This window comes from Variovorax sp. 10N420, assembly GCF_056394705.1.
This window is the reverse complement of the sequence record NZ_JBFTIJ010000001.1, coordinates 223,738-280,583: the sequence shown is the minus strand read 5'-3', so window position 1 is coordinate 280,583 and position 56,846 is coordinate 223,738. Positions and strand designations below refer to the sequence as shown.

Below are 56,846 nucleotides of genomic sequence, written 5' to 3'. Positions count from 1 at the left end.
CAGCGCGGGTCGGCAGCACCCGAGATCCACCATTTGCGGCCGTTGATGACGTACTCGTCTCCCTGGCGCTCGATCCGGGTCGAGATGTTGGTGGCGTCGCTCGATGCCACGTCAGGTTCCGTCATTGCAAACGCAGAGCGGATCTGGCCTTCGAGCAGTGGCTTGAGCCAGCGTGCCTTGATCTCGTCGGAGCCGTAGCGCGCGATCGTTTCCATGTTGCCGGTGTCGGGCGCCGAGCAGTTGAAAGCCTCGCTTGCCCATGGCACACGTCCCATGATTTCGGCGAGCGGTGCGTATTCCTGATTGGTCAGGCCCGCGCCTTCGTAGCCCGATGCCGCGGCGCTGTCGACCGGCAGGAACAGATTCCACAAGCCGGCCGCCTTGGCTTTGGTCTTGAGCTTCTCGACGGTGTTGAGTGCGGTCCACCGCTTGCCGGCGGCCGTGTTCGCCGCGAGTTCGGCCGAATACTCGGCTTCAGCGGGGTAGATGTAGTCTTCCATGAAGGCCGCGACGCGCTTCTGCAAGTCTTTGGTTTTGGCCGAATATTCGAAGTCCATTTCGTCTCCTGGTGTTAAGGGTTCAGGCGCTCATCGCGAGCTCATGCCCGTTCTGCGAATTGCCATGCCATTTCGGCCATCGGGCGCGCGCCGCGGCCGGAAGCCACTGCCTGCTCGCTGGACGCAGTGCCGGCCTCGACCCGCTTGGCAATACCTTGCAAGATCGCTGCCATGCGGAACAGGTTGTAGGCCTGATAGAAGTTCCAGTCGGGTGCGAGCGCCTCGGGCGTCGTGATGCCGGTTCGGTCGCAGTACTTGCGGATGTACTCGCTCTCGGTCGGGATGCCGAGGCTCTTGAGGTCGAGCCCACCAATGCCGCGGAATGAACCGGGCGCGATGTGCCATGACATGCAGTGGTAGCTGAAGTCGGCAAGCGGATGGCCCAGCGTCGACAGCTCCCAGTCGAGCACGGCGATTGCACGCGGCTCGGTAGCGTGGAACATCAGGTTGTCCAGGCGGTAGTCGCCATGGACGATCGAAGTCATCTTCTCGTCGCGGGCACTGGCCGGGATGTGCGCCGGCAACCATTCCATCAGCCGATCCATCTCCGGAATCGGCTGCGTGACGGACGCCACGTACTGCTTGCTCCAGCGGCCGATCTGGCGTTCGAAGTAGTTGCCCGGCTTGCCGTATTCCGCAAGGCCGCGCTCGGCGAACTTCACCGAATGCAGCGCCGCGATCACCCGGTTCATTTCGTCGTAGATTGCGGTGCGCTCGGCATTGCTCATGCCGGGCAGAGCTTGGTCCCACAGAACGCGTCCGGCCATGAACTCCATGACATAGAAGGCGCGGCCGATGACCGCCTCGTCTTCGCAAAGGCAGTACATGCGCGGAACCGGCACGTCGGTACCTGCAAGGCCGCTCATGACCTTGAATTCGCGCTCGACGGCATGAGCGGAAGGCAGCAGCTTGGCGACAGGACCCGGCTTGGCGCGCATCACATAGCTCTGCGTGGGCGTGACCAGCTTGTACGTCGGATTGGACTGGCCGCCCTTGAACATCTCGATCGTGAGCGGTCCCTTGAAGCCATCGAGGTTCCTTTCGAGCCATGCGGTCAGCGCGTCGACGTCGACGACGTGCTGCGGAGAGACGGCACGCGTGCCGACGAATTTGTCGAAGTCCTGGGTCATGTCTCTGCAGTCTTGAGTTATTGGTCGTCGGCTTCCGAAATGCGCATCAGCGCCGAGCGATCGAGCACCACCAGACCGGCTGGTTCGATGCGGATCGCGTCCTCGCGCTCCATGGCCTTCAGTTCCTGGTTGACGCGTTGACGCGACGCGCCGAGCAATTGGGCGAGCTCTTCCTGGGCGAGCTGCAGACCGATGCGCATCTGGCTGCCGTCCGCGAGATTCGGCACGCCGTAGCTGCGAACCAAATGGACGAGTTGCTTGGCAAGGCGCGCTCGCAAGGGCAGGGTATTGAGATCCTCGACCAGCCCGAACAACTGCCGAATGCGACGCGCCTGAAGCCGCATCAGCGCTTCGTAGAGCTCGATGTGATTGGCCAGGATCTTCTGGAAATCCGCACGCGCCACGCAAAGAATCGTCGAATCGCCATGCGCATAGGCATCGTGCGTGCGCCGATCCCCGTCGAAGATCGCCACGTCGCCAAACCAGATGCCCGGCTCCACATAGGTCAGCGTGACCTGCTTGCCCGACACCGCGGTCGAACTCACACGCACGGCACCCTTCGCACACGCGATCCACTGCTCGGGCGGATCGCCGCGAGCGGCAATCAGTTCGCCGTCCTTGTAGCGTTTGACGAATGCACATCGGAGGATGTCGTGGCGCAGTGAGGGGGAAAGTGAAGAAAACCAGCGACCACCGTTGATCGCTTCTCGTTCTTCGATGGTAAGAATGGGGTCGTCCATGGACTGTCCTGTCGGTGACTGAAGGAGGTAGGGGCTGTCGCGAGAGCGACCTGCTGCTATTCGTAACGTGGTGTTTGCTTGTCGAGAAAGGCGGCGATGCCAATACCCGCATTCGCGTGATGAAGATTGCGAACGAAGTGGTCACGCTCTGCCGACAGCTGCGAAACGAGGGTGGCGCCGCGAGCTTCACCGAGCAGTTCCTTGATGCTTGCCATCGAGTTCGGCGCGCGCGCATTGAGCTTTGCGGCAAGCGCGAGAGCACCTGAAAGAGCCTGGCCGTTTTCGGTGATCTCGTTGATCAGGCCCAATGCATGCAGGCGCGATGCATCGAGGCGCTCGCCCAGCATGAGCCATTCGCTGGCCAGTTGGCGGGGCAGCATCCGTCCGAGATGCCAACTCAGACCGCCGTCCGGCGACAGTGCGACATTGCTGTATGACGCCGCGAAGACGGCGTCGCGTGCGGACACGACCAAGTCGCACGCCAGCGCCAACGAAAAGCCCGCGCCTGCGGCCGCTCCTTCGACCGCGGCGATGACAGGCTTGGGAAACGTGCGGATCGTGTCGATCCAGGTGTGCAATGCCTCGATGCTTTCGGCCTGCACCGAGGGATCGAGCGTCCGGTTGTTCTGGAGCCGTTGCAGGGATCCGCCCGCGCAGAACCATTTGCCTTCGCCGACGAAGACGACGCTGCGGATCTCAGCACTGTTCTCGGCGCCGTTGAGCGCCTCGATGCCTGCCGCGTACATCTCGGGCCCGAGCGCATTGCGCTGCGATGGGTTGGAAAGCGTCAGCACCATCGTGCTGCCTTCTGTGGTGCTCTTGAGTTCTGCGGTCATGGGTGGTCTCGTGTGTCTCAGGGTTCTGCTCTTTACTCTTCTTGATGTGTGAGGCTCAGGCCGAGCGCTCCGCGGCGGCGCAGCCAAGGGCTCGGGCGATAGCGCGGGTCGCCGTACACGGTCTGCAAGTTGAACAGCACCTCCAGCATGTTGGTCGGGCCGTACAAGTCACCCATTGCCAACGGACCTTGCGGATAGCCGAGGCCGAGCCGCACCGCCAAGTCGAGATCGGCGGGCGTGCAAACGCCTTGCTGGCACATGTCGCAGGCGATGTTCACGATGGTGGCGACCACGCGTTGCGTGACGAAGCCACCGCTGTCGCGGATCACGCTGACTGCCTTGCCGTCGCGCGCGAACAGTGCATGCGCCGCGTCGCGCATGTCCCGGCGTGTTGCAGGATTGGTTGCGATGACGCGCCGCTTGGTCGCGGCATCATCGACCATCATGTCAATGCCGACGGTGCGCGTGGCGTCAAGCCGTTCGACGGCCGCCACGGTTGTCACATCGAAGCCAAGGGGCGCAACCAGGATCAGCGCGGAAGGAGAGGGCGTTGCACCACTTTCGAGTTGGGCGCCAAGCGCATGCACCAGCCGCAGCAGCTCAGGGCGCCGGGCTGCGCGGGGAGACACCCAAACCGCCGGCATGGCGTCGACGGTGGGCGATGGCGCCTCGGGGGTCTGTTGAATGGCACCGTCGACATAGCGATAGAAGCCTTCGCCCGTCTTGCGGCCCAGCGCGCCGGCGGCCAGCCGTTGTGCCGTGATCACGCTCGGGCGATATCGCGGTTCGTCGTAGTACTGGCGATAGATCGACTCCATGACTGGGTGCGAGACGTCGAGCGCCGTCAGGTCCAGCAACTCGAAGGGCCCGAGTCGGAAGCCCGCCTGATCCTTGAGGATGCGGTCGATCGTCGCGAAATCCGCGACCCCTTCGCTGGCGATGCGCAATGCTTCGGTGCCGTAGCCGCGCCCCGCGTGGTTGACGATGAAACCGGGCGTGTCCTTCGCCTGGACCGCGCTGTGGCCCATCTGCTTGGCATAGCCTGAAAGCCGGCGGCAGACTTCAGGGTCCGTCTTGAAACCGGCTACCACCTCCACGACTTTCATCAGCGGGACCGGGTTGAAGAAATGAAAGCCGGCCATGCGCTCGGGATGTTTCAGCGCGGCGGCAATGGCAGTGACTGAGAGGGACGATGTGTTGGTGACCAAGGTCGCCGAAGGCGCGACGGCGGCTTCGAGATCGCTGAACAAACGACGCTTGACCTCGAGGTCTTCGATCACCGCCTCGATCACGAGATCGCAGCCGGCGAGCTCCTGCATCGAATCGACGGCGGTCACGCGGCTGGACAACTCATCGCGTTGTGTCGCGTCGAGCTTGCCTTTTTCGTGTTGCTTTTGCCATTGGGCAAGAATGGCGTCGCGGCCGCGCAGAGCTGCGCCTTCGAAGCTGTCCAGAAGGAAGACCTTGCTTCCGGCTTGGGCAGCGATTTGGGCAATGCCTCGCCCCATTGCGCCGGCGCCGATCACGGCGGTGTTGGAAAAGTTCACAGTCATTTGATAATTGTCTCTCCGTGGGTCGGGGTCCCTGACGCACATGTCAGAATGTGTCAACTTTTGATTGCTTCTTGAAGCCTATTTTGCGATTTCCACGCTTGGCGGCGAGCCTGCTTCTTTTCGGGGTCGTCCTCGAATCATCCGCCTTGACGATAGGCCGGCCCCAGGGCGCCGTCTGGATCGGCAAGCCGATCGACATGGTGATCCCGATCTCGCTGGCAGCCACCGAGGACGGAGGCTCCCTATGCCTCAACGCCGATATCTTGCAAGGGGACACGCCCATGCTCGACCGGCGAGTGACTGTATCGCTGGAATCAGGCGGGAGTCCGGGCAATTCGAACATCCGGGTGCGCTCGACAGTCCCCGTCGAAGAACCGGTCGTCACGGTGACCGTCCGCGCCGGGTGCGACACGAAGACGAGCCGGAGCTATGTGCTGCTTGCGGATGTGCCTTCGGACGTGACGCCGCCGGCTGTTGCGTTTGCCAGTGCTCGCGCCTCCGTAGAAGTGGCGACCGCACCGCGGGCATCCCTGCGCCCGGTGTCGCGTACGGCCGGCAGCGGCGGAGCGTCCGGTTCCGATGGGGCGGCGACGGGGGCGAAACGCTCTGCGGCATCGGCCGACTCGACATCCGACCGCGATCCGGCAACGTCCGCGCAGCGCAAACCAAGCGCCTCGCCCGCACCTCGTCGCGCTGCCGTCGTTCAGGCGCCGGCCGCTTCGCGTGCTGTCAATGTGGCTCAGGCATCCCCGGCTGCTCAGCCGGCGAAGGCGGCACCCGTCGCCGCAGGACCTCGACTCCAGGTGGATGCGTTGGAGCCGGAGCCGGCAAAAGACGCGGGCCTGAAATCGACCAGCCAATTGAGCTTGCCGGCCGTAGAGGATCCGACTCGCCGGGCCGCGGCCGCCGCTCTCTGGGGCGCCCTGGATCCTGCCGCCGAGCAGGCCGGGCGCGATGCCCAACGCGCCAAGGAAATGGATGCCACCTTAGCTGCCATGCGCGAGCAAACGGCGCAGAACCAGCGCGCACTGGCCGATATGCGGAGCGAACTGGCACAGGCACGCGAAAGCCAATATCGCAATCCGCTCGTCTACGCGCTGCTCCTCGCATTGTTGTTGGCTCTGGTCGGCATACTGCTGCTGTGGCGCATGTCGCGCAGGGCGGTGGCGCCCGCGTGGTGGGGTGATTCGGAATTGAAGCGTGGCGACCCGATGCCAAAGCTCGGAGCGAAGCGCGTTCGGCGGCACGGCGGTTTGCTTGACGAAGATGAGGATTTGGACCCGGATCCCGATTCGGAGCAGCATGAGCAGCCGCGCAAGCGCAGCCTCGGTGTGTCGACCTTCGGTGCCAAGCCGTTTGCCATACCCGATCAGCCGGATCAGGCCGACAGTGATTTCGGCGAGCCGCCGCATCCCTCTCGCGCCTTGGACAGCGTGCCGGCGCGGCTCGTCAATACCGAAGAACTCCTGGACGTGCAGCAGCAGTCGGATTTCTTCCTCTCGCTGGGCCAGCACGATCAGGCCATTTCGGTTTTGCGGGAGCACATCGAAGCCAACCCGGGCACCAGTGCGCTGGCGTACCTCGACCTTTTGCGGATCTACCATGCGCTCGGGCGCGAGGACGACTACGCCGGCGTCGCCGAAGAGTTCGAGCGGGCATTCAATGCCGACGTGCCCGCATTCGAGAATTTCACGGATACGGGCAAGGGCCTCGAACATTATCGAAGCGCCCTGGCGCGCATCGAATCGCAATGGCCTGCGCCGAGCACTTTGGCCTTTGTCGAAGAACTGATCTTCCGAAAGCCCGGTGTCCACGAGGACGGGGCCTTCGATCTTGCCGCCTACCAGGAGCTTCTGCTGCTCTATTCCCTGGCCAAGGAAGTCATCGAACCCGCGAGCGCGCCGCCGGTCCTGGTCACGCCGCAGGCGTTTGCGGACACCTATGGGCATGATGGCGAGCTGACGGCGACTGCGCCTCTCGGCCCGGAAACGGAGCCGCCTGCAATAGAGGACGGTCCTGTCCTTCCGCCGTCGATCTATGGGTCGATCGACGAGCGTTTGCAACATGACACCGTGCTGATCCCGGATGCACCGGCGACGCTGCCGGCAGACGTCGATGCTCCGGCGCCAAGGCCAGAGAGGCCTCCGCTTGAACTCGATCTTGCCGAATTCGACAAAACGGCTTACGAGACGATGCCGACGCCGCTCGAGCAGCCCAAGGCGCCGCCAGCGCCTTCGACCGACCCGCATCTGATCGACTTCGAACTCTTCGATCCGAGCACCGAAGCGGAAATCGCCCCGCGCCCGATCATCAAGCGCTGAAAGCGGGGGCGCGCCGCTGCGCCTTTTCGACGGCGATGCTGAGCGCAATGGCAAAGAGCATCGTCGCAAAGCCAACCCAGCTCATCCATGCGGATTCGTCGTTAGCGAGGAGCCAGCCTCCGGCTGCTGCACCGATGGCCTGACCGATGTAGATCCCTGAACTGTTCAGTGCGACCGAGCCAGGCGCAAGCGAAGGCTCGAGCGACACCAGGCGCGCCTGTTGCGCCGAATTGGTCGCGAAGCAGCCCAGCCCCCATGGCGTCAGCAGCAGCGCTAGCCACGCCAGCGTGACGCCGAGCGGCCAGAGCAGCAAACTCAAAGCGATCAACGCCGTCGTCAGCAAGACCATGCGCGGTGGCCCCACACGGTCGATGTAGCGGCTGACGAGCACGTTGCCCACCACGCCGCAAGCGCCGAACCATGCCCACATGAGACCCTGTTGAGTGGCGTTTGCACCCAGCTGCTGCTTAAGCAGCGGGGCGAAATAGCTGAACAAGACAAACTGGCCGGACCCCTGCAGCGCGGTGACGCACACCACACCCATCAGCAAAGGACTTTTGAGCACACGGCCCCACGACTCGCGCGACAACGCAGCGGGTCGAATGCCGGAGGGCAGTTGCCGCCAGACCCAGATGGCGCTCACGAGCGACAACATCGAGATCAGCAGGAATGCGGGCCTCCACCCGAAATGGCCGCCTATCAGCGCGCCGATCGGAAGCCCCAGCACCGACGCCATCGACCATCCGAGAAAGACGAAAGTGACGGCACGCCCGCGTTGTTCGTTCGGCACCAGGAGACCGACACAAGCGGCTGCCTGCGGCGTGAAGATGGCTGGCGCCACCACCGTCAACATCCGGACGACAAGCAGTCCGACGAAGTTCGGCATCAGGGTCGCAACAAGGTGCCCGCCCGCGTACCAGAGCATCGTGCAGGTCAGCAACACGCGGCGATCCCACCCGGCGACAACGGCGGCAAGCAACGGAGCCCCGAGACACATCACGACCGCCGCGGCGGTGATCAACTGGCCGGCGGTTGCAGCGCTGACCTGCAGTGATGCACTGAGCTCATTGAGCGTTCCGGGCACGACCATCACGCCCGTGCCGATCACGAAGTTGCCAGCCAGCAGGGACCACAGCGCGGCCGACGGTGCCGACTGTCTCAACGCCGGACCTGCAGCGCGCCAGGATTGACGATGTTGGTCGGATTGCCCTTGATGAAGCTGACGACGTTGTCGAAGGCTTGCCCGAAGTACATCTCGTAGCTGTCTTGCTCGACATAGCCGATGTGTGGCGTGCAGATGCAGTTTTCGAGGCGGAGCAGCGCGTGGCCTTGCAGCGGCGGCTCGCTTTCGAACACATCAATGGCGGCGAGGCCAGGCCGACCACGATTGAGCGCAGCAAGAAGAGCGTCTTGCTCGACAAGCTCCGCGCGCGACGTGTTCACGAACAGCGCCGTCGGTTTCATGCGCGACAGGTCTTCGAGCGTCACAAGCCCCCGCGTCTCTTCCGTCAGCCTCAGGTGAACCGACAGGACATCGGCCGCGGCAAAGAAGGTGTCTCGGTCCGATGCGACCTGGAAGCCGTCGGACCTTGCCTTGGCGCAGCTTTGCTCCCGGCCCCAGATGACCACCTGCATGCCGAAAGCCTGCCCATAGCGAGCGACCAATTGGCCGATGCGACCATACCCCCAGATGCAGAGCGTCTTGCCCTTGAGCACCGAGCCCAGGCCGAAGTTCGGAGGCATCGACGCCGACTTGAGGCCCGACTGCTGCCAGGCGCCGTGCTTCAGGTTGCTGATGTATTGGGGCAGCCGGCGCATGGCGGCCATGATCAGGGCCCAGGTCAGCTCGGCCGGGGCCAGCGGCGAGCCCGAGCCTTCGGCGACGGCGATGCCGAACTCGGAACAGGCATTCACGTCGACGTGACTGCCGACGCGACCTGTCTGGGAGATGAGTCTCAGCTTCGGCAGCTTTTCGATGAGTTGCCTGGAGATGTTGGTGCGCTCACGGATCAACACAATCACTTCGGCATCCTTGAGGCGGACCGAGAGTTGCCCGATGCCCTTGACTGTGTTGGTGTAGACCTTGGCCGCATAAGCGTCGAGCTTGGCTGCGCACTTGAGCTTGCGCACCGCGTCCTGATAATCGTCGAGGATCACAATGTTCATGGCGTGCCATTGTGCCTCGCACCGCCCACGTGCTGTGTCGGCGCACTGCCTGGCCTCCGCTTATCTTGAACAATTTTGCGGCGAGAGCAGCGCGCTTGCGGGCTTCTCTGCCGTCAATGCAGATGAGCGCGAAGGCCTGGCGACGGGGGAGAGGCGGCGGCCTCGAGTGCTACGAGCCTGTCGAGCTCGGCGCATACGTCCGCCATGCGGCCGGAAATCACCACCCGGCCTGGATGGCGACCGGTTTGCTGGGCATCGACCATCCGCACGACTCGAAGCGGCCGTGCCGCCGAGCTCGGCGCATCCTCGCGAGTCGCCGGACTTTGGCGCAACCCGCAGCTTGGCCGAACCCCGACATAGCGCAAGCCCGCCGTGCTGATGTGGCTTGACCGACGCGTTGGCATCCATCGGCTGGCCAATGTCTGCAGAGGCGAGATCAGGTCGACGATGCTAAGAAGAGCGATTCCCATGTGAACTCCAGAAAAGTCAGAGATTGAACATAGGCAGGATTGCTTTCATTGGCCACGACAGGGTGATGGCACTACGCCATACGCCCGCCACCTGTCGCGGCCGTCAACGAGGCGAACACGGGTGCAGGCCGAGTTCGCTTGCAGGATGGTCGAAGGGTTACATCAACATCGTGTTGCGGATCAGTCCGACAGCGAGGCCTTCGATCTCGAAGGGCTCACCCGGTTGAACAACGATGGTGGGGTAGTCAGGGTTTTCGGCGTGCAGTTCGATGACTTGCTTGTTGCGCTTGAGCCGTTTGACAGTGACCTCATCGCCCAGGCGGGCGACCACGATCTGGCCGTTGCGGGCTTCCTTCGTGGCCTGCACCGCCAGCAGATCGCCGTCCATGATGCCGGCGTCGCGCATGGACATCCCGCGCACCTTGAGCAGATAGTCGGGTTGCCGCTGGAACAGCGTGTTTTCGACATAGTAGGTTTGGTCGACGTGTTCTTGAGCCAGGATCGGCGAGCCGGCTGCCACTCGGCCGATCAGCGGCAGCGCGAGTTGTGCCATACCCGGAAGGGACAAGGAAAATTGGCTGTTTCGGGACTCGTTGAGCGCGCGCAATGCATCGCCCTTGAGGCGGATACCGCGCGACGTGCCACTGACGAGTTCAATCACCCCCTTGCGCGCGAGCGCCTGCAAATGCTCTTCGGCTGCGTTGGCAGACTTGAAGCCCAGTTCAGCCGCGATCTCTGCGCGAGTGGGAGGCGCACCGGTGCGCGCGATGGCGCTTTGGATCAAATCCAGAATCTGCTGCTGGCGGGCGGTAAGCTTGACTGCGAACTGCATGTGGGCTCCTGAAGGAACTGGCTGAATATCCAGTACCTGTATTTTTAACCAGTTTTCTGTGGTTGGCAAGTCATGAATGAAATCAAACAAGGCGACGAGCGCATCCGCAAGGTGATCGTGCTGGGAACAGGCGGCACGATCTCAGGCCGCGCCGAGTCTTCGGCCGACAACATCGGGTATACGGCCGGCCAAGTGGGCGTCGAGGAACTGCTGGGTGGAATCAAAGCGCCGGCTGGCGTGGAACTCGCGGCCGAACAGGTGGCGCAGATCGACAGCAAGGACATGAGTTTTGCAATCTGGCAGAAGCTCGCGCAGCGGTGTGTGCACTGGTTGGCGCAGCCCGATGTGTCAGGGCTCGTCATCACCCACGGAACCGATACGCTGGAGGAAACCGCGTATTTTCTGCATTCCGTCATTGCATCCGCATCGGTGAAACCTGTGGTGCTCACGTGCGCGATGCGGCCCGCCAGCGCGCTGGTGCCGGACGGTCCGCAGAATGTGTGCGACTCCATCGTCGTTGCGTCCACCCAGGGCGCGCGCGGTGTCGTGGCCGTCTGCGCCGGGGCCATGCACGGTGCGGTCGACGTCCAGAAGGTGCACACGTACCGGCTCGATGCCTTCGCCTCCGGCGATGCCGGACCGTTGGGTTACGTCGAGGAGGGGAGTGTTCGACTAGTGCGGACATGGCCGGCCCCCGCGCCAGCCGCCCACGAGGTCTTCAGTCGCGTGGTTGCCGCGCGCAAGTGGCCGCGCGTCGAGGTCCTGATGAGCCATGCGGATGCGCGCGGCAGCATCGTCGATGCCTTGGTGCGAGAGCGTGAGTTGGGGTCATCCGAAGTGCTTGATGGGCTCGTGCTTGCCGCCACCGGAAACGGAACCCTGCATCACGCCCTGGAAGCCGCTGCTTTGCGGGCTCAGGCCGCGGGCGTGTCGGTCGTCCGCGCTACGCGCTGTGCGCAGGGGCGCATCTTGCCAAGACAGAACGAGCTTCTTCGGGATGCAGGCGCACTGACGCCGGTCAAGGCGCGCATCGAGCTCGTGCTGGAGCTGCTGGCGGGGCGGCCATCGCCATGAAGATCAGGAGCTCAGTGCAGCCAGCGCGCGCTGAGTGATGTCGTCCACCGTTCCGACACCGCTGATGGAGCGGTACTTGGGTGCCGCAGCCGGGTCGGATTTGGCCCACTGCGAGTAGTAGTCGACCAGCGGCCGCGTCTGCTGGCTGTAGACCTCGAGCCGCTTGCGAACCGTCTCTTCCTTGTCGTCTTCTCGCTGGATCAAGTCTTCGCCCGTCAGGTCGTCCTTGCCGATGACCTTGGGCGGATTGAACTTCACGTGGTAGGTGCGGCCAGACGCCGGGTGTGAGCGGCGACCGCTCATGCGTTCGATGATGTCGGAAAAAGGAACGTCGATTTCAAGCACGTAGTCGAGCTTGACGCCGGCCGAGCGCATCGCTTCGGCTTGGGGGATCGTCCGTGGAAAGCCGTCGAAGAGAAACCCTTGGGCGCAATCGGGCTGCGCGATGCGTTCCTTGACGAGGTTGATGATGAGATCGTCGCTCACCAGCGCGCCCGATGCCATGACGGACTGTGCCTGCAGGCCAAGCGGCGTACCGGCCTTGACCGCGGCGCGAAGCATGTCGCCGGTCGAGATTTGGGGAATGCCGTATTTCTGGCAAATGAAGGCCGCTTGCGTGCCCTTGCCCGCACCCGGGGCGCCCAGCAAAATCAGTCTCATGGTGTCCTCGGAAGGTTTTTCGATTTATGTCGCGCCATGCTGCCTCCCATAGGATTTCCCAGGCGGAATTGCGGCGAGGATAGCATGCGCTCCCCCCGCTAAAACGAAGCTAGCCAGCAGCGAGAAGGGCGCGAACTCGCGCGAGATCCTCTGGCGTATCGATCCCGGGGCCGGGAGCATCCGAGGTGATGTGGACAGCGATGCGATGACCATGCCAGAGCGCTCGAAGTTGTTCGAGGGCTTCGGTGGTTTCGACGGGCGCAGGAGGCAGGCCCGGAAACTGCCGGATGAATCCAGCGCGGTAGCCGTAGATGCCGATGTGCCTCAAGGCCGGCGGCGACGTCGGCACTGCTTTCGGCCCCAGCGCCGCGAAGCCGTCGCGCCACCAGGGGATTGGGGCTCGGCTGAAGTAGAGCGCATAGCCCTTGGCGTCGAGCACGGTCTTGACCACGTTGGGATTGGCGAATTCCTCGGGCGAATCGATCGCGTGCGCCGCGGTGCTCATCGCTGCGTCGGGATGGTCCGCCAGAGTTCGTGCGACCGCGTCGATCAACGTCGGCTCGATCAACGGTTCGTCGCCTTGCACGTTCACGACGATGGCGTCGTCCGCGAGGCCGAGCTGCGCGCACGCCTCGGAAAGGCGATCGCTTCCGCTGGCGTGATCGGTGCGAGTCAGCAGCGCCTGCACGCCATGCGCCGCGCATGCGGCAATGATGCGCGGGTCGTCTCCCGCCACCACGACGCGCTGGGCGCCTGATACCAAGGCGCGCTGGGCAACGCGCACGACCATGGGCAGCCCGGCGATGTCAGCCAGCGGCTTGTCCGGCAGTCGGGTCGATGCGAGCCGGGCGGGGATCAGGACGACGAACGCCGCGTTCAATTCAGCCCGCCCGGTCAAAGGCCCAGCTCTTCGTCGGAAAGCGTCCTGGCTTCCGCTTCGAGCAGCACCGGAATACCGTCGCGCACCGGATATGCGAGGCGTGCGCTGCGCGAGACCAGCTCCTGCTTCTCAGCGTTCCAAGTGAGGGGCCCCTTGGTCACGGGGCAGACGAGCAGTTCAAGCAGCTTGGTGTCCATCGCGCGATGATAGCTTTGCGTCCAGCGCTGCGAAGAACGCATCCGACGTTTCGAAGACGAGCGGTACCGCCAATGCGTCGGGCACTTTGCACCAGAGCTTTACGGCGTCCTTTTCGGTGCAGAGCAGCGTGCGGCCGGTCGCGGGCGCATTCCAGTTGTCGAAATCGTCATGGTCCGGAAGTGCGATGCATTGTTCGAGGTGCAAGCCCCGCTCGCGCAGCATGTCGAAAAAGGCTTCTGGCTTGGCGATCGCCGCCACCGCGTCGAGATTTTGGTATTGAAGATCGCTCAGCGGAATCGTCGTGCCGTCTTTTCGGACGGCGTAGTCGGCCAGCATTCGCCGTGCAGTGAAGCCGTCGAACGCCGGCCGGCCGCCCGTGTGAAGCACCAAATCGCAATGACGCGGCCACTTTTCGCGCAAAGGTCCAGCGGGGAGCAGCCATCCGTTTCCGATGCCCCGGTCATCGAAAACGCAAATCTCGACATCGCGAGCCATGGCGAGATGCTGCAGGCCGTCGTCGCTCACGATGACCTCGGTGGTCGGATACCGAGCCAGAAGCGCGATCGCCGCGTCAACGCGCCGCCGTGCAACGAAGACCGGGACTCGCGTCGAGCGCCGGATCAGCGCGGGTTCATCGCCGACGTCACGAGGATGGCTGTCATCGAGGACTTCCCGGCAATCGTCGGTGACTCGCCCATGGCCGCGCGATACGACACCGGCGTGGATACCGCGCGTTTGAAGATGCCGCACGATGGCCATCACCGCAGGCGTCTTGCCGGACCCTCCGGCGATGACATTGCCGACGACCACCACGGGCACGCCAACTCGTGTGGTTCGCAGGATTCCGAGTCGATACAGGCAGCGCCGGAGCCCGGTGATCGCACCATACAACTGCGACAGCGGCCACAGCAGCCGTGCGAGCGCTCCGCGTTGCAGCCAAGCCTGCCGCAACGACGCCAAGGCTATCGTCCCGCCTGCGCGGCTGACTGTGTTGCGAAGGTGATCTGTATCAGACCCGCCCGGCGCGCCGCTTCCATGACGGTGATCACGGACTGGTGGGTTGCGCTGGCGTCGGCGCTGATGATCACGACGCGGTCCGTTGCTCCGCCGGTGGCAGCGGCCAGCGCCGCCGCTACGCCTTCCACGCTGCGGTCCGGCAGAACGCTCTTGTTGATCGAGTAGCGCCCATCGGACGACACGGCCACGATCAGTTCCTTCGGGTAGTCGCGCTGCGCTTCCGCATCCGCGACCGGCAGGCGCAACTGCATCTCGGTGAACTTGCTGTACGTCGTGGACAGCATCAGGAAAATCAACACGACCAGCAGGACGTCGATGAACGGAATCAGGTTGATCTCCGGTTCCTCGCGCGAGCCGTGGCGAAAGTGCATTCTCATCGGCGCAGCGTGTTCAGATGGCGTGCAAAGCGCTCGCCCGAGAGCTCGAGGTTCAGCAGGTATTCGTCGACCCGGCTGCGGAAGTAGCGCCAGAAAATCAGCGCCGGAATCGCAATCATGAGCCCGAACGCGGTGTTGTAGAGCGCAATCGAGATGCCATGCGCAAGCTGCGCCGGGTTGCCGGATCCGACGGCGCCGCTGGAGACCGACTGCGCGCCGAAGATCTCGATCATCCCGATGACGGTGCCGAGCAGGCCCAGCAACGGTGCAGCCGAAGCAATGGTCGCCAGGGCGGGCAGATAGCGTTCGAGGCGATGGGCGACCACGCGCCCGGCCGCTTCCATCGACACGCGCAAGTCATCTTCGCTGGAGGTCGGGTTGACATTGAGCGCACGAAAGCCCGCAGCAAGCACTTCGCCGAGGCCGGAATTCTTTTCGAGCTTGGTCACAACATCAGGGCCGGGGATCGCGCTGCGCGACACCGCGATAGCTTCGTCGAGCAGCTTGGGAGGCAAGACCTTGGAAGTCTTCAGGCTGGCGAATCGCTCGATGACGAGTGCCAGGCCGACGATCGAACAAGCGAGCAAAGGCCAGATCGGCCAACCCGCAGCAACTATGATGGAAAACAAGAATTCCTCCGGCCCATGGACTGCAAATGCGCGGCGATTATCCACCTTGCTGACCTGTATTCCGGCGCGGCTCCCGTGTAGGTGAGGGCGCACAGAATCTGTGGATAACTTTGTGATTAACGGCCTGGGCAACTCGCCCGAACCCGCACCAGATGGGCCTTCCCTTAAATCGAGCGATATTTGAGCACCGCTTTCTTCATAAAAATCAATGACTTGCACGGGAACATGCGCCCGCGCTGTGCATGGATGAGTTGTCGCAGCGACCTCCTGCCCGGTTGTGGAAGGTTTTCGCTTGTCACGCAGGTGAGGCATGAACGGACGTGAGCAAACACCTGCGGCCGGCGGGCGCGTCTGGGCGGTCGGAGCACTTTGCCGGGCCGTCGCCGATGCCTTGGACGCGCGCTTCAACCCAGTCTCAGTGCGCGGAGAAATTTCCGGCTTCTCGCGCGCCTCCAGTGGCCACTGCTATTTCTCTCTGAAGGACGAAGCAGGACAGTTGCGTTGCGCGATGTTCCGTCGCGCGGCGAGCCTGCTGGACTTCTCGCCGCGCGACGGCGACCAGGTCGAAGTGCGCGGTCGGCTCGCGGTGTATGAGCCGCGCGGCGATCTCCAACTGGTGGTGGAAAGCCTGCGTCGCGCAGGGCAGGGCGCACTCTTCGAGCAGTTCCTCCAGCGCAAGGCCAAACTGGAAGCGGAAGGCCTCTTCGATCCAACTCGAAAGCGAGCGTTGCCGACGATGCCGCGCACCATCGGCCTGGTCACCTCGCTGGGCGCGGCAGCGCTTCACGACGTCGCTACGGCACTGCGCAGGCGCGTACCGCAAATTTCGGTCGTGCTGGCACCGGCCGCTGTGCAGGGCGCGGGCGCGCCGGGCGAACTCGTGCGGGCACTGCAGTCGCTGTATGCCGTGGCACCGCAAGTGGACGTGATCCTGCTGGTGCGCGGGGGTGGTTCCATCGAGGATCTCTGGGCCTTCAATGACGAGTCGCTTGCGCGCACCATCGTGCGCAGCCCTGTCCCGGTGATCAGCGGTGTCGGGCATGAGACCGACTTCACCATCGCTGATTTCTGCGCGGACGTGCGCGCGCCAACGCCGACTGCGGCTGCCGAAATGGTCGCCGCGCCGCGCGATCTGTGGTTGGACGCCCTTGAACTGCTGGAAGACCGACTCCGCGGAGCGACCCTGGCGCGGCTGGATGCTTCGAACCAGCGGCTCGATGTGACGGCGGGCCGGCTCGGTCGCCCCTCTGAGCTGGTCGCCCGGCAACGATTGCGGCTCGCGCACCACGCCCAGCGGCTGCACTTCGCAGTGCTGTCGCGGATGGACCGGCTCGGACAGGCGCAGCAAGCCCTGGAAGCCGGACTTCCCATAAAGCTGCACGCAGCATTGGACCGGCAGCATCAGCATCTCAACCGCGCTGCGCTGCGTCTGCAATTGCTCGATCCGGCTCTGGTGCTTCGACGGGGGTATGCGTGGCTCACCGATGCGCAGGGACACGCCGTCACCAGTGTCGAGGACCTCGCCCCTGGCGACGATGTCCGTGCGCAGCTCGCAGATGGGATTGCCGAATTGACCGTGTCGAAGACCGAAACGAAAGGAAGGCGTCCGACGCCGAGTGTCTGATTTCCTTTCTAGAATCGTCCGTCCCACAACCAACCCCGAGAGCTACAACATGGAACACGTTCTTCCTCCTCTGCCATACCCGATGGACGCGCTGGCGCCCGAGTACTCCAAGGAAACTCTCGAGTACCACTACGGCAAGCATCACAACGCCTACGTCGTGAACCTGAACAACCTGCAAAAGGGCACGGAGTTCGAGAACATGACGCTCGAGCAAATCGTGAAGAAGTCCAGCGGCGGCATCTACAACAATGCAGCGCAAACCTGGAATCACACGTTTTTCTGGAACTGCATGAAGCCGTCCGGCGGCGGCGAACCCAGCGGTGCGCTCGCCAAGGCCATCGATGCCAAGTGGGGTAGCTACGCAGCCTTCAAGGAAGCCTTCGTCAAATCTGCCGTGGGCAACTTTGGCTCAGGCTGGACGTGGCTGGTGAAGAAGCCTGACGGCACGGTGGACATCGTCAATACGGGCGCCGCCGGCACGCCGCTGACGACCGACGACAAGGCGCTGATGACGGTCGACGTCTGGGAGCACGCGTACTACATCGACTATCGCAACTTGCGTCCGAAGTTCGTCGAGACCTTCCTCGCCAAGCTGGTGAACTGGGATTTCGCAGCGAAGAACTTCGGTTGATCCAGGGTCTTCGCACACAACGAGAAGCCGACCTCCGGGTCGGCTTTTTGTTGGGTACGAGCGGTTTGGAGTCTCAGCGCTTCTGGGTGAACAATTCCCCGCCGAGCTTCGTTCCTTCCTTGATGTTCTTGCGTGCGAACCATCCCTGGTTCATCTCCAGCACGAAGCGCACCGGTTCCTTCGAGCAATGCGAATCTTCTGTCATCGGCTTCATGTCCGCCAGATTCACGATGCGCCCATCTTCAGCCACGAAGGCGGCCGTCAGCGGCAGCAGAGTGTTCTTCATCCAGAAGCACTGCGTGGCGGGTTGTTCGAAGACAAAGATCATTCCTTCCGCCTGCGGCATGTCCTTGCGGAACATAAGCCCGATCTCGCGTTGCGTCGGCGTGTGCGCGACTTGCGCGTCGATTTGATACATGCCGGCGGTCAGCCTGACTCGGGGAAGATTGCTTTGTGGCCTTTGTGGCTCTTGCGCGTGCGCAAAAGTCACCAGCGAGACTGACAACAGAAGAAACGAAAAAAAACGCTGAAACATGGATCGACTTTCACGATGGCGACGCAAACAAGAATGCCCGCGCTATGCGGGCATCGACCAATTGTTCTTTGAGCTTACCTCTTAACCCCGTCAAATTGCTGTCGTGGACCTGACGTCCGCGACAGGGCGTTGCCGGCGAAAAAAAAGCGCTCCCGAGGAACGCTTTTCCGATTGGGAGCAATCCCGATTATTGGGGGGTGCCGCCTTGCGGGTTCATCTTGCGAACGTTGCCGTGGCGATCGCGGCGACGATCGCTGCGGGTGTCGGCGCGAGCCTGGCCAGCGGCCGTGGCCTTGCTCGGCACCACGCCGACGGCTTCGGAGGAGTTGCGTTGATCGCCGCCCTGCGGACGAACTTCACCTTGCGGCTTGGTCGAGCGGCGCTCTTGCGCGCGCTGTTGCGGCTTGGTGTTAGTCGGAGGGGCGGCTTCTTGCGAGGTCGAGGCGCCTTGGGCGTATGCGCCAGCTGCTGCGAACAGGCCGGCCATCATGACTGCGAGAACTTTACTCATTACAAATTCCTCATTGGAAATGGTTGAAAACGCCTCCCGGCCAGCAGAAGGTCAGCCAACAACGGCGCCCATGCGGCGGCGGTTGACAGACTCCTCAGGCTCCTCCGGTTGCGTCTAAAATTCTAAAGCTATCCAGCGGCCCGGCAGTTCAGTGTCTGCCAGGCTTTTACGCTTTTACGCAACGCGGAGTTTTCGTCTTCATGTCCAGCTACCAGCACATCAAAGTTCCGGCCCAAGGCCAGAAGATCACTGTCGATGCGGACAATTCGCTCAATGTGCCCGACCAGCCGGTCATTCCGTTCATTGAAGGAGATGGGACGGGGCTGGACATCACGCCCGTGATGCTGAAGGTCGTGGACGCCGCAGTTGCAAAGGCGTATGGCGGCAAGCGCAAGATCCATTGGATGGAGGTTTTTGCCGGCGAGAAATCGACGAGGGTCTACGGTCCCGATGTCTGGCTCCCGGAAGAAACGCTTCATGCCGTTCGCGATTACGTGGTGTCGATCAAGGGTCCGCTCACCACGCCGGTCGGCGGCGGAATTCGCTCGCTGAACGTCGCCTTGCGGCAGGAACTCGACCTTTATGTCTGCCTGCGCCCCATTCGGTACTTCGAAGGCGTGCCCAGTCCCGTGAGGGAGCCACAGAAGACCAACATGGTGATCTTCCGCGAGAACTCCGAAGATATCTACGCGGGAATCGAGTTCGAAGCCGAAAGTGAAAAAGCAAAGAAACTCATCAAGTTCCTGCAGGATGAGTTCGGCGTCAAGAAGATTCGCTTTCCCAATACTTCGGGCATTGGCATCAAGCCGGTCTCGCGTGAAGGCACCGAGCGGCTGGTTCGCAAAGCCATTCAATACGCCATCGACAACGACAAACCGAGCGTGACCGTCGTACACAAAGGCAACATCATGAAATTCACGGAAGGCGCCTTCCGTGACTGGGCGTACGGCTTGGCTGCCAAGGAATTCGGCGCCGAATTGATCGACGGCGGCCCGTGGATGCGCTTGAAGAACCCAAAAAACGGCAAAGAAATAACCATCAAAGATTCGATTGCTGACGCGTTCCTGCAACAGATTCTGCTTCGTCCCGCCGAATACAGCGTGATTGCCACTCTGAACCTGAACGGTGACTACGTTTCCGACGCTCTGGCTGCGCAAGTCGGCGGGATTGGAATCGCGCCCGGCGCGAATCTGAGCGACACGGTTGCAATGTTCGAAGCCACGCATGGGACCGCCCCCAAGTACGCCGGCAAGGATTACGTGAATCCCGGTTCCGAAATCCTCTCGGCCGAAATGATGCTGCGGCACATGGGATGGAAGGAAGCTGCGGACCTGATCATCAGCTCCATGGAAAAATCCATCGAAAGCAAGAAGGTGACGTATGACTTCGCCCGCCTGATGGAGGGCGCCACCCAGGTGAGCTGCTCCGGGTTCGGGCAGGTGATGATCGACAACATGTAATTTAGTTGTCTGAAGCGAGCTTCGACGCCTCGCCTCACAGAGCCCCGGGCCGCAAGGTGCCGGGGCTTTTTCGTTGCCGGGAAGGCACGAGGCTTGCATGAAGGCAGCCGCACTTCCGCCGCATCCATCTTGAATGTCACAAAGCTGGCACCAGTTGTGCCACTACAGCGAGTGCAACGCGCGGCTGCTCTATAAAATGATTTTCATGGCTACCAGAATCCCCTCGACCCCAAAGACGCCGCCGGCCACAAAGCCGGGACGGGACGATGGCGACTCGGTCGTTCTAGAACGTCGGCCGCAGAAAACCGCCCCGCCCCAGATGTACCAGGTCGTGATGTTGAACGACGACTACACGCCGATGGAATTCGTCGTCGTCGTGATCCAGGAGTTCTTCAACAAGGACCGCGAAACCGCGACACAGATCATGCTGAAGATTCACCTCGACGGTCGTGGCGTGTGCGGTGTCTACTCCCGCGACATGGCAGCTACCAAGGTCAATCAGGTCATGGAAGCGGCCCACCAGGCAGGGCACCCACTTCAATGCGTCAGTGAACCGGTTGAATAAATCACTCTCCAACCCATCTGACAAATTATTTACAGCAAGGCAAAAGGAAATCACATGATTGCCCAGGAACTGGAAGTCAGCTTGCACATGGCTTTTGTCGAAGCCAGGCAGCAGCGCCACGAGTTCATCACGGTGGAGCACCTGCTGCTCGCTTTGCTGGACAACCCGAGCGCCGCGGAGGTCTTGCGCGCCTGCTCGGCAAACGTCGACGACCTGCGCGCGTCGCTGACCAATTTCATCAAGGACAACACGCCACAGGTCGCGGGTACCGACGATGTCGATACCCAGCCGACACTGGGTTTTCAGCGCGTGATCCAGCGCGCCATCATGCATGTGCAGTCCACCGGCAACGGCAAGAAGGAAGTCACCGGCGCCAACGTGCTGGTCGCGATCTTCGGGGAAAAGGATTCGCATGCTGTCTACTACCTGCATCAGCAGGGCGTGACGCGTCTCGACGTGGTGAACTTCATCGCGCACGGCATCAAGAAGAGCGATCCGCCGGAAGCTGCCAAGGGCAGCAGCGATGCGTCTTCTGGCGAAGGCGAGGAGGGCGGCGGCGAGAAGAACGAGAAATCTTCTCCGCTGGAGCAATTCACGCAAAACCTCAACCAGCTTGCCAAGGAAGGCAAGATCGATCCGCTGATCGGCCGCGAGTACGAGGTCGAGCGCGTGATCCAGATCCTGTGCCGCCGGCGCAAGAACAACCCGCTGCTCGTGGGTGAGGCTGGCGTGGGCAAGACGGCGATCGCCGAAGGCCTCGCCTGGCGCATTACGCAAAACGACGTGCCGGAAATCCTGGCCGAGTCGAACGTGTATTCGCTCGACATGGGCGCACTGCTGGCTGGGACCAAGTACCGCGGTGATTTCGAGCAGCGCCTGAAAGGCGTGCTCAAGTCGCTCAAGGACAAGCCGAACGCGATTCTGTTCATCGACGAGATTCACACGCTGATCGGTGCGGGCGCGGCTTCGGGCGGCACGCTCGACGCGTCGAACCTGCTCAAGCCCGCGCTCTCGAGCGGACAGCTTAAGTGCATCGGCGCGACCACCTTCACCGAGTACCGTGGCATCTTCGAGAAGGACGCGGCCCTGTCGCGTCGCTTCCAGAAGGTCGACGTGGTCGAGCCGACGGTGCAGGAAACCGTGGACATCCTGAAGGGGCTGAAGTCGCGCTTCGAGGAGCATCACGGCGTGAAGTACGGCGTGGCTGCATTGCAAGCGGCAGCGGAGCTGAGTGCCAAGTACATCAACGACCGTCATCTGCCTGACAAGGCGATCGACGTGATCGACGAAGCCGGCGCCGCCCAGCGGATTCTTCCTGCGAACAAGCGCAAGAAGACCATCAGCAAGACCGAAGTCGAGGAAATCGTCGCGAAGATCGCGCGCATTCCCCCGGCCAACGTGTCGAATGACGACCGCGGCAAGCTGCAGACGATCGAACGCGACCTCAAGAGCGTGGTGTTCGGGCAAGACAAGGCGCTCGAAGTGCTCGCCTCGGCCGTCAAGATGGCACGTTCCGGGCTGGGTCGCGAGGACAAGCCGATCGGATCGTTCCTGTTCAGCGGTCCTACGGGCGTCGGCAAGACCGAAGCGGCCAAGCAACTTGCCTACATCATGGGCATCGAGCTCATCCGGTTCGACATGTCCGAGTACATGGAGCGTCACGCGGTGAGCCGCCTGATCGGCGCGCCTCCCGGCTACGTCGGTTTCGACCAGGGCGGCCTGCTGACCGAAGCGATCACGAAGAAGCCCCATGCGGTTCTCCTGCTCGACGAAATCGAGAAGGCCCACCCGGACATCTTCAACGTGCTGCTGCAGGTGATGGACCACGGGACGTTGACGGACAACAACGGACGCAAGGCTGATTTCCGCAACGTGATCATCGTCATGACCACCAACGCCGGTGCCGAGACGATGAACAAGGCGACGATCGGTTTCACGAACCCGCGTCAGTCCGGCGACGAGATGGCCGACATCAAGCGCCTGTTCACGCCGGAGTTCCGCAATCGGCTGGACGCGACGGTGAGCTTCAAGGCACTCGACGAGCAGATCATCCTGCGCGTGGTGGACAAGTTCCTGCTGCAGCTGGAGACGCAACTCGCCGAGAAGAAGGTCGACGTGACGTTCACCGATGGGCTGCGCAAGCATCTCGCAAAGAAGGGCTTCGATCCGCTGATGGGCGCGCGCCCGATGCAACGCCTGATCCAGGACACGATCCGTCGTGCCTTGGCCGACGAGTTGCTGTTCGGACGCCTGCAGGAAGGCGGTCGCTTGACCGTCGACCTCGACGACAAGGAAGAAGTGCAGCTGGACATCCAGCCGTTGGCGAAAAAAGAAGGCAAGGCAAAGCCGGAAGCCGAAGAAGCAGCAACTGGCTGAGGCGATACCAGCGGACCGGCAAAGCCGGTTCCGCCGTACTTCTGGTGAATGAATAAAGGTCGGTAGCATTGGGCTGCCGACCTTTTTTCTTTTTGGAACCCTTTTTCCCTTGATTCTTCCCGAGCTTAGCCAGGAATGGCGTACTGGCCTCTCGCTTGCATGGAGCGGCTACATCGCGGTGCTTTCCGTCTGGATCGTGATGCAGAAGCGGGCGCCGGTGTCGACGATGAGCTGGATTCTCTCGTTGGCTTTGGTGCCGTTCGTGGGGTTCATCGTCTATTACTTTCTAGGGCCTCAACGGCTGAAGAAGCAGCGGCTGAAGCGTCTGCGCAACCGGGCGAGCGCCCAGGCGCCGGGCGACACGGTGATGTTGCGCGATGCCGCCGAGCGCGCGCCGCCTTCGCTGCGGCAGATGGCGGCTCTGGGGACGGCTGCCTGTGGATTGCCGGTGTCCAGCGCCACATCGGCCGAGCTGCTCTCGGGCGGGGCTCGCACCTTCGATGCGATCTTCGAGGCGATTCGCCAAGCGCGCGATCACGTCCATCTCGAGTACTACATCTTCGAGCCCGACAACATCGGCACCGCGTTGCGCGATCTGCTGATCGAGCGCGCGCGCGAAGGCGTCACAGTACGGTTGCTCCTCGACGCGCTTGGGTCCAAGCGCATCGGCCACAAGTTCATGGCGCCAATGCGGGACGCGGGAATTCTCATCGCGCTCTTTCACGACACACGCATCGGCAGGCGCCTGCGTCCGGTGACCAACTACCGGACCCACCGCAAGATCGTCGTGTGCGACGGCCGCGTAGGCTTTACCGGCGGGGTCAACATCACGGATGAAGAAGACGCCCGCACCCGTGCCGACGCGTATCACGACGTGCATTTGCGCATCGAAGGGAGCGCCGTGCGATGGCTGCAGACGACCTTCATCGAAGACTGGACCTATGCGACCGGCGAGAACCCCCGAGAGATGCACAAGGACATCGGCAGCCTGCTGCCGCGTCTCTCGCAGCATGACGGCGCGGGCGACATCCCGGTGCAGATCATCACCAGCGGGCCCGACAGCGCGCTGGAGCCCATTCATCGCATTCACGTCGCAGCGATCCATGCATCGGTCCACCGGGCGTGGCTCACCACGCCGTATTTCGTCCCCGGCGAACCCGCCCTGATGGCGCTCACGAGTGCCGCCTTGCGCGGAGTCGACGTGCGGCTGCTGGTGCCGCGGCGCAGCGATTCGCTGATCGTGAGCGCGGCGGCACGTTCGTACTACGACGAACTGATTGCAGCCGGTGTGCAGGTCTGGGAATACAAGGCGCGAATGCTGCACTCGAAGACGCTGGTGGTGGACACCAATTGCGCGATGATCGGCACCGCCAATTTCGACAATCGCAGCTTCCGGCTCAACTTCGAGGTCTGCGCCGTGATTTATGGTCCGACGCTTGCCAATCCCCTGATCGCGCAGTTCGAGACCGACCTTGGCAATGCGTCCCCAGTGCACGCCCAACGCCACCAGAGCTTTCTGCGCCGCCTGGGCGATGCCTCGGCCCGTTTGTTTTCTCCCTTGCTATGACCGCTCACACTTTTCTTTGGCACGACTACGAGACCTTCGGTGCCGTGCCGCGCCGCGATCGACCTTCGCAGTTCGCGGCAATCCGCACGGACGCTGAACTCAATGAAATCGGCGAGCCGCTGATGATCTATTGCAAGCCGGCGCCCGACTACCTTCCCAGCCCCGAAGCCTGCCTGATCACCGGCATCACTCCACAGCAGTGTCTGGAGCGCGGCATCCCCGAGCATGAGTTTGCTGCGCGAATCGAGCAAGCCTTTGCGCAGCCGGGCACCATCGGCGTGGGCTACAACACGATTCGCTTCGACGACGAAGTGACCCGTTTCCTGTTCTGGCGCAATCTCATCGATCCCTATGCGCGCGAGTGGCAGAACGACTGCGGGCGGTGGGACTTGCTCGATGTCGTGCGCCTGACCTATGCGCTGCGGCCCGACGGCATCGAATGGCCGAAGAAGGAAGACGGCAGCCAGAGCTTCAAGCTCGAAGACCTCGCACGCGCCAATGGCCTGCTGCACGAGGCGGCGCACGATGCTTTGTCGGATGTTCGCGCCACCATCGCTCTCGCGCGCCTGATTCGTCAAAGGCAGCCCAAGCTGTTCGATTTCGCGCTCGGCTTGCACCGCAAGGACCGCGTCGCGACCGAACTCGGCCTGCCCGCCACCAAGGAAACCGCGCGGCCGTTTTTGCACGTCTCAGGCATGTTTCCGGCCGAACGTGGGTGCCTCGCGGTCATGTGGCCGCTGGCGAGCCATCCGACCAACCGCAATGAGCTGATCGCATGGGATCTCGCGCACGACCCGAGCGAATTGCGCGACCTGGATGTGGCGACGCTGCGCCTGCGGCTCTTCACGCGGAGCGCCGACCTGCCGGAAGGCGTCGTCCGGCTTCCTGTCAAGGGCGTGCACCTGAACAAGTCGCCGATGGTGGTCGGTAATCTTCGGACGCTCGCACCCGCCATGGCGACGCGCTGGGGCATCGATGTGGAAGCCGCCATGCGCAATGCCGCCATCGCTGCAGCGCTGCCCGACATGAGCGCGATCTGGTCGCAGGTGTATGAACGCGCGAAGGAGGGCACGCCGGACGTCGATGAAGATCTCTACGGAGGATTTGTCGGCAACGGCGACCGTCGCCGCCTGACCGAACTGCGAAGCCTTACGCCGGGCCAGCTTGCGCAGGCGCGCACCAGCTTCGACGACCCGCGGCTTGAGGAACTCGTCTTTCGCTTCCGCGCGCGAAACTTTCCCGAAACCCTGACCAGCGACGAGGCCGAGCGCTGGGAGGCGCATCGCATCGCCAAGTTGCTCGAAGGCGAGGGCGGGGCGCGCAACGTCGATGAGCTGTTCGCGGAGATCGATAGGCTCGCCGAGACGGCGGATGAACGCGCAGAGCAGATACTCGGCGCCTTGTACGAATACGCCGAAGCGATCGCGCCAAGCATTTGAGAGGGACGTCATGACAGTTCGCCGCCTTTCGCCCGCAGACGCCGGACCGTACCGGGCCTTGATGCTCGAAGGCTACGAGCGCCATCCCGATGCGTTCACTTCAAGCGTGGCCGAGCGCGCGGCGCTTCCGCTGGGTTGGTGGCAGACGCGGCTTGATGCTGCACCGCTGGCGGCTCAGGTCGTGTTCGGCGCGTTCGATGGTGAAGTACTCGTAGGCGCCGCCGGCGTGCAGTTCGAGGCGCGCGAGAAGGCTCGTCACAAGGCCAATCTTTTCGGGATGTATGTATCGCCTGCATCACGGCAGGGCGGGTTCGGCCGCCAACTGGTGCAGGCCATCCTCCAAGAAGCCGGACAGCGTGAAGGCGTCAGGATCGTCCAGCTGACCGTCACCGAAGGCAATGCTGCGGCGCAGACACTCTACGAGAGCTGCGGCTTCCAATCCTTCGGTGTCGAACCTTATGCGGTCGCATTGGGCGACGCATTCCTGTCGAAGATCCACATGTGGCGCTCAGTGGGTCCGCTCGTCACTTCCGGCTGAAGGGCAGCGCGGGCATTCGCGAGATGGCGATCGCCCAGGCAGGACTGACGGGACTGACAGGAATGTCATCTTCTTGTCAGGGTGGCGTCCCCGCCCGCTGCCTAGAGTCGAAGGCATGCGAATACTGTGTCTGGCCCTGGCCGCGTCACTGACGGCTTGTGCCGTCGGGCCCGACTACCAGCGGCCTTCCCTGCCCGAAGGCGTCGATGCGCCTGCCTTCAAGGAAAGTGGCGACTGGAAGTCCGCGACGCCCTCGAGCGTCGACCCGTCCCAGCCTTGGTGGAAGGCTTTCGGCGACACCCGGCTCGATGCATTGATCGAAGAGGCCAACCTCGCAAACCAGGACATCCACGCCGCCGAGGCGCAATATCGGCAGGCGCAGGCGCTGGTGCAGAACGCGCAGTCGGCGCTTTTCCCGACGCTCAACGGCGCGGCGGGTGTGGAGCGGCAGAAGAATCAGACGGTGCTCGGCCCGTCACTCGGCAATTCCCACTCGTGGTCGCTGCAGGCCGGCTGGGAACCTGACCTTTGGGGTCGCGCGCGCCGCGCAGTCGAAGGTGCCAGCGACAACGCCGAGGCGAGCGATGCCGATCTCGCGGCGGCGCGACTGGCGATCCAGGCCGAGATCGCCAACGACTACATCCTCCTGCGAGTGGCCGACACGCAGCAGCAGTTGTATGCGCGCACCGTCGAGGCATATCAGAAGTCGTTGCAGATCACGCGGAGCCAGTACCGCGCGGGCGTGGTGACTCGGGCCGATGTCGATCTGGCCAATACGACGCTGCAGTCGACGCAGGCACAGGCCATCGACATCGAGATCGCACGCCGACAGGCCGAACACGCCATCGCGGTGCTCTTGGGCAAGACGCCATCGCAGTTTTCGATTCCTCCGGACGTGCTCGCGCTCCACCTGCCGCCGGTTCCGTCGCTCGTGCCTTCCGAATTGCTGGAACGCCGCCCCGACATTGCCGGCGCCGAGCGCCGCGTCGCCTCCGCCAATGCCGGCATCGGCTATGCGCAGGCGGCGCGCTACCCGTCGCTCACGCTTAGCGCCGTCGGCGGCTTTAGCGGCGCAGGCCTCGGCAACTGGCTCGCCACGCCGGACCGTGTGTGGGCGCTCGGCGCAGCGCTGGCCGGCCCAATCTTCGATGGCGGGTTGCGCGAATCCCAGGTGGCGCAGGCGCGCGCCGTTTTCGATGCGTCCGCTGCGAAGTACCGGCAAACCGTGCTGGGCGGCTTCCAGGAAGTCGAAGACAACCTGGCCGCGCTCAACCTCCTGGCGCAGGAGCGTGGCGTGCAGGAGGGTGCGGTGACTTCGGCGCGCAATGCCGAGCGCGTGACGCTGACGCAGTTCCGCGCGGGCACGACGCCCTACCTCTCCGTCATCACCGCGCAAACGCTCGCGCTGTCGAACGAACGCACGGCGCTGCAACTGCAAGGGCGCCAGTTCACCGCCAGTGTTTCGCTGATCAAGGCCGTCGGGGGCGGCTGGAACGCGAGCCAGATGCAGGCGAGTGCAGGGGCCAGCCCTGGCGCATCCGGCCCGGTCGCCGCCACAGACAAATGAACAACATGGATACCTCTGCACCTGCCCCCCGCAAACGCCAGCGCTGGTGGATCGCCGGCGCCATTGCGCTGATCGCCGTTTTGGTCATCGCCACCGGCGCCTGGCGCAGGGTCTGGGCGCCGGCTCCTGCGCCAACAGCCGGACCGCCATCGGTGCCTGCGACGACGGCCCGCGTGGCGCAGGAAACCATCCCGATCGCGCGTACCGGCGTGGGCACGGTCATGACGGTCGCATCAGTCACCGTGCGCCCGCGCGTGGACGGTCAGCTCGACAGCGTCGACTTCAAGGAAGGGCAGGACGTCAAGGCCGGCCAGGTGCTCGTTCGCATCGATCCGCGAACCTTCCAGGCGCAACTCGAACAGAGCCTGGCCCAGAAAGCAAAGGACGAGGCGCAACTCGCCAATGCACGGTCCGACCTGAAACGCTATGGCGAGCTGATCAAGGAAGACGCGACCACCCAGCAGACGCTGGACACGCAGCGTGCGCTGGTCAATCAGCTGCAGGCGGCGGTCAAGAGCGACGATGCGCAGATCCACCTCGCGCAGGTGCAACTCGGCTTCACCACCATCACCGCGCCGATCGGTGGGCGCGTGGGCGCGCGGCTGGTCGATCCCGGCAACATCGTGCACGCGGCGGACGCCAACGGGCTGCTGGTCATCAATCAGATCGACCCGATCGCGGTGCAGTTCACGTTGCCGGAGAGCAGCTTCCAGGCCGTGAACCGCTCGCTCAATAGCACGCATCAGCCGCTGCAGGTGCAGGCAATCGACCGCGACACACGCGAGGTGCTCGCGACCGGCAAGCTGGTGCTGCTGAACAACCAGATCGACACCGCGACGGGCACGATTTCGCTCAAGGCACAGTTCGGCAATGCCGAGCACAAGCTGTGGCCGGGCCAGTCGGTTGACGCACGCGTCGTGCTCGGCGAGCGATCGGATGCGCTGACTGTCCCATCGGCGGTGGTGCAGCGCAGTCAGGACGGATTCTTTGCCTACGTGGTCGGGCCGGACGACAAGGTCCGCGTGCAGCCGATCGAGGTGGCGGACACGGTCGATGGCAAGGCAGTGGTCGTCAAGGGCTTGGCAGCCGGTGACCGCGTCGTGACCGACGGCCAGTACCGTTTGACGCCGGGCGCGCGCATCGTGGAGAAGCAGAGCAAGGCACAGGTCGCGACTGTCGGCGGAGGCCAGTCTTGAGCATTTCCGCCGCCTTCATCAAACGCCCGATCGGCACCTCGCTGCTCGCCGCGGCGCTGCTGCTGATCGGCCTCGTCGCGTGGCCGCTGCTGCCCGTGGCGCCGCTGCCGCAGGTCGACTTCCCGACGATTCAGGTCACGGGACGTTTGCCGGGCGCCAGTCCGGAGACCATGGCGGCGAACGTCGCCCAGCCGCTCGAACGACAGTTCTCGTTGATCCCGGGGCTGACGCAGATGACATCGAGCAGCTCGCTCGGGCTCACGCAGGTCACGCTGCAATTCGATCTCGACCGTAACATCGACGGCGCTGCGCTGGACGTTCAGTCCGCCATCAACTCGGCCGGGGGCCAGCTGCCGCAGAACCTGCCGAGCCCGCCGAGCTTTCGGAAGATCAATCCAGCCGACTCCTCAGTGCTGATCCTTGGCGTGCAATCCAAGGTGCTGCCGTTGATCCAGGTCGACGACTATGCCGACAACGTGCTGGCACAGCAGATCTCGCGCATTGCCGGCGTGGGGCTGGTGAATATCTTCGGCGCACAAAAGCCTGCGGTTCGCGTACAGATCGATCCCGCCAAGCTCAAGGCTGTGGGACTGAGCCTGGAAGAAGTGCGCGGCGTGATTGCGAGCACGACGGTGAGCCAGCCGACCGGCACGCTCGATGGCGAGCGCCAGGCCTTCAACGTCTACACCAACGACCAGCTTCTGAAGGCAGCGCCGTGGAACGACATGGTGCTCGCGTGGCGCAACGGCGCGCCCATTCGAGTGCGTGATGTGGGGGTTGCGGTCGACGGCCCGGAGAACACCAAGGTTTCCGCCTGGGGCTATGCCGGCAAGGGCGCGGCCGAAGGCACCGACCTGACCGATGGCCGCGCCATCATGTTGGCGGTCACCAAACAGCCCGGCGCCAATGTGATCGAGACGGTCGACCGCATCCAGGCCGCGCTGCCCAAGCTGAAGGCGGCCATTCCGCCGAGCGTGACCGTCAACACCCTCATCGATCGCACGCAGACCATTCGCGCGTCGGTGAAAGATGTGGAGTTCACGCTCGTACTGTCGATTGCGCTGGTGGTGGCCGTCATCTTCGTCTTCCTGCGCAACTTCACGGTCACGGTGATTCCGAGCTTGACGGTGCCGCTTGCGCTGCTGGGCACGGCGGCGGTGATGTATGTGGTGGGCTACAGCCTGGACAACCTCTCGCTCATGGCGCTGACGATTGCGGTCGGCTTCGTGGTCGACGACGCCATCGTGATGCTGGAGAACATCTACCGACACATCGAGGAAGGCATGTCGCCCATGGAGGCGGCGCTGAAGGGTTCCAGCGAAATCGGCTTCACCATCATCTCGATTTCGGTGTCACTGGTGGCGGTATTCATCCCGCTGCTGCTGATGGGCGGCATCGTGGGACGGTTGTTCCGCGAGTTCGCCGTCACGGTGACGCTGACGATTGCAGTGTCCGTCATCATTTCGCTCACGCTGACGCCGATGCTGTGCGCGCGCTTCCTCAAGCCACACACGGCCAACGAGAAACACGGAAAGATGTACATGTGGTTCGAGCACGGTTTCGACGCCATGCTGAACGGCTACAAGCGCGGATTGACCGTGGTGTTGCGCCATCCGTTCATCACCTTGATGAGCTTCCTGGTCACCGTGGCGGCTACGGTGGCCCTCTTCATCGTGATCCCCAAGGGATTCTTTCCGCAGCAGGACACGGGCTTCATCTTCGGCTCGGCCGACTCCGCGCAGGATTCGTCGTCTCAGGCAATGCACGACCGCATGCTCAAGCTCGCCGACATCATCCGCCAGGACCCCGACGTGACCAGCTTCGGCATGCAGGCGGGGGCGAGCACCTTCAATTCGGGCAACTTCTTCATCGGCTTGCGGCCGAAGGACGAAGGCCGGACCGCCAATGCGGACGAAATCATCGCGCGATTGCGGCCCAAGCTGGCACCGGTGCAAGGCATCACGCTGTTCATGCAGGCCGGGCAGGACATCAGCGTGGGCGGGCGTCTTTCGCGCACGCAGTATCAGTACACGCTGCAGGACTCGAATCTCGTCGAGCTCAACGTCTGGGCGCCGCAACTGCTCGCCAGGCTGCGCCAGTTGCCACAACTCACGGACGTGACCTCCGACCAGCAGAACGCCGCACCCACTGCGATGGTGACCATCGACCGCCAGCGCGCATCCAGCTACGGCATCACGCCGGCCATGGTGGACGCCACCATCTACGACGCCATCGGGCAGCGGCAGGTGGCGCAATATTTCACGCAGCTCAACAGCTACAACGTGGTGCTCGAAGTCACGCCCGAGCTCCAGCGCGATCCGGCGCTGTTCGATCACCTCTACCTGACCTCGCCGATCAATGGCCAGCAGATTCCGCTGTCGACCTTCGTCAAGCTGGACACCAGCAAGACCGGCTACCTGGCGATCAACCACCAGGGGCAGTTCCCGGCCGTGACGATCTCGTTCAACCTGAAGCCCGGTACTTCGCTCGGACAAGCGGTGAATGCGATCAACGCCGCACAAGCCCAGATGGGTGTGCCGCCGACGCTCAGCGGCACTTTCCAGGGCACTGCGCAGGCTTTCGGCGATTCGCTGCGCACGCAGCCCTACCTCATCCTGGCTGCGCTGATCTCGGTGTACATCGTGCTGGGGCTGCTCTACGAGAGCTACATCCACCCGCTGACGATTCTTTCGACACTGCCGTCGGCAGGGGTGGGCGCTTTGCTGATCCTCATGATCGGCGGGTACGATCTGAGCGTGATTGCGCTGATCGGGATCATTCTGTTGATCGGCATCGTGAAGAAGAACGGAATCATGATGGTCGACTTCGCCCTGCACGCAGAGCGCGACAGGGGTATGTCGCCGCGCGACGCGATCTACGAGGCCTGCCTGCTTCGCTTCCGGCCGATCATGATGACGACCATGTGTGCGCTCCTGAGCGGCCTTCCGTTGATGCTGGGCCATGGTTCCGGCTCCGAGCTTCGCCGGCCGCTGGGCTACGCCATGGTGGGTGGATTGATACTCTCGCAGATGCTCACGCTCTTCACCACGCCGGTCATCTATCTCTACCTCGACCGCGCCCACCACTGGTATGTGCGCCGCAAGGCCGCGCGCAAGCAGCAGAAGGCCATCACCACCACAGACACACCCGCTGGAGCCATCGCGGAATGAAAGTGCTGATCGTCGAAGACGAGCGCAAGACGGCCGACTACCTCTACCAGGGTCTGACCGAGCAGGGCTGCGCCGTGGACCTCGCCTTCGACGGCATCGACGGCCAGCACCTGGCCTTGCACTACGACTTCGACGTCATCGTGCTCGACGTCATGTTGCCGGGGCTGGACGGGTTCTCGGTGCTGAAGTCGCTGCGCAGCGTCAAGAACACGCCCGTGATCATGCTGACTGCTCGCGACGGCGTTGCCGATCGGGTGCGCGGCCTTCAGGACGGCGCGGACGACTACCTGGTGAAGCCTTTTTCGTTTCTCGAACTCCTGGCGCGGCTCCAGGCGCTGACGAGGCGCGGTCGCAGCCATGAATCGACGTTGCTGCGCGTCGGCGACTTGCGGGTCGATCTGCTCAGTCGCAAGGCCATCCGGCAGGACCAGCGCATCGATCTCACGGCCAAGGAGTTCGCGCTGCTCGCGGTGCTTGCGCGCCGGCAGGGCGAGATCCTGTCGAAGACGGTGATCGCCGAGCTGGTCTGGGACATGAATTTCGACAGCAACACCAACGTGGTCGAAGTGGCCATCAAGCGCCTTCGCGCCAAGATTGATGCACCCTTCGAGCGCAACCTGCTGCATACCATCCGGGGCATGGGGTATGTCCTGGAAGACCGCGGCGGCTCGGAGTCGGAATGAAGAACTCGATCGCCACGCGGCTGGCGCTGATGTTCGCTGGCGCGGCACTCGTTGGCTTCGCCCTCTTGGGAGGCGCTTTGCATCGCGTGCTTTCGAGCGAACTTGCGCGCCATCAGCAGGCGCAGATCGATGCGCGGCTGGAAGACATGTCATACATGCTTCAGCACGGCCGGGCCGTCAACCTCGGCGAACGTATTCGCGAAAAGCTGGACACCCTGAGCGCTGACGATCCGCGCACCCGCTCGTGGATCTGGAGCGAAGACCCGGCTTTCCGCTATGGCGATGACCTCAATGCAATCGTCGCTGCCGTAGATGCGGGTGAGGACATCGTTCAGCTTCGCACCGGCGATTCGCGGGAACTCCAGCGCTTCCGTGTCCAGGGCATGGCGATTTCGGCGACGGCCTCCCGGCCGGCTGTGCGCTTCATTGCGGGCGTCGACGCCGCCCCGTTCAGCCGCACGCTTCGCACCTTCGAGACAGCGCTGGTGATTCTCACGTTGGCCGGCACGGCCTTGTCCGCGGCTTTGGGCTACTGGATCGCAAGAATCGGCCTCGGCCCCGTGGAGCGGCTGTCCGCGGATGCCCAGCGCATCGGTCCCGACAACCGCGACCAGCGCCTGCAACTGCCGGCGCTCCCACGCGAATTGGCCAAGCTCGGTGCGTCTTTCAATGCCGCGCTGGATCGGCTCGATGCGGCGTATCGGCAACTGGCGACGTTCAGCGACGACGTCGCGCACGAACTGCGCACGCCACTGGCGAACTTGATCGGCCAGACGCAAGTGGCACTGGCCCGCGACCGCGATGCTGCCGAGTTGCGCGAAGTACTGCAATCGAATCTTGAAGAACTGGAGCGGCTGCGCGCCATCGTGGCCGACATGCTTTTCCTGGCGCGTGCGGAGCAGGGCGTGCGTGCGCGAGGTCTCGTCGAATCGTCTATCGCGCAGGAAGTGGGCAAGACCGTCGAGTTTCTGGACATGCTGCTCGACGAAGCCGGCATGACGGTGCAGGTCGAGGGCGATGCCGTAGCGCCGATCGAGAAGTCGCTGTTCCGTCGTGCGCTGACGAACTTGCTGCAAAACGCAATCCAGCATTCGCGTCCCGGCGCCCAGGTGGTCGTGCAGATCGGGCAGCACGACCGCTCCGCTCAGGTGAGTTTCTCGAACCCGAGCCAGCCGATCGAGCCCGACCAGTTGCCGCGGCTTTTCGACCGGTTCTATCGCGTCGACAGTTCGCGCCGCAACAGTGGTGAGAACCACGGCCTCGGCTTGTCCATCGTCAAGGCCATCGCCGTGATGCACAACGGGACGGTGTTCGCGCGGTCCGACGACGGCATCACAACCGTGGGCTTCAGCGTCGCGCTGGAATAGGCTCGCCCCCAGCCTCGCCCACTTCGTGTGGCTCGGGCACCCCCTTCCGGGGGCAACCCCAGCGGCGCGGCTAAGCCGGTTCCGCGGGGTAGCCGCTCTCCCCCAGCCTCGCCCACTTCGTGTGGCTCGGGCACCCCCTTCCGGGGGCAACCCCAGCGGCCCGGCTAAGCCGGTTCCGCGGGGTTTCTCGACTCGGGCATCCAGGCGGTCGCGGGGCGGCGGCCGGGCAGGTGCAGCGCCGCTGTGGCGGGCGGCGTCTCCGCCAGCAATTTGCCCTTGCGATAGACCTTCAGGCGCGTCGCTCGAAGACGGATGGCCTCGATCGGGTCGCGCGCCTGCAGCAGCACGAAGCTCGCGTCGCATCCCGCTTCCAGGCCGTAGCCGTCGAGATGAAGCACCTTGGCGGCGTTGACGGTGACGGCGTCGAAGCACTGGCGAATGCCGCGTTGGCTTGTCATCTGCGCCACGTGCAGGCCCATGTGTGCCACTTCGAGCATGTCGCCCGAACCCATGCCGTACCACGGGTCCATCACGCAGTCGTGGCCGAACGCCACGTTCACGCCGGCGGCCATCAGCTCGGGCACGCGCGTCATGCCGCGGCGCTTTGGATAGGTGTCGTGCCGGCCTTGCAAGGTGATGTTGATGAGCGGGTTCGCGATCACGCTGACGCCGCTTTCGGCAATGAGCGGCAGCAGCTTGCTCACGTAGTAGTTGTCCATCGAATGCATCGAGGTGCAGTGCGAGCCTGTCACCCGCCCTTGCAGCCCGAGCCGTTGTGCCTCGAATGCGAGCGTCTCGATGTGGCGCGACAGCGGATCATCGGACTCATCGCAATGCATGTCGACGAGATTGCCGCGCTCGGCTGCGATTTCGCACAGCAGCTTCACGCTGGCAGCGCCATCGGCCATGGTGCGTTCGAAGTGCGGAATGCCGCCGACCACGTCGACCCCCTTGTCGAGAGCACGCTTCAGGTTGTCGACGCCACCGGGCGTGCGCAGAACGCCATCCTGGGGAAAGGCGACCAATTGCAAATCAAGGTACGGCGCGACCTGTCGCTTGACTTCGAGCAGCGCGTCGACGGCGAGCAGGCTCGGGTCGCTGGTGTCCACGTGCGTGCGAATGGCGAGCAGGCCCTTGGCAACGGCCCAGTCGCAGTAGGCAAGGGCGCGCTCGATCAGAGCATCTGCCGTCAGCAGCGGCTTGAGTTCGCCCCATAGCGCGATGCCTTCGAGCAGCGTGCCGCTTTCGTTGATGCGCGGCAGGCCGTAGCTGAGCGTCGCGTCCATGTGAAAGTGCGGGTCGATGAAGTGCGGCGCGACGAGCAGGCCTTCTGCATCGATCGTCTGGCCAGCGGGTGCTTGTAGTCCAGCGGTCACTTCCGCGATTCGGCCGTCCTGCACGGCAATCGACATGCCGGTCCGGCCGTCAGGGAGGGCAGCGTTCTGGATGAGGAGATCGAGCATCAGCGCTCTCCTTTTCGGTAGGGTTTCATCAGGGCTTGCGGATAACTCGCCTTGCGTGCCACGAGCACTAGCGCCAGGATCGACAGCAGATAGGGAAGCATCAGATATAGCTGATAAGGCAGGAAGGCGTCCCCCGACTGCTGCAGCCGCAATTGAAGCGCATCGAAAAACGCAAAAAGCAGCGCACCAAGCAGCGCCTTGCCCGGCCGCCAGGACGCGAACACCACCAGCGCAACGCAGATCCAACCACGACCATTGATCATGTTGAAGAAGAACGCATTGAACGCCGACAGCGTGAGGAACGACCCCGCTACGCCCATCAGCGCCGATCCGGCGACGATGGCGCCCGTGCGTGTGGCCGCGACCGACACACCCTGGCCTTCGGCCGCCTGCGGATTCTCGCCGACCATGCGCACTGCCAGGCCCATGGGCGTGCGATAGAGCATGTACCCAATGACGGGCACCAGCAGCAACGCGAGCAGCGTGAGCGGCGTCTGCGCCGAAAGCACCGGGATGTGCAGCCATTCCATCGGCGCGAACGGCGTGACCGTGGGCGGCGTGTTGACCTTCGGAAAGCTCACCCGATAGCCGTAGTAGCTCAACGCCGTCGCCAGCAGCGTGATGCCCAGCCCGGAAACGTGCTGCGACAGGGCCAGCGCCACGGTGAGGAACGCATGCAACAGCCCGAATACGGCGCCCGTCAGCGCTGCCACGCCAACGCCTACCCACAGAGGCGCGCCCGCATACACCGCCAGCCAGCCTGCGAAGGCCCCCGCGACCATGATGCCCTCGATGCCGAGGTTCAGCACCCCGGCGCGCTCGCACAGCAGCACGCCCAGCGTGCCGAAAATCAGCGGCGTGGCGATGCGCAGCACCGCCACCCAGAAGGCGGCGTTCGAAAGGATATCGGCGACGTCGCTCATTTCCAGCGGACGCGGTATTGGGTGAGCAAGGTGGCAACCAGCACCGCGATCAGCGACGCCGCAACGATCACATCCGCGATGTAGGTCGGCACGCCGATCGCGCGGCTCATCGTGTCGGCACCGACCAGCATGCCGGCCACGAACACCGCGGCCGCCAGCACGCCCAGCGGATGCAACCCGGCCAGCATCGCGATCACGATGCCGCTGTAGCCGTAGCCCGGCGACATGTCGAGCGTGACATAGCTCGTGCGGCCGGCCACCTCGATCGCGCCCGCGAGTCCGGCCAGCGCACCGGACAGCAGCGCGACCAGCACCACCGTGCGCGTGACCGGCACGCCCGCGAACTTGGCGGCCCGCGCGTTCGCACCCACAGCGCGAATGTCGAAGCCGATCACCGTGTATTTGAAGAGCGCCCAGACGAGCACGGCCAGCGCGCCGGCCCACAGCAGGCCGGTATGAACGCGCGTCTGCGCGATCAGCTTGTCGAGCTCCAGATCCGGCTGCAGTGAAACGCTCTGCGGCCAGCCCATCGCGCTAGGGTCCTTCATGGGCCCGTCCAGCATGGCCGATACGCCGAGCACCACGATGAAGTTGATCAGCAGCGTCGTCACGACTTCGTCGACGCCCAGCTTGTTCTTCATGAGTGCCGGGCCGAGCAGCAGCAGGGCGCCCGCAACAGCGGCGGCCAGCATCATCAGCGGAAACAGCAGCCAGGTCGGGAGATCGAATCCGGTACCGCCATGCAAGCCGCCCACGGCGACGGCGGCAAGCGCGCCCGCGTAAAGCTGGCCCTCGGCGCCGATGTTGAAAAGCCGCGCCTTGAAAGCCACGGTCGCCGCCAGCCCGGTGAGGATCAACGGAATGGCGCGGGTCAGTGTCTCGCTCCACGCGAAGACAGAGCCGAAGCCGCCCTGAAGCACCAGCGCATACGTACGGCCGACGGGTGCGCCGGCCCAGAGGACGAGCAGCGCGCTCACCAGCAAGGTGAAGGCCACAGCGCCGAAGGGTGCGAGTACCAGCGCCGTGCGCGAAGTTCCCGAGCGTCGCTCGAGCCTCATGCCCGCGTCCCGGCCATCGCCAGCCCGATCGCCTCGCGCGTCCAGTCCGATGCCGCGCGGGGTTCAACGAGCTGGCCGCCGTGCATGACCGCAACGCGGTCGCCGAGCGTCAGCACCTCGTCGAGATCATCTGAAATCAGGAGCACCGCAGCGCCGGCATCGCGCGCCGCGATCAACTGCTGCTGCACGTACGCGACCGCGCCGATGTCCAGCCCCCAGGTGGGCTGGTGCGCAACGATGAGTCGCGCGACCCGGCTCTGCGCACTGGCCGAGGCGGGCGCCAGCAACGCACGACCCAGGATCAGTTTCTGCATGTTGCCGCCCGACAGCGACCGCGCAGCCGAATCGAGTCCGCCGCCTCGCACGTCGTAGGCCTTCTCGACGTTGCGTGCGTGCGCCTTCGCGGCTGCGCGCCGGACCCAGAGCCAGCGCGAGAAAGCGCGGCCGCGCAGCCGTTCCGACACGGCGTTTTCCCACACCGGCAGGTCGCCCAGCACGCCGATGCCGTGCCGGTCTTCCGGAATGCGCGCGACACCGCGATGCACCAGCCTGGCAGGGGAGGCGGGCAGGACGCGCCCCATCAGCTTGACCGTGCCTTCCGTCGCGCGTCGGGTGCCGCTCAGGAGCTCTGCGAGTGCCACCTGTCCGTTGCCTGAGACACCCGCGATGGCAGTGATTTCGCCGGCACGCAGCGTGAGCGTCACGTCGTGCAGGCGATCGTGTCCGTCGCCGGCCGTGCCAACACGGTCGAGCACGCAGACAGCTTCGCCGACGCGTTGGGCGGGACGTCGCACCGTGCCCTCGATCGCATGCCCGACCATCCACAGCGCGAGCTGCGCCTGCGTGGTCTCGCTGGTGCGCGCCTCGGCCACCAGCTTGCCGCCGCGCAGCACCGCGACGCGATGCGACACGCGCAACACTTCGGCGAGCTTGTGGCTGATGAAGATGATCGACAGCCCCTGTGCCACCATCTGCGCCAGCGTATGAAACAGCGCCTCGCTCTCCTGCGGCGTGAGCACCGCCGTCGGCTCGTCCAGGATCAGGATCCGCGCATCGCGGTAGAGCGCCTTCACGATCTCGACCCGCTGCCGCTCGCCGACCGACAGACTGCCCACCATCGCGTCCGGCTGGACCGCAAGGCCGAAGCGCTGCGCTACATCCAGCAGCCGTGCACGTGCGGCGCTGCGCCGCGAGAAGGGCTGCCATAGCGGCTCGGTGCCCATCAGAACGTTGTCGAGCACGCTGAGGTTGTCGGCCAGCGTGAAATGCTGATGCACCATGCCGATACCCGCAGCCAGCGCCACCTTCGGATTACCTGGAGCGAGCGGCCGGCCGAACACCTCGATGTCGCCTTCGTCGGCCACGTAGTGTCCGAAAAGGATGGACATCAACGTCGACTTGCCCGCGCCGTTCTCGCCCAGCAATGCCAGCACCTCTCCAGCCCGGAGGTCGAGCGAAATGCCGTCGTTGGCCACCAGCGCACCGAAGCGCTTGGTGATGCCGCGCAGGGACAGGACTGTCACCGGCAGCTTCCCGCGCGTCTCACTTTGCCGTGGATTTGGGCTGGCTGTCGTCCACCTTCACCGTGAACTTGCCGGCAAGAATGTCGGACTGCCGGGCCCTGACCTTCGCGACGATATCGGCCGGCACCTTGGTGTCGAAGGTGCCGAGCGGCGCCAGCTCCGAGCCCTTGTACTTCATCATCGAATACTGGCCGTAGTCCTCGGCAGTGAACTTGCCTTCTTTCACGAGCTTGATCGCGCGATCGGCCGAAGGCTCGAAATTCCACAGCGCCGAAGCGACCACCGTGTCGGGGTACTTGTCCTGCGTGTTGATCACGTTGCCGATGGCGAGCTTGCCCTTTTCCTTGGCCGCGTCGCTGACTCCGAAGCGCTCGGCATACAGCACATCCGCGCCCTTGTCGATCATGGCGAAAGCGGCTTCCTTGGCCTTGGGCGGGTCGAACCAGCTGTTGATGAAGCTCACGCTGAATTCCACCTTCGGATTCACTTCCTTCGCCCCGGCCATGAAGGCGTTCATCAGGCGATTGACCTCCGGAATCGGGAAGCCGCCGACCATGCCGATCTTGTTCGTCTTGGTCATGCCCCCGGCGACCATGCCGGAAAGATAGGCCGGCTCCTGGATGTAGTTGTCAAACACCGCGAAATTCGGCGCCTGCGGCTTGAGCGACGACCCCATCAGAAAGGCCGTCTTCGGAAAATCCTTCGCCACCTTCCGCGCCGCCGCCTCGACCCCGAACACCTCGCCGAGGATCAGCTGATTCCCCGCCGTCGCGTACTCCCGCATCACGCGTTCGTAGTCGGCGTTGGCGACATTCTCCGTCGCCGTGTATTCGATTTCCCCCCGAGCCTCGGCGGCCTTCAGCGCCTTGTGGATACGCCCCACCCATTGCTGTTCGAACGGCACGGTGTAGACCGCCGCCACTTTCAGCTTGGCCTGTGCAAGCGCGAGCCCCGGCACCCCCGCCGCCAAAGCAACGGCAAGCGCGACCGAACGAACAACCAACTGCCGGCGTGATTTCAAAGTCTTCTCCTCAGTTAAACATCCTAAAACCACCCACAACCCAATTCGCGAAACACCGCGGAACCGGCTCTGCCGGGCCGCCGGTGTTGCCCCCGGCAGGGGGTAGGCGAAGCGACCCGAAGTGCGCGCAGCCTGGGGGCGAGCGCTACTTCGTGCCGAAGATGCGGTCGCCGGCGTCGCCCAGGCCTGGCAGGATGTACCCGTGGCTGTTGAGTTCGCGATCGACCGCCGCCGTATAGATCGGCACGTCCGGATGCGCGTCCTGCATGGTCTTGACGCCCTCGGGGCAGGTCAGCAGGCAGACGAACTTGATGGACTTCGGGTTGAGTTCCTTCAGCCGTTCCACCGCGGCGACCGCCGAATTGCCGGTCGCCAGCATCGGGTCGACCACGATTGCATCGCGTTCCTCCATGCCGCCGGGCATCTTGAAGTAGTACTCGACCGCGGTCAGCGTCTTCGGATCGCGGTAGAGCCCGATGTGGCCGACGCGCGCACCCGGGATGACGCTCAGCATGCCGTCCAGGATGCCTGTGCCCGCCCGCAGGATCGACACCAGCACGACCTTCTTGCCGTCGATGACCTTGGCGTGCATCGTCTCCAGAGGCGTTTCGACCTCGACGTCCTGCATCGGCATGTCGCGCGTGACTTCGTAGGCCATCAGCATGCTGATCTCGTTGAGAAGCCTGCGGAAGCTGTTGGTGCTCGCCTCCTTGCGGCGCATCAGCGTGAGTTTGTGCTGGACGAGAGGATGGTCGAGGAGGTGGACGTTGCTCATTGGTATTGTTGATGGAGGAGAAAAACCGAAGAAGTCTAGACAGACTAGAAGACCGTGCCGTCGCTCTCGATGCGCAGGGGCGGCGCACCGTTGCGCAGGCGTTGTGCCAGTACGCGGCCAGCGGCCCATGTGCCGCCTTCGAGCACACGTGCGAGCGGCATGTCCTGCTCGCTTCGGCCCAGCACCTTGCACACGCGCGGCACAAGCTCGTCGAGCAGGGCGATCGTCAAGGCGCGCCATTCGACGATGAACTCGTCGCTGACTTTCCATTCGCGCTCGAGAAAGGCGGGCTCGCGCGGAACGATCATTCCGCTGTCGAGCAGCAGGCCGCCGTTGCGGTATTCGGGCAGCGCGGTCAGTTGATCGAGATGCCGGACCTTGACGCCCGCCCACTCGAAGGGTTCGAGCAGCGAATAGGTCAACCATTGCGACAGCTTGTGGAACGGCATCCAGCCATTCGTCAGACCCGGCCCTTGCACCGCGCTGTGGCGCCAGCAGTCGCCGAGTGCGAATCGTGGATCGCCTGTGCCGATCACATGGCTGCCATCCGCCGCAATGCTGTCCAACGCGTTCGATGACGGCCAGATGCTCGACAGCGAATCCAGCAGCAGTGTCAGGATTTCGTGCGCCGAGATTTCGGCCGTGGGCGGCGCGGCCGGGCCGTAGGGGCCGACCAGCGCGTCGAACAATCCGCCGGGCCGCCCGTCATCGCCGAACCACTCGGGTTGTTCGCTCATCGTTTCGCCGAGCCGGCGCAAAAGCGTGGCCCGCCCCGCGAGACCAACCAGCGGGTTGACGGCATTCACCTGGAAAGCGTCGCCGAGCCGGTCGGTGACCAGCGCGCGCAATCCGGCCGCATCGACCTGCAAAGGGTGATCGGGGTTCGACGAGAACAAGCCACTCGTGAATGCATGAAAGCTGGCAATCGCGAGACCTTCAGAACGCGTGAAGCGCTGGCCGTTGGCTGGTTCGATGTAATGCCAGTCGGGACCGGCTCCCGCATCGAGCAAAACGCTCACCACCACCAGATCGATATGCGCCCGCGCGCGCTGGCTGGCGTTGCAATCGCGCAGCAAGTCGTCCAGCAGCTTGAGGCGGTCGACGCCGCCCGCCTCGAAGTGCCGCCATCGGCTGTGATAAGGGATAGGGCTCCACGGGTAGCGGTCGCGCGTGACTTCCGCGACGGTGCGCGCGGTGTCTTCGAGCACGTTGTGGTTGCCGATCAGGAACCACGGAGAGTCGCCCGCGCGAGCCCTGGCAAGCAGTGCCGCCGCGCGGCTGCGCACGGCCTTGGTCGTGCGCAGATGGGCGACCGCCCCGGCGGGGCGGCTCGTGTCGTCCTCGAACTCGGCCTCGGGGTCCACATTGCCTTCGGCGTCGACGGTGCGCATGGCGGCGTCCGCACTTGCGCGATCAGGGTCCAGTCCGTAATTTTCTCTGCTCATTGGTCGAGTCCGCGGCCCTTGGCCTTCTTGAGTTCATCGGCGTCCGGCACCACGCCCGGCGTGAAGTAGCCGGCCGCCATCTTGGCGTCCATCTCCACGCGCGCGTCGGCCGGGATCAGTTCGTCGGGGATGTTGACGCGCGTGCCGATCTCGATGCCCGAGCCGGTGATCGCGTCGAATTTCATGTTGCTCATCGACACCAGGCGGTGAATCTTGCGAATGCCGAGCCAGTGGAATACGTCGGGCATCAGCTCCTGGAAGCGCATGTCCTGCACACCGGCGACGCATTCGGTGCGCGCGAAATACTGGTCGGCAGTGTCGCCGCCGACTTGCCGCTTGCGGGCGTTGTAGACCAGGAACTTGGTCACTTCGCCGAGGGCGCGGCCTTCCTTGCGCGAGTAGGCAATCAACCCCACGCCGCCGCGTTGCGCGCCCTGGATGCATTCCTCGATCGCGTGCGTGAGGTAGGGGCGGCAGGTGCAGATGTCGGAGCCGAAAACGTCCGAGCCGTTGCACTCGTCGTGGATGCGCGCGGTCAGTTCGACCTCCGGGTTCGCGAGGTCGCGCGGGTTGCCGAAGATGTAGAGCGTCTGTCCGCCGATGGGCGGCAGGAAGACTTCGAGGTCGGAGCGCGTCACCAGCTCGGGGTACATGCCGCCCGTTTCCTCGAAGAGCGTGCGGCGCAGGTCGGTTTCGGAGCAGCCGAAGCGCTTTGCGACTTCGGGCAGGTACCACACCGGCTCGACGGCGGCCTTGGTCACCATGGCCGCGCCGCCGGCGGTAAGGAACTTGCCGTCGGCCTTGAGGCGGCCCTTCTGCAGGGCCTCGATCACCTCCGGCAGGATGACGTGCGCCTTGGTGATCGCGATGGTCGGGCGGATGTCGTAGCCCGCGGCGAGTTCGGTCGCGAAGGCGTCGGCCACCACGGCGCCCCAGGGGTCGAGCGAGACGATCCGGCCCGGTTCGCTCCACTGCGGATAGGGGCCGATCACGTCCGTCGGCGAGGTGTTCGTCAGATCGGCCTTGTGGTGCGGCGACAGCGCGCCTGCGGCCACGGCCAGCGCCCGATAGACGCTGTAAGAGCCACTGTGCGTGCCGATCACGTTGCGGTGCGCGCGCTTGGTGGTGGTGCCGACGACGGGGCCCCGCTCGACTGCGGTGGCTGCGCCCCATTGGATGGGCAGCGCACCCGAGAGGCCGGCGTGCGATGTCAGCCGGATGTGCTTGCGCGCGGAGGAGGGCTCGGGGGAGGCAGGGGAAACGGTCGGAGTGGAAGGAGTCGGAACGGTGTCGACAGACATTGCGGGCCCTCAAAAAACACAATGTATCGACGGCTTTCAGAACTGGCAAGCAGGGGCGTACGCCATTCGCCGTAAGCCTCGGCTCGCCAGGCGGCTGATGGCGCTCGCGGCACAATCCGCCGGAATTGTTTTTTGCGCGCTGCCTGTAACCGACTGAACCGAAAGCACGAATGACCAAAGAGGGCTTGTCGGCAAAGAGCGAGGCCGAGGTGGAACTGCACGGCCTGCTGATGCGCGGGCTGGACGGCGACGCTGCGGCCTACCGGGCGTTCCTGCAGAAACTCAGCTTGCATTTGCGCGCGTTCCTCGGAAGGCGGCTCTACGGTTGGCCCGATGAAGTTGAAGACCTCGTTCAGGAATGCCTTCTTGCCATGCACAACCAGCGCCACACCTACCAGAGCGACCAGCCGCTGACCGCCTGGGTGCATGCGATTGCGCGCTACAAGATGATCGATCTGCTGCGTGCCAAGGCCGGCCGCGAGGCGCTGCACGAGCCGCTGGACGACGAACTGGCGGTCTTCGCCGAGTCGGCCACTGAAGCCGCCGACGCACGCCGGGACATCGCCGGCTTGCTCGAAACGCTGCCGGACCGGCATCGGCTGCCGATCGTGCACGTCAAGCTCCAAGGCCTTTCGGTGGCCGAGACGGCAAAGCTGACCGGCATGTCCGAATCGGCAGTCAAGGTGGGCGTGCATCGCGGACTGAAGGCGTTGGCGCTCAAGATCAAGGAAATGAAGTGAAGACGGACGATCTCATCGCGATGCTCGCCACAGGCGCTGCACCAGTGCGGCCTCGCACGGCTTCGCACCGGCTTTCGGTGGCGCTGTGGATGGGCCTATCGCTGTCGCTGGCATGCATGCTCCTGGTGTTCGGGCTGCGGCGCGATCTGATGGAGGTCATGTCGCTGCCGATGTTCTGGGTGCGGCTGGCGTTCCCGATCTGCATGGTGATTGCCGGCTTCGTGGTCGTGCAGCGGCTGGCCCGGCCGGGCGCGCGCGTGCACTTTGCGTGGCTGGGGCTCGCGGTGCCGGTGCTCGTCATCTGGTCGATGGCGTTGATGATCCTGGCTTCGGTACCCGCCGAGCAGCGGCATTCGCTGGTCATGGGGCAGACCTGGCGGACTTGCACGATGAACATCGCCTTCATCTCGCTGCCGGTCTTCGTGGCGATGATGGCCGCGCTGAAAGGCATGGCGCCGACCCATCCAGCATTGGCGGGCGCAGCTGCGGGCGCAATGGCCGGCGCGGCGGGCGCGGCCGTGTATGCCTTGCATTGCCAGGAACTGGAGGCGCCGTTCCTGGCGGTTTGGTATGTGCTCGGGATCGCCTCGCCTGCGATCGTCGGGGCACTTCTGGGGCCGAGGCTGCTGCGTTGGTGATGCACCCCGGCCAGTGGTTCAGCGTCGCGTCTTTGACCCGAAGATCCCGCCGAGCACGCCGCGCAGAATCTCGCGACCCATGGTCGTCCCCATCGTGCGCACGGCCGACTTGGCCATCGTCTGCGCCAGTCCGTCATGCTTGCCGCCGCGCGGCCCGGTGGTGCCGAAAAGGATCTCGTTGAGGCTGCCCATGACGCCACCGCCGGCGCCAGCGGATGCTTGCGTCCCCGCGGCACCCGCCTTGCCTGCAATGCTGGCTCCGTCAGGCGCGGATTCCGCTCGGCCCTTGAGCTTTTCGTAGGCCGATTCGCGATCCACCGTCTTCTCGTACACACCCGCCACGAGCGAATTCGCGATCAGCGCCTGCCGTTGCTCGGCCGTGATGGGCCCGATCTGGCTGCCAGGAGGCAGCACGAACACGCGCTCCGTGACGGACGGACGCCCCTTCTCGTCCAGAAAGCTCACCAAGGCTTCGCCAACGGCCAGTTCGGTGATCGCCTTCTCGATGTCCAGTCCCGGCTTCTGCCGCATGGTCGTCGCCGTTGCCTTGACGGCCTTCTGGTCGCGCGGCGTGAATGCTCTCAACGCGTGTTGCACGCGATTGCCCAACTGCGCGAGCACGGAATCGGGAATGTCCAGCGGGTTCTGCGTGACGAAGAACACACCCACCCCTTTGGACCGCACCAGTCGCACCACGAGTTCGATGCGTTCGATGAGCGCCTTGGGCGCTTCGTTGAAGAGCAGGTGGGCTTCGTCGAAGAAGAACACCAGCTTGGGCTGGTCGGGGTCGCCGATTTCGGGAAGATGCTCGAAGAGTTCCGACAGCAGCCACAGCAGAAAGGTCGCGTACAGCCGTGGCGAATTCATCAGCTTGTCGGCAGCGAGGATGTTGACCACGCCCTTGCCGCCTTCGGTCTGCATGAAGTCCGCAATGTTGAGCATCGGCTCGCCGAAGAACTTGTCGCCGCCCTGGGTTTCGATCTGCAGCAGGCCGCGCTGGATGGCGCCGACGCTCGCGGCGCTGATGTTGCCGTACTGCGTGGTGAATTGGCTGGCGTTTTCGCCGACGTGCTGCAGCATTGCGCGCAAGTCTTTCAGGTCGAGCAGCAGCAGTCCGTTGTCGTCCGCGATCTTGAACACGAGGTTCAGTACGCCCGATTGCGTGTCGTTGAGGTCGAGCATGCGGCCGAGCAACAGCGGCCCCATGTCCGACACGGTGGCGCGCACGGGATGCCCCTGTTCACCGAAAACGTCCCAGAGAGTGACGGGGCAGGCGAGGGGAGTCGGCGCATCGATGCCGCGCTCCTTCAGCGACGCGGCCATCTTGCTGCCAATGGCGCCTTTCTGACTGACGCCCGTGAGGTCGCCCTTCACGTCGGCCATGAAGACCGGCACGCCGATGCCGGAGAGCTTTTCGGCAATGGTTTGCAGGGTGACGGTCTTGCCGGTCCCCGTCGCGCCTGTGATCAGGCCATGTCGATTCGTGAGCCCCGGCAGCAGGCTGCATTCGGTGGCGTCGTGGCGGGCAATCAAAAGAGGGTCGGCCATAGGGGGAGTCCGGTCGTTGGCAGGCGGCCAGTCTAGCGAAGCCGGACTCCTATAATCTGCCGCCCATGTGATAGTTCCCAAAAGTACCCGGAGTTTCTCTTGTCATCGACTGCCCATTCCCCCGTTCCCGCCGCTGGCGACGCTTCCGAACAGTCACCTCTCGAGAATGAATTGGCCGTCCTCCTGGTGGAATCGCTCAACCTCGAAGTCGCACCTTCCGACATCGCGCCGACGGCGCCGCTCTATGGCGAAGGTCTCGGGCTCGATTCGATCGACATCCTCGAAGTCGCGCTCGAAGTGTCCCGCAAGTACGGATTCCAGCTGCGCTCCGACGACGAGCGGAACCAGCAGATTTTCGAGTCGCTGCGCAGCCTGGCCACGCACGTCGCGCAGAATCGCGGCGCTTCCTGATCCATGTCCCGATGGCGCATGGCGCTCCTGCTGATCGCGGGGGTGGCCTATGCCTGCATCTCCCACTGGATGATGCTCTATCACGCGGCGCAGCCATGGGCAGTCGTGGTGCTGCTTGGGCCGCTGTGGCTGACCGCGCTCGGTCTGGCCGCCAGCCGCTTCGGCAAGGGCGGGCTCGCGGTGGCCGGCCTGCTCGGCGTGGCGCTGTTTGCACTCGTCATGATGGGCGAGGCGGGCGACACCAACCGGCTCTACGTACTTCAGCATGTCGGCATCAATGCCTTGCTGTGCGGGTGGTTCGGCGGATCGCTTCGCGCAGGCCGGCTTTCGCTCATCGGCCAGTTTGCCGAACGCGTGCATCCTCTTTCGCCGGCCATGGTCAAGTACACGGCGCAGGTCACGCGGGTCTGGGCAATCTACTTTGCGGCAATGGTCGTGGCTTCGATCGCGGTGTATGCAAGCTTCTCTTTCGCCGCATGGTCCGTGCTCGCCAACCTTCTGACGCCGCTGTTCGTCGGAATGCTCTTCCTGGGTGAGTACCTGTTGCGATATCGACTGCATCCTGAATTCGAGCGTACGCGTCTGGTCGACGCCGTTCGCGCCGTCTATGGCGCGCCGGTCAATCGCACCGCTCGACGATGAACCGGACCTGACGGTGAGTTCTTCCTTCTTTTTGCCGCTGATCGCAGAGCGCGATCTCGACCAGCCCATTGCATGGCGCGCCGGTGTGCCCGTGAGCGCGCGCGAGTTCATCTCGGACGTCGCACGCTTCGCACCCGAACTGCGCGACGGCGGCCCGGTCGTCAATCTTTGCGTCGATCGCTATGCCTTTGCGGTGAGCCTTGCTGCCGCGCTCGTTCGCGGCGAGACCAGTTTCTTGCCGCCCGATGCGCGCGCCGATACCTTGGCGCGACTGCATGAGGTGGGCGATCCGGCTTTCGCCGTCGCCGACAGCGCGGACGTCGAAACGCCCGGGCTGCCGCGCGTCCTCTTCGAGCATCGACCCGCCGCGACAACGTCGACCCACACGGATACGCCGGTGCCCGCCTTTGACCGGGGAATGCATGCGGTGAGTCTGCTGACCTCCGGTTCCACCGGCGCTCCCAAGCCACACGCCAAGAGTTGGGGAGCTTTGGTCCAATGTGTGGATGCGGCAGTGAAGCGCCTCTCCAGCCTGCTTGGGCGTCCGTCGCTTTCCGGACTCACGTTGGTGGCCACGGTTCCGGTGCAGCACAGCTATGGACTCGAATCCTCGGCGTTGCTGGCGTTGCTGGGCGGCGCGGCTTTCGACAGCGGCCGGCCGTTCTTTCCGGCGGATGTGGCCGAGGCCCTCGCGTGCGTTCCGCAACCGCGGGCGTTGGTGACCACGCCGTTTCATCTGAAGACACTGCTGCTGTCAGGCATCAGCTTGCCGAAGGTGGATTTGATCCTTTCGGCGACCGCGCCGCTTTCGCCACAACTCGCGGCGCAGGCGGAGCAGGCAATGGGCGGCGCCCTGATCGAGATTTACGGCAGCACCGAATCGGGCCAGGTTGCCACCCGCAGGCCCACACAAAGCGAAGTCTGGGAAACGTTCGGCGAGGTTCGCGTCCATGTCGAACACGACGACAGCGGAACCGAACGCTTCATTGTCTCGGGCGACTACATCGCCGAGCCGACCCCCATGGCCGACATCCTCGAACTGGTCGACGACCGCAGTTTCCGCCTGCTGGGCCGTGCCAATGACTTGATCCACGTTGCAGGGCGGCGCAGTTCGCTGGGCTACCTCAATCACCATCTCAACAGCATTCCCGGCGTGGTCGACGGCGCCTTCTGGCTGCCTGATGACGTGGTGGATGGTGTGGTGCGCCCGGTAGCCTTCGTCGTCGCGCCCACGCTCGATGCAAAGGCCATCATTTCCGCGCTGCGCGAACGCATCGAAGCGGTGTTCGTGCCGCGGCGCGTTGTGCATGTGGCCGCGTTTCCGCGCGAGGGAACGGGCAAGCTCACGGCGCGATCGTTGCGCGAGTTTGCGCTGGCGCATCTGGCTTCCGACGACACGCCCGTGCAGTTGACCCGCGAAGTGCCTGAGGATCATCCGGCGTTCGCGGGCCATTTTCCCGGGCAGCCGCTTTTGCCGGGCGCGCTGCTCGTGTCGGAGGTCCTGGAGGCGGTTCGCAGCGTTCCGGCGCTGGCGGCACGCCTTGGCGCGCAGCCCACATTGGCGGCGGCCAAGTTTCTCGCGCCGGTGCGTCCGGGCAGCACGCTGCTCATAGATCTGACACCCGAAACCGGGGCTTCGCGCGGACTCCGTTTCGAAGTGCGCTGCGGCAGGGTCGTCGCCGCCAGCGGGCGCTGGATTCCCGGCGTCGGCGCCGCGTCATGAGTGGTTCGCCGCCAGAGAGCGGCGATGCCAAATTGCGCCAGGCCGAATGGCTGCGTGCGCCTGAGCGCAGCAACATGCTCGCGCTGCGCGTCATTTGCTGGATCGCCATCAAATGCGGTCGTCGGTTGACGCGGCTCATCCTGCATCCCATCTCGCTGTACTTCCTGCTGTTTTCGCCGACGCCGCGCCGTCATATCAAGCGCTACCTGTTTCGCGCCATCGGGCCGAGCGCGACGTGGAGCGACGGCTATCGGCTCTTGCATTCTTTTGCTTCAACGGTGCTCGATCGCCTCTACTTCCTGCGCGGCCGCATGGATCTGTTCGACATCCGGGTCACCGGTCAGCAGCCGGTCGAGGCGGAGGTGTACGCGGGGCGGGGCGCCTTCATGCTGGGCGCGCATGTCGGCAGCTTCGAGGCGCTGGGCGCAACCAAGCAGTACAGCGGCGCGCCGGCCGGTCTTCGGCTCGCCATGCTGATGTACCAGGAGAACGCCCAACAGATCAACGCCATGCTGGAGGCGATCAGTCTGCCCGAGTTGCGGCCGCACATCATCGGCCTGGGCCGGCCGCACGCCATGCTCGAGCTACGCGACTGGCTCGATTCGGGCGGCTTGGCCGGCTTGCTGGCCGACCGGACGCTGGCTGGGCCCGAAGAAGCAGGTCAACAGCGCGGCAGCAGCATCGAGCTTCCGTTTCTGGGCCAGCCGGCGCTTTTCAACGACGGCCCATTCCGGCTCGCGGCCCTGTTGCGGCGCAAAGTGTTTTTCATGGCAGGCTTGTATGTGGGCGGCGCCCGCTACGATGTGCTGTTCGAGCCGCTGGCCGATTTCAGCGAACACGTCAGGGATCCGGCCGAGCGGGAGCGGCGCATCCGGTCCGCGCTTGAAAGCTACGTCGCGCGACTCGAAGCGCTGTGCCGCGCGTATCCGCACAATTGGTTCAATTTTCATGATTTCTGGCTCGAAGATTCGGATTGACCGCTGGTGCAGGGCGCTGCTGGCGGTGCTCGCCCTTTCGGCCTCCACGGCGTGGGCTTTCGATCTGCCGGAGTTGATGGGCTTGCTTGCGCAGCAAAAGAGCGGCGAGGCGACCTTCACCGAGCAGCGCTTTGTGCGTGGCCTCGACGGGCCATTGAGCGCGAGCGGCGAACTGAGCTTCACGGCACCCGATCGCTTGGTGCGCCGCACGCTCACGCCGCGGCCCGAATCGATGTCGGTGGACGGCAACACGCTGACCCTGTCGCGTGGCGGGCGCACCCGCACGATGACGCTCGACAGCATGCCCGAACTGCTCGGCATGGTCGAAGCCATGCGTGGGACCCTGACCGGCAATGCGCAGAACCTGGAGCGCTATTTCCGCAGCACGCTCACCGGCTCCAGCAATAGCTGGGCGCTGGAGCTGAAACCCGTCGACGAACGCCTGGCGGCCCAGGTGCGCTCGATGCGCCTGACTGGCCGCGGCGGCGAGGTGCTCGGGGTCGAGATGGAGTTCATCGGCGGCGATCGTTCCGTGATGACGATCACGCCCCGACGCGGCGCTGGCGGTGCCGCCCGGACGCCGGCGCGGTCGGCGCCGTGACCCGAACCATTGCGGCGTCCCGCCGGCGCCATGGCGCGCTGGTGTTGTCGATCTGGCTGGTGTTGATGCTGGCGGGACTGGCGTGGATTGCGAGGACTCATTTCTCGGCGGACCTCTCGGCATTCCTGCCGGCAAATCCCGATGCGCGCCAGCGTGTGCTGATCGAGCAGTTGCGGAGTGGAATCGCGTCCCGAACAATCTTCATCGGCATCCAAGGCGGTAAGGACGCTGCGCAACGCGCCGATGTTTCGCGCGCGGTGGCATCGGCGATGCGCAAGAGCCATCTCTTCGATCAAGTGCAGAACGGCGACACCAGCGACTGGAAGGAGTCCGGCACATGGATCTTCGATCATCGCTATCTGCTCGCCAGCGATGTCACGCCGGATCGGTTCACCGCCAATGGCTTGCGCGATGCAATCGTCGACTCCTTGTCGATGCTCGGAACACCCGCAGGCAACGCACTCAAGCCACTGCTGGAGCGCGACCCGACAGGTGAGACGCAGCGCATTGCCGAGAACCTGATTCCGGCGACCTCGCCGCGCAGCGAGGAGGGCGTGTGGGTCTCGCGGACCGCACCCCGCGCGCTCATCCTAGCGACGACGCATGCGGCGGGCAGTGACCTCGATGCCGTCTCGAAAGCGATCGAGCAAGTGCAGAGCGAATTCGATGCCGCGACGCAGGGAATCGCAGGTGCCAAGCCGCAATTGCAAATGACCGGCGCGCCGGTTTTTTCGGTGCAAAGCCGCGACCAGATCAAGTCGGAAGCGATTCACCTCGCCGTCGTCGGCGGCATCGTGATGGGCGCCTTGTTGCTGCTGGCCTTCGCCTCGCCGCGGGCGCTGGTCGTCGCGCTGCTTCCGGTCGCCACTGGCGTGGTAGCAGGCACGGCAGCGGTCAGCGTGGTGTTCGGCGAAGTGCACGGCCTCACGATGGGCTTTGGAAGCACGTTGATCGGCGAGACGGTCGACTACGCGATCTACTACCTCATCCAGGCGCGCGGCGCGGCCGTGCCTGGCATGGGCTGGGAGCGTTGGCGCGACATCCACTGGCCAACGGTCCGGCTGGGTTTGTTGACGTCCGTCTGCGGGTTCGCGGCGCTTGTCTTCTCAGGTTTTCCGGGCTTGGCGCAACTGGGCGTGTTTTCGCTCGCGGGGCTGATCGCGGCGGCGCTCGTGGCGCGCCATGTGCTGCCGGTGCTCGCTCCGGACGGTGCGACCGGCATGGGCATGCGAGGTCAGATGGCAAAGGTCGCGGGCATGCTCGTGCTCGGACTCCCGCGGCTGCGTTATGCCTTCATCGGGCTCGGCGTGGCCGGGCTGGCGCTGGTGGTGTGGCAGGGCGGCCATCTTTGGCGAGCCGATCTCGGCGCGATGAGCCCGGTTCCCAAGGCAGCGCAGGAACTCGATGCCGAACTGCGAGGTGACATTGGCGCCAGCGACGGCGGCACGCTGATCGTGATCCATGGCGCAGACATCCAGGCGACCCTGCGAAGCGCCGAGACCGCTGGCGAGCGTCTCGAAGCGCTGGTGGACAAGGGCGACTTGGCCGGTTATGAATCCGTCACGCGGCTGTTGCCGAGCGAAGCAGCGCAACAGGCGCGCAAAGCGAGCCTTCCGGATGCAGAAACCTTGCGCGCGCGCCTGGTCGAAGCGACGCGCGGCCTGCCGTTGTCGGCATCGCGTTTGGAGCCTTTCATCTCCGACGCTCAGGCGGCCAGGGCCCAGCCGATCATCCAGCGAACCGACTTGGAGGGCGGCCCGCTCGATGCCGTGGTCAACGCGCTGATGTTCCAACGCCAGGCTGGCGACGGGTGGTCGACCCTCATCGCACTGCATCCGGGCGCGAGTTTCGACACCGGTCGCCTGGCACACGCGCTCGACGGGCTGCCAGATGTACAGGTGGTGAATGTGGGCGATGAGCTTTCGAGCCTGTACAAGCGCTATCTGCATGAAGCGTTCGTGCAGGTCATGCTCGGCGCGCTGGCAGTGGTCGTGCTCCTGGCAGCCTATCTGCGCTCGGGCCGTCGCTTGCTGGCCGTGTGCCAGCCGTTGGTGGTCGCGGTGGTGCTCACGCTCGGCGGGATGGCGGCGCTCCAGGTGCCGCTGGGAATCCTGCACCTGGTAGGGCTGTTGTTGATCGTGGCGGTGGGTTCGAACTACGCGCTTTTCTTCGATCAGCTGCGCGAGACCGGCCGGGCCGACGCCGACACGCTGGCTTCGCTGATGCTCGCCAATCTCACGACGGTCATTTCGTTCGGATTGATCGCCATCTCGAACATTCCGGCACTGTCTTCCATCGGCCGGGTGGTTGCGCCCGGCGCGTTCCTCGCCCTGTTGTTGTCCGCGGCGTTCGCGCGCGCCAAAGTGGCGGATGGCCCGGCGCCCCGCTGATGGGAAAATCCGAGCGGCGCCGGTTCAGCATCTTCAGGCTCCAGATTTTCATGTCGCAAGTTCTTTCCTCATCAGTCCCCGGATCGTGGTCCTGGCCGCCGATCATTCGCGCCAGTGTTGGCTGGCATGTCGCCGCCTTGGGTGCAGCCTGGTTGGTCCCGGGTGCGGCGCCCTGGGCGATCGCCGCGGTCGTGCTGAACCATGTGGTGATCACGGTGGCTGGCCTGACGCCGCGCAGCAGTCTGCTGGGCCCGAACATCACGCGCTTGCCGCAGGCGGCCGCCGATCGGCGGGAGGTTGCCATCACCATTGACGATGGGCCCGATCCTGAGGTCACGCCGCAGGTGCTCGACCTGCTCGATGCGCATGAGCAGCGCGCCACGTTCTTCTGCATCGCCGAACGTGTGCTCGAACATCCGGCGCTGGCGCGCGAGATCGTCGCACGCGGGCACAGCATCCAGAACCACACGGCACAGCATCGGCACAATTTTTCATTGCTCGGCCCGCGCGGCTTCACGGCCGAGATCTCGCGCGCGCAGCAGGTGCTGGAAGATGCCACCGGGGAACGTCCAACGTGTTTTCGTGCGCCTGCGGGATTGCGCAATGCCTTCCTGGCGCCGGTGCTGCATGGCATGGGCCTGTCGTTGGTCAGCTGGACGCGGCGCGGCTACGACACGCGCGAGGGCGACGCGGCGACGGTGCTTGCGCGGCTGACGAAGAACCTGAAGGCTGGCGACATCCTGCTGTTGCACGACGGGAATGCAGCGCGTACGGCCGCCGGGCGAGCCGTCGTGCTGGAGGTGTTGCCGCAGCTTCTGGCGCGCATCCGGACGGACGGCTTGCGCGCAGTAACCTTGCCGAAAGGCATGTCGGTATGAGCGAACGGGCTTCTACCGACGCCGCGTGGCATCGATTGCACGAGCGTGCGACCGATCCGTACAGGAGGGCAGGGAACTTCGCCTGGCATTTCGCGCGCGGCAAGCTGGGCCGCGATCCGGTCTTCAGAGGGCTCATCGAAAGGGGCCTGATCGGAGAAGCGCATGGTCGCGTGGTGGACATCGGGTGCGGCCAGGGTCTGTTCGCGAGTCTGCTGTCGGCGATGAGCGCCATGCAAACGGAAGCCGGAAAATGGCCCGCATCGTGGCCTGTCGCGCCGAAAGCCGCCAGCTATACGGGCATCGAGTTGATGCCCAAGGATGTGGCTCGCGCCGAAGCATCGGTGGGGCATCTGCAGCCGACGCCCCGCTTCCTGTGCGCCGACATGTGCAAGGCCAGCTTGCCGCCGAGTGACCTGGTGGTCATTCTCGATGTGCTGCATTACGTCAACCTTGAAGCGCAAGAGGGCGTCCTGCATCGGGTACGCAATGCATTGCAGCCGGGCGGGCGGCTGCTGTTGCGCGTCGGCGATGCGGCCAGCAGACGCGGTTTCGCGATCAGCCAATGGGTTGACCGGACGGTGACTCGCATTCGAGGACATCGCGTGTCGCCCACCTGGGGCCGCACGCTCAACGATTGGATGGCGCTGCTGGAGCGATTGGGATTTTCCGTGCAGAGCATTCCGATGAGCCAGGGAACGCCCTTTGCCAATGTTCTGCTCGTGGCCGATCTGAAGGAAATCTGAATGACCGCACCTCAAACACTCGACCAGGCGGGCATTGCCCGGCGGATTCCGCATAGCGGCACGATGTGCCTGCTGGAGCGGCTGGAATCATGGGACGCGAACGCCATCCACTGCACGACGACGACCCACACGCGCGCTGACAATCCGCTTCGCACCGCGAGTGGGCTGTTGTCGCCGACGCTCATCGAGTACGCCGCCCAGGCGATGGCTTTGCATGGGGGCCTGTTGGCAGTGGAGGGGAGCGAGCCATCGGCCGGGTTTCTGGCGAGTGCGCGCAATGTCCGGCTGGCTGTCGAGCGCATCGACGATGTTGCCGGGGCGTTGCACGTGCATGCCCAGCGAATCTCAGGCGATGGTAGCCAGATACTTTACGAATTCGCGGTGAAAGACGACGCTGCACGTTCGCTTGCAGAGGGGCGGGCAGTCGTCGTGCTCAATACACCGCTCGCCATGGAAACCACATCATGAGTCTCACAGGAAAACGCGCGCTGATCACTGGCGCAAGCGGCGCGCTTGGCGCGGCCATTGCTCAACGTCTCTCCCGCGACGGGGCCACAGTGTTGCTTCACGCGAACTCGCGGCCCGAGGCGGTCGAGCAACTGGCTGCGGCCATCATGGAGGCCGGTGGCAAAGCCGAATGCGTGATGTTCGATCTGCGTAGCGACGAGGCTTCGCGCGCCGCATGCGAACGCATGCTCGAGAGCGGACCGGTGCAGGTGATCGTGAACAATGCCGGTGTCCACGACGACGCGGTTCTGCCGGGCATGCGGCCTGAGCAGTGGCACAAGGTGATCGACGTATCGCTCAACGGATTTTTCCGCGTGACACAGCCTCTGTTGTTGCCGATGCTGCGCACGCGGTGGGGGCGCATCCTGAACATCTCTTCGGTGGCGTCTTTGACGGGCAATCGAGGGCAGGTCAACTATGCAGCGGCCAAGGGTGCACTCAACAGTGCGACCAAGGCGTTGTCGCTGGAAGTTGCTGCGCGGGGCGTGACGGTGAACGCGATTGCGCCGGGGATCATTGCGTCGCCAATGGCTGATGGGGTTTTCGATGCGGCGACGATCAATCAGATGGTGCCTGTTAAACGCGCGGGTAGGCCGGAAGAAGTGGCGGCGCTGGCGGGGTTTCTTGCGAGTGACGACGCTGCTTACATCACTGGGCAGGTGATCTCGATCAATGGTGGGATGATTTAGTGCTTCGGCTCTTTTGGGGGGCCGCCCGGTAGGCGGCGCGGGCTCCGTGGCTGTTCGACGGGGGCGTTCGTCATCGGCATTTCCGAACTCGCGAGTCGCACCTGCGTCACGCCGTGCGAGCTGATGCGGGCAAAAAGCGAACGACCCATCCGGAGGCGATGACTACTTCTGAAAGAAGGAC

53 protein-coding genes (2 of these 53 only partly in view) are annotated in these 56,846 nt (G+C 64.2%); 27 read left to right on the top strand and 26 right to left on the bottom strand.

Features of this window, described 5'->3' with window-relative positions; all coding sequences use genetic code 11:
- The 5 genes in view from AC1DEK_RS01335 to AC1DEK_RS01315 are tightly spaced (at most 56 nt apart) and all read right to left on the bottom strand, a layout consistent with a single transcriptional unit that may run on beyond the window.
- Positions 1–557, bottom strand: the 5' portion of a protein-coding gene (locus tag AC1DEK_RS01335; protein ID WP_478123395.1) for an acyl-CoA dehydrogenase family protein. 715 nt of this gene lie to the left of the window's left edge; the window shows 557 of its 1,272 coding nt (coding positions 1–557); the start codon lies at positions 555–557; its stop codon lies beyond the left edge, outside the window.
- Between the two features lie 41 nt (positions 558–598).
- Positions 599–1,687, bottom strand: coding sequence for a phosphotransferase (locus AC1DEK_RS01330; RefSeq protein ID WP_478123394.1), 1,089 nt, complete (start codon positions 1,685–1,687; stop codon positions 599–601).
- Positions 1,688–1,704: 17 nt separating this feature from the next.
- Positions 1,705–2,427, bottom strand: a complete 723-nt coding sequence (locus AC1DEK_RS01325; RefSeq protein ID WP_478123393.1) for a Crp/Fnr family transcriptional regulator — start codon at positions 2,425–2,427, stop codon at positions 1,705–1,707.
- 56 nt (positions 2,428–2,483) lie between these two features.
- Positions 2,484–3,263 carry an oxepin-CoA hydrolase, alternative type gene (locus AC1DEK_RS01320; protein ID WP_478123392.1) on the bottom strand — a complete coding sequence of 260 codons (780 nt, stop codon included), beginning with the start codon at positions 3,261–3,263 and terminating at the stop codon, positions 2,484–2,486.
- A gap of 32 nt (positions 3,264–3,295) precedes the next feature.
- A complete protein-coding gene (locus AC1DEK_RS01315; protein ID WP_478123391.1) occupies positions 3,296–4,816 on the bottom strand; it encodes a 3-hydroxyacyl-CoA dehydrogenase in 1,521 nt (506 codons plus the stop codon).
- 146 nt (positions 4,817–4,962) lie between these two features.
- On the opposite strand from AC1DEK_RS01315, the gene AC1DEK_RS01310 reads away from it, so the two are divergent.
- Positions 4,963–7,137 carry a tetratricopeptide repeat protein gene (locus AC1DEK_RS01310; protein ID WP_478123390.1) on the top strand — a complete coding sequence of 725 codons (2,175 nt, stop codon included), beginning with the start codon at positions 4,963–4,965 and terminating at the stop codon, positions 7,135–7,137.
- On the opposite strand, the gene AC1DEK_RS01305 is transcribed toward AC1DEK_RS01310, so the two are convergent.
- From AC1DEK_RS01305 to lexA, 3 genes are all read right to left on the bottom strand, one after another.
- Positions 7,127–8,299, bottom strand: coding sequence for an MFS transporter (locus tag AC1DEK_RS01305; RefSeq protein WP_478123389.1), 1,173 nt, complete (start codon positions 8,297–8,299; stop codon positions 7,127–7,129). The genes AC1DEK_RS01310 and AC1DEK_RS01305 overlap by 11 nt on opposite strands.
- Positions 8,296–9,303 (bottom strand): D-2-hydroxyacid dehydrogenase family protein, encoded by a 1,008-nt coding sequence (locus tag AC1DEK_RS01300; RefSeq protein ID WP_478123388.1) that lies wholly within the window; start codon positions 9,301–9,303, stop codon positions 8,296–8,298. Before AC1DEK_RS01300 ends, AC1DEK_RS01305 begins: the two co-directional genes overlap by 4 nt.
- Positions 9,304–9,930: 627 nt before the next feature.
- Positions 9,931–10,605, bottom strand: a complete 675-nt coding sequence (gene lexA / locus AC1DEK_RS01295; RefSeq protein ID WP_478123968.1) for a transcriptional repressor LexA — start codon at positions 10,603–10,605, stop codon at positions 9,931–9,933.
- Between the two features lie 72 nt (positions 10,606–10,677).
- Here lexA and AC1DEK_RS01290 point away from each other — a divergent pair, with 72 nt between their 5' ends.
- The gene (locus tag AC1DEK_RS01290; protein WP_478123387.1) at positions 10,678–11,679 is read left to right on the top strand and encodes an asparaginase; all 1,002 of its coding nucleotides are present in this window, start codon (positions 10,678–10,680) and stop codon (positions 11,677–11,679) included.
- Between the two features lie 3 nt (positions 11,680–11,682).
- On the opposite strand, the gene adk is transcribed toward AC1DEK_RS01290, so the two are convergent.
- The 6 genes from adk to AC1DEK_RS01260 form a co-directional block, all read right to left on the bottom strand.
- Positions 11,683–12,339: an adenylate kinase gene (gene adk, locus AC1DEK_RS01285; RefSeq protein ID WP_478123386.1), complete on the bottom strand. Its 657-nt coding sequence runs from the start codon at positions 12,337–12,339 to the stop codon at positions 11,683–11,685.
- A gap of 109 nt (positions 12,340–12,448) precedes the next feature.
- Entirely contained in the window at positions 12,449–13,219 is a 771-nt protein-coding gene (kdsB, locus tag AC1DEK_RS01280; RefSeq protein WP_478123385.1) for a 3-deoxy-manno-octulosonate cytidylyltransferase, read from the bottom strand.
- A gap of 14 nt (positions 13,220–13,233) precedes the next feature.
- Positions 13,234–13,416 (bottom strand): Trm112 family protein, encoded by a 183-nt coding sequence (locus tag AC1DEK_RS01275; RefSeq protein ID WP_478123384.1) that lies wholly within the window; start codon positions 13,414–13,416, stop codon positions 13,234–13,236.
- The gene (lpxK, locus tag AC1DEK_RS01270) at positions 13,397–14,383 is read right to left on the bottom strand and encodes a tetraacyldisaccharide 4'-kinase (RefSeq protein WP_478123967.1); all 987 of its coding nucleotides are present in this window, start codon (positions 14,381–14,383) and stop codon (positions 13,397–13,399) included. The genes AC1DEK_RS01275 and lpxK overlap by 20 nt, the downstream gene beginning before the upstream one ends.
- A complete protein-coding gene (locus AC1DEK_RS01265) occupies positions 14,380–14,805 on the bottom strand; it encodes an ExbD/TolR family protein (RefSeq protein ID WP_478123966.1) in 426 nt (141 codons plus the stop codon). Before AC1DEK_RS01265 ends, lpxK begins: the two co-directional genes overlap by 4 nt.
- A 2-nt stretch (positions 14,806–14,807) precedes the next feature.
- Entirely contained in the window at positions 14,808–15,440 is a 633-nt protein-coding gene (locus AC1DEK_RS01260; RefSeq protein WP_478123965.1) for a MotA/TolQ/ExbB proton channel family protein, read from the bottom strand.
- 310 nt (positions 15,441–15,750) lie between these two features.
- On the opposite strand from AC1DEK_RS01260, the gene xseA reads away from it, so the two are divergent.
- Positions 15,751–17,064: an exodeoxyribonuclease VII large subunit gene (gene xseA, locus AC1DEK_RS01255; RefSeq protein ID WP_478123383.1), complete on the top strand. Its 1,314-nt coding sequence runs from the start codon at positions 15,751–15,753 to the stop codon at positions 17,062–17,064.
- 49 nt (positions 17,065–17,113) lie between these two features.
- Complete coding sequence (locus tag AC1DEK_RS01250; protein ID WP_478123382.1) at positions 17,114–17,695, top strand: superoxide dismutase; 582 nt, start codon at positions 17,114–17,116, stop codon at positions 17,693–17,695.
- 73 nt (positions 17,696–17,768) lie between these two features.
- Here the strand turns inward: AC1DEK_RS01250 and AC1DEK_RS01245 are convergent, their stop codons facing one another.
- Positions 17,769–18,230, bottom strand: a complete 462-nt coding sequence (locus AC1DEK_RS01245) for a DUF192 domain-containing protein (RefSeq protein WP_478123381.1) — start codon at positions 18,228–18,230, stop codon at positions 17,769–17,771.
- A 187-nt stretch (positions 18,231–18,417) separates the two neighbouring features.
- Positions 18,418–18,741, bottom strand: coding sequence for a cell envelope biogenesis protein TolA (locus tag AC1DEK_RS01240; RefSeq protein ID WP_478123380.1), 324 nt, complete (start codon positions 18,739–18,741; stop codon positions 18,418–18,420).
- A 200-nt stretch (positions 18,742–18,941) separates the two neighbouring features.
- Between AC1DEK_RS01240 and icd the strand changes: the two genes are divergently transcribed.
- The 11 genes from icd (at position 18,942) to AC1DEK_RS01185 (ending at position 34,669) form a co-directional block, all read left to right on the top strand.
- The gene (gene icd, locus AC1DEK_RS01235; protein ID WP_478123379.1) at positions 18,942–20,201 is read left to right on the top strand and encodes an NADP-dependent isocitrate dehydrogenase; all 1,260 of its coding nucleotides are present in this window, start codon (positions 18,942–18,944) and stop codon (positions 20,199–20,201) included.
- Positions 20,202–20,406: 205 nt separating this feature from the next.
- On the top strand, positions 20,407–20,766 hold the full coding sequence (gene clpS / locus AC1DEK_RS01230) for an ATP-dependent Clp protease adapter ClpS (RefSeq protein WP_478123378.1): 360 nt from the start codon (positions 20,407–20,409) through the stop codon (positions 20,764–20,766).
- A gap of 54 nt (positions 20,767–20,820) precedes the next feature.
- Entirely contained in the window at positions 20,821–23,142 is a 2,322-nt protein-coding gene (gene clpA / locus AC1DEK_RS01225; RefSeq protein ID WP_478123377.1) for an ATP-dependent Clp protease ATP-binding subunit ClpA, read from the top strand.
- A gap of 109 nt (positions 23,143–23,251) precedes the next feature.
- Complete coding sequence (gene cls, locus AC1DEK_RS01220; protein WP_478123376.1) at positions 23,252–24,709, top strand: cardiolipin synthase; 1,458 nt, start codon at positions 23,252–23,254, stop codon at positions 24,707–24,709.
- Positions 24,706–26,148, top strand: a complete 1,443-nt coding sequence (sbcB, locus tag AC1DEK_RS01215) for an exodeoxyribonuclease I (RefSeq protein WP_478123375.1) — start codon at positions 24,706–24,708, stop codon at positions 26,146–26,148. Before cls ends, sbcB begins: the two co-directional genes overlap by 4 nt.
- 10 nt (positions 26,149–26,158) lie before the next feature.
- Positions 26,159–26,686, top strand: coding sequence for an N-acetyltransferase family protein (locus AC1DEK_RS01210; RefSeq protein WP_478123374.1), 528 nt, complete (start codon positions 26,159–26,161; stop codon positions 26,684–26,686).
- 115 nt (positions 26,687–26,801) lie between these two features.
- The gene (locus AC1DEK_RS01205; RefSeq protein WP_478123373.1) at positions 26,802–28,253 is read left to right on the top strand and encodes an efflux transporter outer membrane subunit; all 1,452 of its coding nucleotides are present in this window, start codon (positions 26,802–26,804) and stop codon (positions 28,251–28,253) included.
- A gap of 5 nt (positions 28,254–28,258) precedes the next feature.
- Positions 28,259–29,449 carry an efflux RND transporter periplasmic adaptor subunit gene (locus AC1DEK_RS01200; RefSeq protein ID WP_478123372.1) on the top strand — a complete coding sequence of 397 codons (1,191 nt, stop codon included), beginning with the start codon at positions 28,259–28,261 and terminating at the stop codon, positions 29,447–29,449.
- Positions 29,446–32,619, top strand: a complete 3,174-nt coding sequence (locus AC1DEK_RS01195; RefSeq protein WP_478123371.1) for an efflux RND transporter permease subunit — start codon at positions 29,446–29,448, stop codon at positions 32,617–32,619. Before AC1DEK_RS01200 ends, AC1DEK_RS01195 begins: the two co-directional genes overlap by 4 nt.
- Entirely contained in the window at positions 32,616–33,302 is a 687-nt protein-coding gene (locus AC1DEK_RS01190; RefSeq protein WP_478123370.1) for a heavy metal response regulator transcription factor, read from the top strand. The genes AC1DEK_RS01195 and AC1DEK_RS01190 overlap by 4 nt, the downstream gene beginning before the upstream one ends.
- Positions 33,299–34,669 (top strand): heavy metal sensor histidine kinase, encoded by a 1,371-nt coding sequence (locus AC1DEK_RS01185; RefSeq protein ID WP_478123369.1) that lies wholly within the window; start codon positions 33,299–33,301, stop codon positions 34,667–34,669. Before AC1DEK_RS01190 ends, AC1DEK_RS01185 begins: the two co-directional genes overlap by 4 nt.
- Positions 34,670–34,833: 164 nt before the next feature.
- On the opposite strand, the gene AC1DEK_RS01180 is transcribed toward AC1DEK_RS01185, so the two are convergent.
- From AC1DEK_RS01180 to AC1DEK_RS01145, 8 genes are all read right to left on the bottom strand, one after another.
- Positions 34,834–36,132: an amidohydrolase family protein gene (locus tag AC1DEK_RS01180; RefSeq protein ID WP_478123368.1), complete on the bottom strand. Its 1,299-nt coding sequence runs from the start codon at positions 36,130–36,132 to the stop codon at positions 34,834–34,836.
- Positions 36,132–37,055 (bottom strand): ABC transporter permease, encoded by a 924-nt coding sequence (locus tag AC1DEK_RS01175; RefSeq protein WP_478123367.1) that lies wholly within the window; start codon positions 37,053–37,055, stop codon positions 36,132–36,134. Before AC1DEK_RS01175 ends, AC1DEK_RS01180 begins: the two co-directional genes overlap by 1 nt.
- Positions 37,052–38,113 (bottom strand): ABC transporter permease, encoded by a 1,062-nt coding sequence (locus AC1DEK_RS01170; protein WP_478123366.1) that lies wholly within the window; start codon positions 38,111–38,113, stop codon positions 37,052–37,054. The genes AC1DEK_RS01175 and AC1DEK_RS01170 overlap by 4 nt, the downstream gene beginning before the upstream one ends.
- Positions 38,110–39,636 (bottom strand): ABC transporter ATP-binding protein, encoded by a 1,527-nt coding sequence (locus tag AC1DEK_RS01165; RefSeq protein WP_478123365.1) that lies wholly within the window; start codon positions 39,634–39,636, stop codon positions 38,110–38,112. The genes AC1DEK_RS01170 and AC1DEK_RS01165 overlap by 4 nt, the downstream gene beginning before the upstream one ends.
- Positions 39,637–39,655: 19 nt before the next feature.
- Entirely contained in the window at positions 39,656–40,657 is a 1,002-nt protein-coding gene (locus AC1DEK_RS01160) for a BMP family protein (protein WP_478123364.1), read from the bottom strand.
- Between the two features lie 145 nt (positions 40,658–40,802).
- Entirely contained in the window at positions 40,803–41,432 is a 630-nt protein-coding gene (upp, locus tag AC1DEK_RS01155) for a uracil phosphoribosyltransferase (RefSeq protein ID WP_478123363.1), read from the bottom strand.
- A 44-nt stretch (positions 41,433–41,476) separates the two neighbouring features.
- Positions 41,477–42,823, bottom strand: a complete 1,347-nt coding sequence (locus AC1DEK_RS01150; protein ID WP_478123964.1) for a DUF1688 family protein — start codon at positions 42,821–42,823, stop codon at positions 41,477–41,479.
- A 50-nt stretch (positions 42,824–42,873) separates the two neighbouring features.
- A complete protein-coding gene (locus AC1DEK_RS01145; RefSeq protein WP_478123362.1) occupies positions 42,874–44,178 on the bottom strand; it encodes a GTP cyclohydrolase II in 1,305 nt (434 codons plus the stop codon).
- 170 nt (positions 44,179–44,348) lie between these two features.
- Between AC1DEK_RS01145 and AC1DEK_RS01140 the strand changes: the two genes are divergently transcribed.
- Both AC1DEK_RS01140 and AC1DEK_RS01135 read left to right on the top strand, forming a co-directional pair.
- The gene (locus AC1DEK_RS01140) at positions 44,349–44,918 is read left to right on the top strand and encodes a sigma-70 family RNA polymerase sigma factor (protein ID WP_478123361.1); all 570 of its coding nucleotides are present in this window, start codon (positions 44,349–44,351) and stop codon (positions 44,916–44,918) included.
- Positions 44,915–45,556: a DUF1109 domain-containing protein gene (locus AC1DEK_RS01135; protein ID WP_478123360.1), complete on the top strand. Its 642-nt coding sequence runs from the start codon at positions 44,915–44,917 to the stop codon at positions 45,554–45,556. Before AC1DEK_RS01140 ends, AC1DEK_RS01135 begins: the two co-directional genes overlap by 4 nt.
- Before the next feature lie 18 nt (positions 45,557–45,574).
- On the opposite strand, the gene AC1DEK_RS01130 is transcribed toward AC1DEK_RS01135, so the two are convergent.
- Positions 45,575–47,104: a helicase HerA-like domain-containing protein gene (locus AC1DEK_RS01130; RefSeq protein ID WP_478123359.1), complete on the bottom strand. Its 1,530-nt coding sequence runs from the start codon at positions 47,102–47,104 to the stop codon at positions 45,575–45,577.
- 99 nt (positions 47,105–47,203) lie between these two features.
- On the opposite strand from AC1DEK_RS01130, the gene AC1DEK_RS01125 reads away from it, so the two are divergent.
- From AC1DEK_RS01125 to fabG, 10 genes are read left to right on the top strand one after another with little or no spacing between them, the layout of a single operon-like run.
- The gene (locus tag AC1DEK_RS01125; protein ID WP_478123358.1) at positions 47,204–47,515 is read left to right on the top strand and encodes a phosphopantetheine-binding protein; all 312 of its coding nucleotides are present in this window, start codon (positions 47,204–47,206) and stop codon (positions 47,513–47,515) included.
- A 3-nt stretch (positions 47,516–47,518) separates the two neighbouring features.
- Complete coding sequence (locus AC1DEK_RS01120) at positions 47,519–48,157, top strand: COG4648 family protein (RefSeq protein WP_478123357.1); 639 nt, start codon at positions 47,519–47,521, stop codon at positions 48,155–48,157.
- Positions 48,158–48,170: 13 nt separating this feature from the next.
- Positions 48,171–49,880 carry an AMP-binding protein gene (locus AC1DEK_RS01115; RefSeq protein WP_478123356.1) on the top strand — a complete coding sequence of 570 codons (1,710 nt, stop codon included), beginning with the start codon at positions 48,171–48,173 and terminating at the stop codon, positions 49,878–49,880.
- Positions 49,877–50,857: an acyl-CoA synthetase gene (locus AC1DEK_RS01110; protein WP_478123355.1), complete on the top strand. Its 981-nt coding sequence runs from the start codon at positions 49,877–49,879 to the stop codon at positions 50,855–50,857. The genes AC1DEK_RS01115 and AC1DEK_RS01110 overlap by 4 nt, the downstream gene beginning before the upstream one ends.
- Positions 50,829–51,458 carry a LolA-related protein gene (locus AC1DEK_RS01105; RefSeq protein ID WP_478123354.1) on the top strand — a complete coding sequence of 210 codons (630 nt, stop codon included), beginning with the start codon at positions 50,829–50,831 and terminating at the stop codon, positions 51,456–51,458. The genes AC1DEK_RS01110 and AC1DEK_RS01105 overlap by 29 nt, the downstream gene beginning before the upstream one ends.
- The gene (locus AC1DEK_RS01100) at positions 51,455–53,848 is read left to right on the top strand and encodes an MMPL family transporter (RefSeq protein WP_478123353.1); all 2,394 of its coding nucleotides are present in this window, start codon (positions 51,455–51,457) and stop codon (positions 53,846–53,848) included. The genes AC1DEK_RS01105 and AC1DEK_RS01100 overlap by 4 nt, the downstream gene beginning before the upstream one ends.
- Before the next feature lie 50 nt (positions 53,849–53,898).
- Positions 53,899–54,726 carry a polysaccharide deacetylase family protein gene (locus AC1DEK_RS01095; RefSeq protein WP_478123352.1) on the top strand — a complete coding sequence of 276 codons (828 nt, stop codon included), beginning with the start codon at positions 53,899–53,901 and terminating at the stop codon, positions 54,724–54,726.
- The gene (locus AC1DEK_RS01090) at positions 54,723–55,469 is read left to right on the top strand and encodes a class I SAM-dependent methyltransferase (protein WP_478123351.1); all 747 of its coding nucleotides are present in this window, start codon (positions 54,723–54,725) and stop codon (positions 55,467–55,469) included. Before AC1DEK_RS01095 ends, AC1DEK_RS01090 begins: the two co-directional genes overlap by 4 nt.
- A complete protein-coding gene (locus AC1DEK_RS01085; RefSeq protein ID WP_478123350.1) occupies positions 55,470–55,937 on the top strand; it encodes a hotdog family protein in 468 nt (155 codons plus the stop codon).
- Positions 55,934–56,665, top strand: coding sequence for a 3-oxoacyl-ACP reductase FabG (gene fabG / locus AC1DEK_RS01080; protein WP_478123349.1), 732 nt, complete (start codon positions 55,934–55,936; stop codon positions 56,663–56,665). The genes AC1DEK_RS01085 and fabG overlap by 4 nt, the downstream gene beginning before the upstream one ends.
- A gap of 162 nt (positions 56,666–56,827) precedes the next feature.
- Here fabG and AC1DEK_RS01075 read toward each other — a convergent pair whose 3' ends face one another.
- A protein-coding gene (locus tag AC1DEK_RS01075) for a hypothetical protein (protein ID WP_478123348.1) crosses the window boundary here: on the bottom strand, positions 56,828–56,846 show its 3' end. The gene runs 314 nt beyond the window's last position; 19 of the gene's 333 nt are visible here — the last part of the coding sequence; its start codon lies beyond the right edge, outside the window; it ends in the stop codon at positions 56,828–56,830.

What these genes read in the sequence shown, in the direction of transcription:
- AC1DEK_RS01330 (WP_478123394.1), bottom strand. Translation starts at nt 1,687, where the DNA reads ATGACCCAGGACTTCGACAAATTCGTCGGCACGCGTGCCGTCTCTCCG.
- AC1DEK_RS01325 (WP_478123393.1), bottom strand. Translation starts at nt 2,427, where the DNA reads ATGGACGACCCCATTCTTACCATCGAAGAACGAGAAGCGATCAACGGT.
- AC1DEK_RS01320 (WP_478123392.1), bottom strand. Translation starts at nt 3,263, where the DNA reads ATGACCGCAGAACTCAAGAGCACCACAGAAGGCAGCACGATGGTGCTG.
- AC1DEK_RS01315 (WP_478123391.1), bottom strand. Translation starts at nt 4,816, where the DNA reads ATGACTGTGAACTTTTCCAACACCGCCGTGATCGGCGCCGGCGCAATG.
- AC1DEK_RS01300 (WP_478123388.1), bottom strand. Translation starts at nt 9,303, where the DNA reads ATGAACATTGTGATCCTCGACGATTATCAGGACGCGGTGCGCAAGCTC.
- lexA (WP_478123968.1), bottom strand. Translation starts at nt 10,605, where the DNA reads ATGCAGTTCGCAGTCAAGCTTACCGCCCGCCAGCAGCAGATTCTGGAT.
- AC1DEK_RS01290 (WP_478123387.1), top strand. Translation starts at nt 10,678, where the DNA reads ATGAATGAAATCAAACAAGGCGACGAGCGCATCCGCAAGGTGATCGTG.
- adk (WP_478123386.1), bottom strand. Translation starts at nt 12,339, where the DNA reads ATGAGACTGATTTTGCTGGGCGCCCCGGGTGCGGGCAAGGGCACGCAA.
- AC1DEK_RS01275 (WP_478123384.1), bottom strand. Translation starts at nt 13,416, where the DNA reads ATGGACACCAAGCTGCTTGAACTGCTCGTCTGCCCCGTGACCAAGGGG.
- AC1DEK_RS01265 (WP_478123966.1), bottom strand. Translation starts at nt 14,805, where the DNA reads ATGCACTTTCGCCACGGCTCGCGCGAGGAACCGGAGATCAACCTGATT.
- xseA (WP_478123383.1), top strand. Translation starts at nt 15,751, where the DNA reads ATGAACGGACGTGAGCAAACACCTGCGGCCGGCGGGCGCGTCTGGGCG.
- AC1DEK_RS01250 (WP_478123382.1), top strand. Translation starts at nt 17,114, where the DNA reads ATGGAACACGTTCTTCCTCCTCTGCCATACCCGATGGACGCGCTGGCG.
- AC1DEK_RS01245 (WP_478123381.1), bottom strand. Translation starts at nt 18,230, where the DNA reads ATGTTTCAGCGTTTTTTTTCGTTTCTTCTGTTGTCAGTCTCGCTGGTG.
- AC1DEK_RS01240 (WP_478123380.1), bottom strand. Translation starts at nt 18,741, where the DNA reads ATGAGTAAAGTTCTCGCAGTCATGATGGCCGGCCTGTTCGCAGCAGCT.
- icd (WP_478123379.1), top strand. Translation starts at nt 18,942, where the DNA reads ATGTCCAGCTACCAGCACATCAAAGTTCCGGCCCAAGGCCAGAAGATC.
- clpS (WP_478123378.1), top strand. Translation starts at nt 20,407, where the DNA reads ATGGCTACCAGAATCCCCTCGACCCCAAAGACGCCGCCGGCCACAAAG.
- clpA (WP_478123377.1), top strand. Translation starts at nt 20,821, where the DNA reads ATGATTGCCCAGGAACTGGAAGTCAGCTTGCACATGGCTTTTGTCGAA.
- sbcB (WP_478123375.1), top strand. Translation starts at nt 24,706, where the DNA reads ATGACCGCTCACACTTTTCTTTGGCACGACTACGAGACCTTCGGTGCC.
- AC1DEK_RS01210 (WP_478123374.1), top strand. Translation starts at nt 26,159, where the DNA reads ATGACAGTTCGCCGCCTTTCGCCCGCAGACGCCGGACCGTACCGGGCC.
- AC1DEK_RS01205 (WP_478123373.1), top strand. Translation starts at nt 26,802, where the DNA reads ATGCGAATACTGTGTCTGGCCCTGGCCGCGTCACTGACGGCTTGTGCC.
- AC1DEK_RS01200 (WP_478123372.1), top strand. Translation starts at nt 28,259, where the DNA reads ATGGATACCTCTGCACCTGCCCCCCGCAAACGCCAGCGCTGGTGGATC.
- AC1DEK_RS01190 (WP_478123370.1), top strand. Translation starts at nt 32,616, where the DNA reads ATGAAAGTGCTGATCGTCGAAGACGAGCGCAAGACGGCCGACTACCTC.
- AC1DEK_RS01185 (WP_478123369.1), top strand. Translation starts at nt 33,299, where the DNA reads ATGAAGAACTCGATCGCCACGCGGCTGGCGCTGATGTTCGCTGGCGCG.
- AC1DEK_RS01180 (WP_478123368.1), bottom strand. Translation starts at nt 36,132, where the DNA reads ATGCTCGATCTCCTCATCCAGAACGCTGCCCTCCCTGACGGCCGGACC.
- AC1DEK_RS01175 (WP_478123367.1), bottom strand. Translation starts at nt 37,055, where the DNA reads ATGAGCGACGTCGCCGATATCCTTTCGAACGCCGCCTTCTGGGTGGCG.
- AC1DEK_RS01170 (WP_478123366.1), bottom strand. Translation starts at nt 38,113, where the DNA reads ATGAGGCTCGAGCGACGCTCGGGAACTTCGCGCACGGCGCTGGTACTC.
- upp (WP_478123363.1), bottom strand. Translation starts at nt 41,432, where the DNA reads ATGAGCAACGTCCACCTCCTCGACCATCCTCTCGTCCAGCACAAACTC.
- AC1DEK_RS01150 (WP_478123964.1), bottom strand. Translation starts at nt 42,823, where the DNA reads ATGCGCACCGTCGACGCCGAAGGCAATGTGGACCCCGAGGCCGAGTTC.
- AC1DEK_RS01145 (WP_478123362.1), bottom strand. Translation starts at nt 44,178, where the DNA reads ATGTCTGTCGACACCGTTCCGACTCCTTCCACTCCGACCGTTTCCCCT.
- AC1DEK_RS01140 (WP_478123361.1), top strand. Translation starts at nt 44,349, where the DNA reads ATGACCAAAGAGGGCTTGTCGGCAAAGAGCGAGGCCGAGGTGGAACTG.
- AC1DEK_RS01130 (WP_478123359.1), bottom strand. Translation starts at nt 47,104, where the DNA reads ATGGCCGACCCTCTTTTGATTGCCCGCCACGACGCCACCGAATGCAGC.
- AC1DEK_RS01120 (WP_478123357.1), top strand. Translation starts at nt 47,519, where the DNA reads ATGTCCCGATGGCGCATGGCGCTCCTGCTGATCGCGGGGGTGGCCTAT.
- AC1DEK_RS01110 (WP_478123355.1), top strand. Translation starts at nt 49,877, where the DNA reads ATGAGTGGTTCGCCGCCAGAGAGCGGCGATGCCAAATTGCGCCAGGCC.
- AC1DEK_RS01105 (WP_478123354.1), top strand. Translation starts at nt 50,829, where the DNA reads ATGATTTCTGGCTCGAAGATTCGGATTGACCGCTGGTGCAGGGCGCTG.
- AC1DEK_RS01095 (WP_478123352.1), top strand. Translation starts at nt 53,899, where the DNA reads ATGTCGCAAGTTCTTTCCTCATCAGTCCCCGGATCGTGGTCCTGGCCG.
- AC1DEK_RS01090 (WP_478123351.1), top strand. Translation starts at nt 54,723, where the DNA reads ATGAGCGAACGGGCTTCTACCGACGCCGCGTGGCATCGATTGCACGAG.
- AC1DEK_RS01085 (WP_478123350.1), top strand. Translation starts at nt 55,470, where the DNA reads ATGACCGCACCTCAAACACTCGACCAGGCGGGCATTGCCCGGCGGATT.
- fabG (WP_478123349.1), top strand. Translation starts at nt 55,934, where the DNA reads ATGAGTCTCACAGGAAAACGCGCGCTGATCACTGGCGCAAGCGGCGCG.